The sequence below is a fragment of the Psychrobacter sp. UBA3068 genome (assembly GCF_002366815.1).
In the GTDB taxonomy this organism is placed as follows: domain Bacteria; phylum Pseudomonadota; class Gammaproteobacteria; order Pseudomonadales; family Moraxellaceae; genus Psychrobacter; species Psychrobacter namhaensis.
This window is the reverse complement of the sequence record NZ_DFBY01000002.1, coordinates 1-57,671: the sequence shown is the minus strand read 5'-3', so window position 1 is coordinate 57,671 and position 57,671 is coordinate 1. Positions and strand designations below refer to the sequence as shown.

The window sequence follows — 57,671 nt, the reverse complement described above, 5'->3', positions numbered from 1 at the left end:
AGCTTTTATTGGTGTTTATCATTATAAATACTGCCGCTCGTTAATAAAACCAACTAGAGTCCATGGTATGACCTAGAGGCCGCTAAAAATAGTTGAGCCAATGGTAACTTTTTTATGGGGGCAATAGTAATCTTTTCATGTGAAAAATGACTTTCTATTAATAACATGAGTGACTCCCTATTAATAAGGCGTCTGTACACGTTTATCAAGGGGGTTATCTATAAACTACTCATAAAGATAGCCCATAAGCCGCCAATAAAAATGCCTTAACAAAGCGTCCGAGAATTTTAGGTTCTATCATCAAGGAGTGCCTGATAACGGCAATCTACTGGCTTAAATATCTTGCTGCTGCTGATTATTGTAGCTGATATGACGGGATAGCAAAAATAGAGAAAATGGTAAAAGATGGTGCAGCCATAGGGGTGCATTGTGCAGTTTTGGTGCAGAAAAGTATGACTCTAAAAATATTCGTATCGCTGAACAGTTTTTGAAGGGATATTAAAACAAATTGGGTGCTGAGTGAAAAATATGTATAGCCAAAATCTATGCAATATCATTAGTTTAAGGCTTGCTCATAGTAGCGCTTGATAGGGGTGTACATAAGTTGGCATAAACATTGTATGGATAAGGACAATTAATGGCATTGATGAATCAGATGTCTGTGGTGATGGGGCAGCTATGACCATTGACAGATGTTAGTCCGTATTTGATTAAATAATTGAGTAACTGAGTATATAAAATGAGTTGGGCTTCTTCTTTAGCATTAAGTTTTGACACTGTTAAACGCACAGATACTACCAACAGTATGACTGCCACTGGCCTGAAGACGCGTCTGTATCATCGCAAGCACACGGGTGCTTTAATGGTACAGCGGCCCTTATATCCTGAGCCTAGTGTTCAGCAAGAGATTTGCCACATACTGATGCTGTATCCGCCAGCAGGTATAGCTGGTGGTGACATACTGACCATCGACTTGCGTTTAGATCAAGATAGCCATGCTGTCATCACCACCCCAGGGGCGGGTAAATGGTATGGCAAAGACAGTGTCAGCCAAAAAACAAAACGCTTGTCGCGTCGCTCAGAACCCCAGCTCAACCTCGATGCAAACGCGGCGCTAGAGGGTGAGGCCATTATAGATGACCCTGAAGATGGCCAGCTCTGTGAGGCTCAAAACGATACCTCTACCTATGCAAGCCAAGATGTGCAAGCCACGCTTGCGGCACATGCTCGCTTAGAATGGCTGCCACAAGAGAGTATCATTTATAACGATGCCAATATGCATGCGACAAGTCGCTTTGATTTAAAAGACTCGTCTAGCCTCATGACATGGGAGATTAGCGTGTTTGGGCGGCAAGCTTACGACGAGCAGTTTTTGCAAGGGTATTACCATACAGGGTTAAATATCTATCGAGAAGGCAAAGTAATTGTAGCTGAGCGTGTGGCGCAGCCTGCCCAAAGTCGCTGGTTTACGTCAGATTTGGGGTTAGCAGGTCAGCACATTTACGGATCATTCTGGGCAGTACCAAGCTTGAGTAAGCTGCGTGACGATCACGCACGATCGGCTTCCCAAACCACGCAGTCAACTAAGGCTGCTCAAGCGACCACCAAACAGGCATTAACCTACTACTTAGACGATACCGTCGTGGCGTTGCGCCAAGTCATCGCTCAAGCTGAACTGCCCGTCTATTGTACTCACAACTGCCAAGCGGTGAATGTCCGTTATATTGGTTCAGATGTGCGCGGCTGTTTTGAAGCTTTTTATCAGCTCAGAGAGGTCTTACGTGAGCATTGGTGGCAGCTTGAGCCTTGCCGCCCGCGTATTTGGGACACCTAAGTTTATGTTGGCTGCCGACAGACAGTCGTATTTAACGTGCCAAAACCTCTCAATCTGCGACGATGCAATGATAAATATAATAAGGAGTATCCATGCACCTGACACCAACCGAAAAAGACAAACTCATGCTATTCACTGCTGGCATGGTTGCTGAGCGCCGCAAAAATCGCGGGGTTAAGCTTAATTATCCTGAAGCCATTGCCTATATCAGTATGCTACTCATGGAAGGCGCAAGGGATGGCAAAAGAGTCGCTGAATTGATGAGTGAGGGGGCCAAGTATCTGTCTGCTGATGATGTCATGGTAGGCGTGGCCGAGATGGTGGATGAAGTACAAATCGAGGCGACTTTTCCCGATGGTACTAAACTCGTCACGGTGCACAATCCCATCGTATAGCACTGCTTATCACTGAAATCTATCACCGAAATGACCATTCCGAAATAAGGCGGCTCTCATGCAAGCAGGCGAATACCAGATTCAAGATGGCGATATTATCTTAAACCAAGGGCGACCCGTACAGACGCTTAGTGTCACCAACACGGGTGATAGACCCATTCAAATCGGCTCGCATTATCACTTTTATGAAGTCAATGATGCCTTGAGTTTTGAGAGAGAGCAGACCCGTGGCTATCGTCTCAATATCATCTCTGGTACGGCGGTACGATTTGAGCCGGGACAGTCACGAGAAGTAGAATTGGTGGCTTATGCTGGCAAGCAGGCCGTATATGGTTTTGCTGGGCGGGTGATGGGCGCGGTCAAACCAGAGCAGGCAACAGATAAGGTCCTCGATAAAAAAGCGACCACCTCGCAGAAGCAAGTAAGTCGACGTATTTATGCTGAGCATTTTGGTCCTACGACAGGCGATAAAGTGCGTCTCGCTGATACCGAGCTTTGGCTACAAGTTGAGGCTGATTTGACCAGTCACAAAGACACTGCTACTGACCAAATAGAGGCGCTGCAACGTGGTGAAAGTATCAGCAAGTCCCCTGAAATCAAAGGTGAAGAAGTCAAGTTTGGTGGTGGCAAAGTCATCCGTGACGGCATGGGTCAAGGACAACTGCTGGGTGCAGAAGTCGCCGATACTGTCATTACCAATGCCTTGGTGGTGGATCACACGGGTATCTACAAAGCAGATATCGGTATCAAAGATGGCCGTATCAGCGCCATTGGCAAAGCCGGTAACCCTGATATCCAGCCTGCCATCGACATTCCTATTGGCGGTGCTACCGAGATTATCTCTGGTGAAGGGAAAATCCTAACGGCAGGCGGCGTCGATAGTCATATTCACTTTATTGCGCCCCAACAGTGTGAGACCGCCCTTATGTCAGGGGTAACCACGATGCTTGGCGGTGGTACAGGACCTGCGCAAGGAACGCTTGCCACCACTTGCACACCGGGGGCTTATCACATTGGTTCGATGCTAAAATCCACGGACAGTATCGCCATGAATATTGGCCTACTTGGCAAAGGTAATGTGAGTGTGCCTATGCCGATTGCGGAACAAATAGAAGCAGGTGCCGTCGGGCTTAAGCTCCATGAGGATTGGGGTACAACCCCGCAAGCCATTGATAACTGTTTAAGCGTCGCTGATCAGTATGACGTCCAAGTCGCCATTCATACCGATACGCTAAACGAAAGTGGCTATCTTGAGAGCACGCTTGCCGCCTTTAAAAACCGCTGTATTCATACTTTTCATACCGAAGGCGCGGGCGGTGGTCACGCACCTGATATCCTAAAGGCGATTGGCGAGTCACATGTTTTGCCATCCTCGACCAATCCCACTCGTCCCTATACTGTCAATACCATTGATGAGCATCTCGACATGCTGATGGTTTGTCATCATCTGAGCCCTGCTATCGCCGAAGATGTGGCGTTTGCTGAGAGTCGTATTCGGCAAGAAACCATTGCCGCAGAAGATATTTTGCATGATTTGGGCGCGATCTCGATGATGAGTAGTGACTCACAAGCGATGGGACGGGTAGGCGAAGTGGTCATTCGCACATGGCAGACCGCGCACAAAATGAAAGTTCAACGCGGTCACCTTGCCCCAGATGCAACCGCTGATCTTGAGCAGCAAAACCAGCACATCACGCTAACAGACTACGATCACAGCGCGGACAATGATAATTTTCGCATCAAACGCTATATCGCGAAATACACGATAAACCCTGCGATTACTCATGGTATTAGCGATATGGTTGGCTCTATCGAAGTGGGTAAATGGGCCGATATGGTGCTATGGTCGCCCAAGTTTTTTGGGGTGAAACCAGAATGCCTCATCAAAGGCGGGCTTATCGCTGCGGTACCGATGGGCGATATTAACGCTTCTATTCCCACACCTCAGCCTGTGCATTATCGCGCCATGTTTGCCACGTATCCAAAATCGGTTGCCCAAACCAGTATTGCCTTTATGTCGCAAGCTGCCATAGACAAGCAAGTGGATAAACAGCTGGGGCTGAACAAAGTCATCCAGCCAGTACACGGTATCCGTGACATTCGCAAAAGCGATATGCGCTTTAACAGTTACTGCCCTGATATGGACATCAATCCTGAGACTTATGAAGTACGTGCAGATAGTGAGACGCTTACGTGTGAGCCAGCTGACGTACTCCCCATGGCACAGCGTTATTTTTTATTCTAATTTTTAGACACTTATATCTTTTTTAGACACTCATATCTACAGTCAATGTTAAAAACGATGTTAAAGGCGAGGCTAAAAACGATGTACAACGGATTTTTTAGGTGAGGTTTTGCCTTCATCTCTAGCCCCTTTACTGTCCGTATTATTGACCAATAATTTGAGCCACAATCAGTAGAGCAGCCTATTTATGAAAATATTTAACACCCGTTTAAGTACGGTTAGCGACATTCAAAAAGCACAATTAGCAGAACAGCAGCAAGCCGATGACTACCTACTGCTAGATTTTGATACCCGTCAGCATTCTCGCTTTCGAGCCATGACAGTCTCAGGTGAGGCAGTTGGTGTTGACTTGCCTCGTACAGGCGTATTAAAAGGAGATGATGTCCTAATCAGTGCGACAGGCGAGCTGATGCAAATCATCGCCAAGCCGCAAGCCGTAACCAAGGTAACGGCTGATGATGAGTTTTTATTAATGAAAGGCGCTTATCATTTGGGCAATCGTCATGTGCCACTCATGTTTAATCACAGTTTTGATCAGGGTGATGCAGGGTATGCGCTATATTTTGAAAACGATCATGTTCTGGCACAAATGCTCGAAAATCTTGGTCTACACACCGAGTCTACGTCAGTCCCATTCGAGCCTGAGACGGGCGCCTATCAGTCAGGCCAAGGGCATTCGCACTCTCATTTAAGTAGCGACGCGCATAGTCATCCGCACAGTACCTCACACAGTCATAAGCATGAGCAAGGCCATGAGAGCCGTCACGGACATAGCCATCCTGATGAGCCTGTAGGCCAGTTTAAATGATGGTTGGTAACAGTGCTCAGTCACATCAGTCCGATCAGCTCGGACGGCTGCTAATACTGGCATCCAGCAATTTACCTATTGGTAGCTATACCTATTCACAAGGTGTGGAGGCAGCGATTGAGTCAGGGGTTATTTTTGATGAAGCCAGTACCCTTGTATTCATGCAGGACTACCTAGAGCTTGCCGTCATTGGCTACGAGCTGCCCATATTGGGGCTGATCATGCAAGCGCTGAGTCAAGGTCATGACGCGCTGGCCGCGAGTTTGGCACACGACTATCATGCCAGCTTAGAGAGTAAAGAGTTTGTACTTGAGTCTCAGCAACTGGCACAAGCGATGGTGGCGTGGCTCAACGAAGTGCTGAATCTTGGCGTACCCACGGAGGTGCCTGAAGATGGGTTTTTACCGCTCTTCGCCCATATTACTCAGCACTGGCAACTGTCAATGGCGCAATCAATGAGCACTTATGGATTTGCGCAACTAGAGAATATGGTGCTCGCTGCTGTTAAGACAGTGCCGCTAGGACAAATGGCAGGTCAGCGTATCCTGTGGCAATTACAGAGTAAGCTTAGCGCGCAGGTCGATACGCTCAGTGATAGGGTACAGCGTGCCTTTGAGGACTTAACCACGGCGCAAGAGATTGTCGATACGCTCGCTGCAAGTGAAGATCAAGCCTGTCAGCGGCTGTGTCAAGACCTCTATAAAAGCCTTAATATTTCTAATAATTTACCCAATCTGGCTATCCTCTCAAGTATGCATGAGGAGCAATACAGCCGGTTATTTCGCTCATAGTTTGATAGTTGTTCCTATTTATATTTACCGCATATGAACCGTTTAAGGAGCCCAGCATGTCTCTAACCCCGCTCAAACCGCAACACCCCCAAACTACCTCAGACTCACTGGCCGGTAGTGACAGTTTAAACCAGCCCGCACCTTCTGCGCTATCGTGTTTGCGCCTTGGTATTGGTGGCCCTGTCGGTAGTGGTAAGACGGCTTTGACCTTACGGCTTTGCCAAAACCTGCGTGATACGATCAATATGGCAGTTGTGACCAACGACATTTATACCAAAGAAGACTCCCAGTTTTTGACGCGCAACAATGCCATGCCAGCTGAGCGTATCCGCGGCGTAGAGACCGGCGGCTGCCCGCATACTGCTATTCGTGAAGACGCGTCAATCAACTTGACCACTATCGCTGAGCTGCAAGCGACTTTTGAGGGCTTGGAGATGATTATCATCGAATCAGGCGGCGATAATTTGGCCGCGACGTTTAGTCCAGAGCTGTCTGATTTGACTTTGTATGTCATCGATGTCTCGGCAGGCGATAAGATACCTCGTAAAGGTGGCCCAGGTATTACCAAATCTGATTTGCTGATTATTAATAAGACCGATCTGGCGCCAATGGTCGGCGCCTCGCTTGACGTCATGGAGCGCGATGCGAAAAAAATGCGTGGCGACAAACCTTTTATCTTTAGCAATATGAAAACGGGTGATGGGCTCACTGAGATCATCGCGTTTATCAAAGAGCACGGCATGCTCGCTTAGTCAGCGGCGCTTCACCAACGAAGATCATCGAACATTAGAATATGAATAATAAGGAAAACCCCATGACAGCAAATACAAAAAGTTCGCGTTTTTCACAAACCCTCTCAGCTCGTAGCCTCGTGACGGGCTCAACTGTGCTGGCGACATTACTAATGCTACCGTCGTTAGCGCAGGCGCACTCAGGACATATTCACTCAACGACAGTGCAAGCGCCGTCATTTGTAGGCACGTTGCAAGCGGGGCTGATGCACCCAGTGACGGGGCTGGATCATCTGTTTTTGGCAGTCGGTATGGGCATGTTGTTTTATGGGCTGCAAAAACAACGTCTAGGTATGGTGTCACTGACAGCAGGGCTGTCCTTGGGGGCGATATTAGGCACTGCTAGCGTTTTGATGGGGGGCGCGGGATTTGCCGCTGCAACTGGGTTTGTGGAAATGGCCATATTACTATCAGTGGCCGTATTGGCCATGATTTTAATGAGCTCTAAAAGTAGACAAGACGCATGCTCAGTGCAAACGCGACCAGCACGCACACCCAGTATGCAACAGCTGTCATTATTTGGTTTTGGTGGTTTGGCTGTGTTTCATGGGATGGCGCATGCGCTGGAGGTGCCAGCAAACGTTGGTATGAGCGGTCAGCTGGGCTTTTACGCTGGCATGCTTGTGACTATGGTGGCGTTATATGCAGTCGGTACGCTGATCAGTCAGCAGTTGCAACAACGCTTGGGTGGTAACTTGTGGCTACAGCGTGGATTAGTGTTATTGGGCGTAGGGGCTGTGTTAGCGCCTGCTTTGGTGTAACGCGCTCTTTATGTTTTGACTTGTAGGCGTGGGGCTTTGGCGGCGATGTCTTTGTAAGCACCTTATATGTATTGATGACTTTAGTACTAGATCGCGCTGCCACTGAAATGCCAGAACGCCATAAAAAATGCGCCCCCAGTCTTTTGGCTGGGGGCGCATTTTTAGTTTTGATAACCGACTAATGCGTGTCTAAAAAGACAGCATGTCGCATCAATTACATTGCTTGCTGCTGTTGTTGCTGAGCGGCTAGCAAGTCTTGGTAGCTAACTTCTTTGTCAGTGACTTTGCCTTGCTCGATCAGATAATCAACCACTTGGTCTTCTAGTACTACAGACTCAATGTTAGCGCGCTGCTGCTTGTCATTGGTGTAGTACTCGATCACTTCCGCTGGGTCTTCGTAGTTTTCAGCCGCTTCTTTGATGAAGGTTTCAACGCGCTCTTGATCCACTTCTAAGCCTTTGGTATCGATGATACGAGCAACGATGATGCCAAGACGGGCCGCACGTAGCGCTTGCTCTTCAAACAGCTCATTTGGCAGCATGTCTTTATCGAAGCTATCAGCGTTCGCACCGAACTGCTGAGAGAAACGTTGCATCATCATGTTGCGCTGACGCTCGATTTCTTGCTCTAGCATGGCGTTTGGCACGTCAAACTCGTTCTTTTCTAGCAAGGCATCAAAAGTCGCTTGCTTCACTTGGCTACGCGCAGCGTTTTTGATTTCGCGTTCCATGTTTTTGCGTACGTCTTCTTTTAGTTTTTCAACGCCGCCCTCGGTCACGCCGAATAGCTCTAGGAACTCTTCATTGATTTCAGGTAGCTTAGATTTTTCAACCAATTTTACATTGATTTTGAACTGTGCTTCTTTACCAGCCAAGTTTTCAGCTTGGTAATCTTCTGGGAAGGTCACGTCGATGACTTTTTCTTCGCCAGCTTTCATGCCTTTGATACCCGCTTCAAAGCCTGGGATCATCTGGTTGCTACCGATCACCAGTTTGAAGTCCTCCGCTGAGCCGCCTTCAAATTTTTCGCCGTCGATTGAGCCTTCAAAATCAAACGTCACTTGGTTGTCTTTTGCCGCCATGCCTTTTTTCTCAACGAACTCTTCACGTTGTTTTTGTAGGTTTTCGATCATGGTGTCAACGTCTTCGTCACTCACTTGGGCAGTGTGACGCTCAACTTCGATTTCATCGATACCTTGCACGTCAACTTCTGGGAAGATTTCGACAGTGGCTTGATAGACCAAGAAGTCATCTTCAAGTTTTACATCATCAATGTTAGGCATGCCAACCGCGCGGATGTCTTCAGATTTGATCGCTTCAAAAACCGTATCACGGATCACATCGTTGATGACTTCTTGTTGAATGCCAGCACCGTACTGAGAGCGGATGTGTGACATAGGAACGTTGCCTTTACGGAAACCGTCAATTTTGGCAGTTTTCGCCACTTGACGAATACGACCTTCAACTTTGTTTTGAATTTTTTCAACGGGCACTTTAACCGTTAGCTGGGTTTCTTTATTAGATAGCTTGTTGGTTGTGACTTGTAAATCTGTAGCCATGTTCATTACACCTTTAGGATTAAATAGTACGTTTGATTTAATAGTACTTGGAGTTAAATGGTAATAGACAACCGTGCCTCAACATATGGGCATGTACTAGGCGTTGCCATTGGAATAAATAGGGGACAATGCATGATAGCCTGCAATCTCGCAGTCAGTGCCAAGCAATCGCCTTTGGCACTAAAGAGTACGAAGCTGTGAAATTGCCGATATTATAAAGGCTATCAAATATCAATCATAAACCGTAAATAGTCCGCATAATAACGCTTTTTGGTGAATTATACAGACAAATAACGGCTTTCAGCAAAATTTTAAAAGTAGAACAGTATAATCTATCTGTTTATTAAAGTAAAAATTATCTCTTTATCGTCAATCCGCTTTGAATCTGCTACATCGTCAATCTCACTTAAAGAACAATTTGCGCTCGATTTCCTTTGATTGCCTTGTATCCGCATGAGCAGTCAAAGCGCTAAATGGAATCGACTAGAAGCTTTAGGCTGATCTACAAAGGCAGCTGTGCCAATAATTGCTTAATTGCCTGACCACGATGACTGATACGGTTTTTGTCAGCCGCGCTTAGGCTTGCCGCACTCGCTTGCAAGTTGGGTAGCCAAAACAATGGATCATAGCCGAAACCGCCATCGCCGTGCGGCGCTTCTAAAATCTCACCATGCCATAAGCTTTGTGCGATAATCGGCAACGGATCATCGGCATGTCGCACCATTGCCAGTACGCAAACGAACATACCTTGCACCGCTTTATCCGACTGCTGTCTACGAATAGGCTGCAAATCAGCGATGAGCTTGGCGTTGTTTTTGCTATCATTGCCGTGTTCGCCCGCATAGCGAGCAGAGTAGGTACCTGGGGCATTACCCAGTGCAGGAACGCATAAGCCTGAATCATCAGCAATGGCAGGCAATCCGCTGATACGGCTGGCGTGTCGTGCTTTGATAATGGCGTTCTCTACAAAGCTTAGACCATCCTCAATCGCATCTTCGATATCGAGCTGACCTTGCGGTACGATAGTGACATCCAAGCTCGCTTCTGCAAACAACCTTTGAAACTCAGCCAGTTTGCCTTTATTATTACTGGCGAGCACCCACTGATGATCGGTTGTCGACTGAGTGGCTGATAGAAAGTTTGATTGATTAGTGGCGCTCATAGAGTCATTCCGTCAAGTAAGTAGTGATGGTTTGGTCAATCTGTTTTGGACTTTTGGTTCGGTTGCTTTGGTTATACTACTATGGTTATATTGCTCGACCCAATCGTGAGCTTAACGCTGGTAGCTTACGGCTATAAGACAGGTGTGACTAGTCAGTAAAAAATATCTCGTGGCTATACAGATTGTGCGGTCTATAACATTTGGTAACGGATATTAACGCTGACTATTGCTATAATAGGCAGCAAGCTACAGTGAATTATATCTTATGGCTTGTGAATATGACGTTAATAAACGCGCATAAAGTCAAACACTTGGCTTTTGGGCAAAGAATAATAGTTAAGTCAATTTTGGATTCATAATAATACGTGCTACTGTGTTAGGCAATAACACGTATGCAGCGAAAACATTCAGTTTAAACAATAAACTCAGCCAATTTAGGCCGCTATTTTTTAGGGTAAGAACAGTGTAGAATTCAGTTTCTATCACGTAACGGCCAAAAACAGCAAGGATAAAATAATTATGTCAAACATTACTTTACCAGACCTACCATATGCAAAAGACGCGCTAGAGCCACATATCAGTGCCGAGACGCTAGAGTATCATCATGATAAGCATCATGCAGCTTATGTAAACAAACTAAAAGATCTACTACCAGGTTCTGGTCTAGAAGACAAAACGTTGCCAGAGATCATCAAAGCGACTGCAAAAGATGACAGCAAGCAAACGATGTTTAACCAAGCAGCGCAAGTGTGGAACCACACATTTTACTGGAACTGCATGACGCCAGATAACGGCGGCGGCGAACCTACTGGTGATCTAAAAGGCAAAATCGAAGAAGACTTCGGTAGCTATGATAAGTTCCGTGAAGAGTTCAAAAACGCAGCTACCTCACAGTTCGGTTCAGGTTGGGCGTGGCTCGTGACTGATAAAGTAGGTGGTAAACTTTCAGTGATGAATACTAGCGATGCTGATAACCCACTTGCTCATGACAAAATTGCCGTATTGACTTGTGATGTGTGGGAACATGCGTACTATGTTGATTACCGTAACCGTCGTCCTGACTATGTCGACACGTTCCTAGACAAGCTAGTGAACTGGGACTACGCAAACGCAAAATATAAAGGTCAAGACGCTGGCGTTGAAGAGTAATCTTTAAGACTTAAGCATTTGATTTAAAAAAGGACGCCTCTCGGCGTCCTTTTTTTGAGCTGTCTTTTGGGTTCTAAAAGAATCAGTGTAATTCTATTTTACAATGACCACTTATATTTTCTGCTTAGAATTGTTAGCTATTAATTTTCTTATTTCAAGGATTGATAATGTCTTGTCTTTCTTCCTATGGACGACAGAGTGGCAATTTGCGCACAGAGGAATTAGGTCGGTTTCTGGATCTATCTCTTTAGGTGTTTCAAGTTCTGATACAGGAACTATATGATGAACATGAATAAATCCTTCAGCATATTCTCCATAAAACTTTCCAAAGTTAAATCCGCAGGCAGCACAAGAGTTACCGTGAATGGCAATCGCTTGCTTTCTGTATTTAGGATTTCTTTCGTATGTAGTCACATAACGTTTTGATTTTTTTCCTTCACTGAAAGACTCAAGTGAATCTTGATAGTTTTCTGTAGTTTCATCTGAAATATAAGCTGTTCTTTGCTCTGAAACTTTATTGGGGCTGACTTTAGAGGTAATAAGATGGTAAGTATCTTCGTCGATAGCTCTTACCCCATCGCGCCAATAATTAGATTTCCTCGTATCAGGAATTGTTTCTAGGTACTTTGAATCATCTTTTGCTAAAACTGCTTCTTTAAAGGGTATAAAATCAGTAATAGTAGCAAAAAAGTCATTTTTACTGCTTTCTTTGTCTGGATAGGTTTTACCGATCTTAGCAATAGCGAAATAGTGAGGAGCATCGGATAGTCTATTTTTCAAGAAAGATTTGTTTTTGAGACTTCCTTTATAGTAAATAACGTTAGCGCCTGGCTCCAGATATTTTAAATATCTTTTGGGAAAGTGGTAAAGGACGCCGGTTTCATCAGCCCAAGCAGATTCATCATTTTCAGTTATTATTGTATACACTCAATTTCCTTATGTTTTAAATCTAGCAGTAGTATGACCTTTATATGAATAGTTTTATCTTGAATTAGATTGAATCATATCTATCACAACACCTCAAACCCAAACTTAACCAACGCCTCTCTAAGCATCGCAATATTATAGTAGGCATGCGCGTTGACGGTGTTTTGAAAGAAGATATAGAGCGTATCAAAATGCTGGCGCTGGTTGGCAATCGCTTGCGCCCAGTCCTGCATTTCCGCCTCACTGTAGCGATAGTCATGACGGTCGCTGGCGCTCATCGCATCCCACCAGTTTAGATTATTGCCATGCATACGCAGATAGCCTGTGCGCTCGGTAAATATCAGCCGCGATGGTGGCAGGCCATTCACCTTGGGATAATCCACACTGCACCAAATCAAACCTTGTTTGATAAAGCTATCGACCACTTGCGGGGTGTGCCAGCCGTTATGACGAAACTCAACGGCGAGTGGATAGTCCTGAAACCAACTGACAAGGTTGGCAAGATAAAGCCTGTGCTCGCGGGTACGATCAAAGCCGTGGGGGAACTGCAAGAGTAATGGGGCTAAAGCGTTCGCTTCGATAAGTGGCGTGAGCGCGGTCAAAAAAGCCTGCGCATGATCGGCAGTGCCTTTTCGTGCATGGGTGAAGTCTTGATGCAGCTTCACGGCAAATTTTAATTGGCTGTCTGCCTGCACATGCGCCTTGTCGACCATACCCGCAAAGGCCTTTTGGCCGATGGGTGCGTAGAAGGTGCTATTGACCTCCACCGCGCCATATTGTTTGGCATACTCACGCAAAAAATCCGTTTTTTTGGTGCCAGTGGGATACAGCGTGCCGAGCAGATCGGTATCGCTATAGCCGCCAGTGCCAAGATAAATACGCGGGGTAGGGTTACTGTCCATGTTGACCACTCATTACCATTCTTTGATGATTAAATTTTTGGTTATTTTTTACGGGCCCATAGCCATTCTATTAATGCCAGTAGAGCATCATTGTCGGTGTTACTGCTTGATTCATGACGGCTCAGCTCACGAGTAATGGCAGCGCGGCCGTCATTAAACAGCGATTGCGCATAAGCCGTTGCGTTTTCAACACCCATCAGTTTGACATAGGTGGACTTGTCTAGTTTTTCATCGCTACCAGCAGGTTTGCCGAGCGTATCCGTGCTGGTGGTCACATCTAAGATATCATCTTGGACTTGGAAAGCGAGACCAATGTGCTGAGCGCACTCTTGTAACGCCATACGCTGCAAAGCCGTCGCGCCAGCACAAATACCGCCCATGAGCATCGCCGCTTCAATCAATGCGCCCGTTTTATCACGGTGGATGGCTTCTAAATCGCTTTGTGAGATTTGGGGGCTGGCTTCAGCGTTGAGATCAAGCATTTGGCCTGCCACCATACGTCTGGCACGCGGCGCAAATACAGCAAATAGCTGGCTTGCGATAGCGGTATCAAAGGGCGCAAAGGTGGGCATCTCTGCGGTCAACACTTCAAAGGCGAGCGTCTGTAGGACATCTCCTGTCAGTAGCGCGGTCGCTTCACTAAAGGCAATATGACAGGTCGGCTGACCACGGCGCAGCTCATCATCGTCCATACAGGGTAAGTCATCATGCACCAATGAATAGGTATGCAGCAGCTCCACCGCCAACGCAGCACGGCGACACATATCATAGTCCGAGTCGTTCTCTAACAGCATCTCTAAGTCATCATTTAGCGCGGTATCTGTCAGGTTGGTACGACTACTAGATGAAAGGGCGTCTGAGGCAGTATTTATATTTGCGGCCACCTTCATACCATCATTGACGCTGGCAAAGGCGCTGGCGACCATCAATGGACGCACCAACTTGCCTTGGCCGGTCATCACATAACGACACGCATCAACTAGGGGAGTAGGAAGTTTGGCATAAGCAAACATCACCTCGATATCTTGAGCCAATTGGGCGCGCACGGCACTGTGGAATTGTTCGGTGCTGTGGTCAGCGCCATCAAAAGACATAAAGCTTGGTGTAGAAGAAACAGTCATAACCCAACCATTTATAAGAGGAATAATAAAAATATCGTTAGTGTAGCATGATAGATTGTAATCCTTGTCCGGCAGGTATGGTCGATGAATTATTTTTTGCTGGTTCACATTAAAAACAGCATGAAATACGCCAACAAGCCATCGTTACGTATTGGTGATTTAATTTGCTGTTTGAATGTGCTTTGATAAATGAGGCAATTGAGAGACTGATAAGCTACTGTCGATCGTGCTGAAGCGTGGATATTTGGGATAAAATATCAGTGTGCAAGCAGTCATTTAAAGCACAATGACAGGAAGGTAAAGGGCTACTATAGCTTTAAGAGTGACTTGCGAGTATGGTATTAGCTTGTGACAGTCAGGGGCATAATCCCCTACACTAATTGGCGTGAAAGTGGTCTGGTGATGAGACTGGGGGTTTTGCCCATCTGTCTAAGCGAAAAACTCACACGAGACCCAAGCCTAAACCGTGTTTGTCACATTATTATCGGCACCCATAGTATATAAATAACGTGCCGTGTGAGTTTGTGCAAGAGACGTCAAAATAGCAGTGAATACAAAATCATGAGCGCTGGATAACAAAGATATCTTCACTGATTAATCTGCTAGGTGTTTATCATGATGGGGTTGTTTATCATGATGAGCGGGCAGGTCAATACAGTGCTATTACCCATTTTACTAACAGTAACTGGCTATTTATTTTAATCCAAAACGTAGCTTTCGTTATATAGAAAGGAGTTTCAAATGGTATACCAAGGAAATCGCATTACGGTGACAATGCTAGAGGATGGCATCGCCAACATGCAGTACAACGCCGAAAATGAGAGCGTGAATAAGTTTGATGCTGAGACCAATAAGCAATTTGGCGAAGCTGTAAGCGCTTTAGAAAAAGATGACAACGTAAAAGGCCTTATCGTCACCTCAAGTAAAGGCGTGTTTATCGCTGGTGCTGACATCACAGAATTTGTTGGTTCTTTTAAGAAGCCAGAAAGCGAGATTAAAGACTGGGTTGTTGATGTTAACGACGCCTTTAACCGCTTTGAAGACTTGCCGTTTCCGAAAGTAGCTGCCATCAATGGCGCAGCGCTTGGCGGTGGTTGTGAGATGACGTTGGTTTGTGAATACCGTGTCATGAGTGACAAAGCAATCATTGGCCTACCAGAAACTCAGCTGGGCATTTTCCCAGGGTTTGGCGGCACGGTTCGTAGTACGCGTGTGATTGGTATCGACAATGCGCTTGAGCTGATCGCGACTGGTACGCCAAAAAAACCTCTTGATGCCTTAAAGCTAGGCTTGGTTGATGCAACCGTACCGGCGGATGACCTGCAAGATGCGGCGATTGATTTGGTCAAAAAATGTATCTCAGGTGAGCTTGATTGGCAAGCGAAACGCGAAGAAAAGCTTGCGCCTGTTAAGCTAAACCAGCTTGAGCAAGCCATGGCGTTTAACAGCGCAAAAGGCATGATCTTTGCCAAAGCCAATCCTAAACAGTACCCAGCACCAGCAATCGCCATCGAGACGATTGAGAAGCACGTCAATCTACCACGTGATAAAGCGATTGAAGTAGAAGCCGCTGGTTTTGCAAAAGCCGCTAAAACCCCACAAGCAGAAAGCTTGGTTGGTCTGTTCTTAAACGATCAGTTGGTCAAAAAATTAGCGAAGCAGCACAGCAAAAAAGCTCATGAAATCACTGAAGCGGCGGTATTGGGCGCCGGTATCATGGGTGGCGGTATCGCTTATCAAGCAGCGAGCAGAGGCCTACCAATCATCATGAAAGACATCAAGGCTGAGCAATTAGACCTTGGTATGGGTGAAGCCAGCAAACTGCTTGGCAAAATGGTTGAACGTAAGAAAATGACCCCAGCAAAAATGGGTGAAACGTTAAGCCGCATTCGTCCAACCTTAAACTATGGTGACTTTAGCGATACCGATATCGTCATCGAAGCTGTGGTAGAAAATCCAAACGTTAAGCGTAGTGTGTTAAAAGAAGTGGAAGGCTTGGTTAAGGACGATTGCATTTTAGCGTCAAACACCTCAACCATTTCTATTACTTATCTAGCAGAAGCGCTTGAGCGTCCAGAAAACTTCGTTGGTATGCACTTCTTTAACCCAGTGCACCGTATGCCACTAGTAGAGGTTATCCGTGGTGAGAAGTCCTCTGAAGAAGCCATCGCGACCACCGTTGCGCTCGCCTCTAAAATGGGCAAAGTGCCTGTCGTGGTCAACGACTGCCCAGGTTTCTTGGTAAACCGTGTCCTGTTCCCATACTTTGGCGCGTTTGACTTGCTACTAAAGCAAGGGGCTGATTTTGCTCATGTCGATAAAGTCATGGAAAAATTCGGCTGGCCAATGGGTCCTGCTTATCTAATCGACGTCGTCGGTTTAGACACGGGTGTCCATGGCGCAGAAGTCATGGCGGAAGGTTTCCCAGATCGCATGAAGCCTGATTATAAAGGGGCGATTCAGCATTTATATGAAAACGAGCGCCTAGGTCAGAAAAATGGCGTTGGTTTTTACAAGTACGAGACAGACAAGCGCGGTAAGCCAAAGAAAGTTGCGGATGACGCCACTTATGAGTTGCTAAAAGCAACGACTGATAGTGACAAGCAAGCGTTTGATGATCAAGCGATCATCGACCGTACCATGCTGGCTTTCTGTAATGAAACCGTACGCTGCCTAGAAGACAACATCGTGTCTACGCCATCTGAAGCGGATATGGCGATGATTATGGGCGTTGGTTTCCCGCCATTCCGCGGTGGTCCTTGCCGTTATATCGACCAAATGGGTCTAGATAACTACTTGGCACTGTGTGAAAAATACGCGCACCTTGGCAAAGCCTATGAAGCGCCGCAAAAGATTCGCGATATGGCAGCAGCAGGCGAGACCTTTTACGCAACAGCGTAAGGGGCGGTCATTACTAGGATGAAGTGCAGTACGTTTGCTTATTGAGAGGGAAGCCACTGGTGTGACGATACTCTTTAGGGGCAAACGTACGGTTACAGTTGGTTCAAACGCTGGTACAAAGGCATCGCGCGCAGAGGTACCTATCGTACCTTCAGCAAGATTGCGATGTAATAAAGCGTAAATGAGCTGGCTACACTGACAATAAAAATTGAAAAGGAAGATAGTATGACAACTTTAAGTCCAAAAGACGTGGTCATCGTAGATGGCGTACGCTCAGCGATGGGTAAATCTAAAAACGGTATGTTCCGCCATGTTCGCGCTGATAGCATGTCTGCTGAGTTGGTGCGTGCATTGGTTGAACGTAACGACTTTGACCCACGTGACGTTGAAGACATCATCTGGGGCTGTGTCAACCAGACGCTAGAACAAGGCCTAAATATCGGTCGTAACATCGGCTTATTGGCGGGCATTCCAAAGACAGCGGGTGGCCAAACGGTAAACCGCCTGTGTGGTTCTTCTATGCAGGCGCTACACACGGCCGCCGCGCAAATCATGACCAACCAAGGTGAGATCTTTATCATTGGTGGTGTCGAGCATATGGGTCACGTGGGCATGATGCATGGTGTTGATCTCAACCCTGAAGCATCAAAGCATTACGCTAAAGCCTCAAACATGATGGGCTTGACGGCTGAAATGCTTGGCCGTATGAATAACATCACACGTGAAGAGCAAGACGCTTTTGGTCTTGAGTCACATCGCCGTGCATGGGCTGCCACCACTGAAGGTCGTTTTGACAATGAAATCATCGGTATCGAAGGTCATGATGCCGCTGGTCGCTTGCAGCTATGTACCGTGGATGAAGTCATTCGTCCCGATGCAACGATGGAGCAAATGCAAAAGCTACGTCCAGCGTTTGATCCAAAAGGCGGTACGGTGACTGCGGCAACCTCATCTGCACTATCTGACGGTGCGTCAGCAATGCTCGTCATGAGCGCCCAAAAAGCCAAAGATTTGGGTCTAAAGCCACGTGCTCGTATTCGTAGCATGGCCGTTGCTGGTTGTGATGCTGCTATTATGGGTTATGGCCCTGTCCCTGCTACCAATAAAGCGTTGAAGCGTGCTGGCATGAGCATCGATGACATGCAAACCATCGAGCTAAATGAAGCATTTGCAGCCCAAGGCTTATCCGTATTAAAAGCGCTAAACTTGACTGACAAGCAAGACATCGTCAACATCAATGGTGGCGCGATTGCGCTTGGTCATCCACTCGGGTGTTCTGGTGCTCGTATCACAGTGACTTTGCTAAACGCGATGGAGCAATCAGACACTGAAATCGGTCTAGCGACAATGTGTATCGGTCTTGGTCAAGGGATCGCTACCGTTATTGAGCGTGTCTAAATTGATAAATTGATCGCCGATTTGTAGTGTTTAACGTCCGTAAATGCACGAATAAAAACCTCTAGTCACGATGACTGGAGGTTTTTTTTGTGGGTTAAAAGGGTGCAGTATACAAGCATAAAATCAGTGATAAACTGTGATTAAAAGTTATCTCCATTGACGCATCAGCCAAACTGTGACTAAATAAGAGTAAGCTGAGCTAAGACACTATTGATGTTACCTTTAACATCGCTTTTAATAATAAATGTCAGCCGTACAAGGAGTGTACTATGTCTACTATGATTACCGATCGTACCTATCGCATCGCTCGTGAAAACACACAAGCGATGATTATCGATGTACAAGAGCGCTTAACGCCGCACATTTATGACCATGAAAATATTTTAAAAAAAATAGTCACGCTGATCAAAGGTCTGCAGGCGCTCAACATTCCTATTATGCTCAATGAGCAGTATAAAAAAGGTCTAGGCGATACGTTACCCGAGATACGTGATGTATTAGAAGGTGAGAATGCCAAAAGCTTCGAAAAAGTGACCTTTAGCGCCTGTGATAATAATGACGCGTGGCACTATCTGGCGCAGCAGAATCGTAGCACTATCTTGTTATTCGGTGTTGAGGCACACGTCTGCGTGCTCCAAACAGCGCTCGATTTACTTGATAACGGTATGCAACCAGTCATTATTGGTGACGCAGTCGGCTCACGTTTTCCTTATGATAAAAAACAAGCCATTCGCCGTATTCGCCGGGCAGGTGGAGTGATTACCACCGTTGAGACTATTTTGTTTGAGCTGTGCCGAAGTAGTCAAGACCCTGCTTTTAAAACCATTAGTCATTTAGTCAAATAATTGACGCAGCCCGTCGCAGTCATTTGCATGAGATAGCGCTTGATAAAATAAGCGCTATTTTGCTTTTTATCAGAGAGTAATATGTCCTTAAACAAACCTATGTCATTCAACAACGCCACCCTCACCTCAAATATCGCTATCGATGATGTCACGCACTTTCTACTGGAATTAGATGCACTCAAACGTATCAATCGCCGCAGCTACGTGACACAGACCACTCGTCATGAAAACTCTGCTGAACATTCTTGGCATTTAGCGATGGCATGTTGGTCAATTACTGAGTTATTTGAGCTGGATGTCAATCATGAGAGCGTACTCAAGATGGCGCTGGTCCATGATTTGGGCGAGATTGACGCGGGAGACACCTTCTTGTATGCCAACACGCGACGTGATGCTCATGTTGAAGAGCGTGCTGGGATCGCTAGATTGCAACGCGAGCGGGGCAATGGTATTAGGGACTTGAGTGAGGTTTGGGAGGCGCAAGAGACAGGCCGCAGCAAAGAGGCTCAGCTGCTTCGCGTGGTTGATCGTTTATTACCATTTTTGCTAAACCTAAATACCAATGGCAAAACGTGGATTGAGCTTGGCGTCACGCGCACCCAAGTGGCGGGCGCGCACGCCTTTATTAAAGACAGTTTTCCAGCCATTCATGACTGGCTGTCGAAAAACATTGAATACGCGACCCGGCAAGGATGGTTGATTGATGAGTAAGTGGATAAAATCTCTATAAATGACAGACACATAAAAGCCCAGTAACACGTCGTCATCCACGTAGCACTGAGCTTTTATGTCGTGATTAAAGAGCAAGCTTATTTGCTATTAGTGACCCCTAATAACTGTCCCATTTTTACAAAACTGTTGGCTTGCATCGTCTCTTGCCAGTCAGCTTTTGCCGCTTTTGGTAGCACGACAATAGCAGTGGAACCCAGATAAAAACGCCCAAGCTCGTCGCCCTTTTCAAAGTGCATGTCATGATTCGCTTTTTGTATGTCCTCAGTACGGGCGATCTTGCCTGTCGCCACTGTCTCAATACCAGCGACGATCATAGCGCCAACCATCACAACGGCCGCTTTTCCATACTGGGTATCAAACATACAGACCAGACGCTCATTACGCGCAAACAAGTCGGGCACGTTAGCAGCGGTGGTGGTATTGACAGAAAACAGCGTACCAGGCACATAGCGAGTCTTGGTCAATGTACCTGCAAATGGCATATGGACGCGGTGATAGTTACTGGGTGCTAGATAAACGGTCGCAAAACTGCCATCGGCAAAATAACGACCATCTTCGCTATCGGCAAGCAGTTGCCCAACGTCATAATAGCGCCCTTTTGCTTGAAACACTTTATGGTCGTCAATCTGTCCTAGTTGAGAGATAATACCATCAGCAGGACTGACAATGCCCTCAGCCGTGCTGTCGATAGGGCGCGCATCTTCTTTTAACTCACGCGTAAAAAAATCATTGAAGCTCTCATAAGCGTTGAGACTTTGGCGCTCATACTCATCCAAGCTGACATTGTAGGCTTTGGCAAAGCTACGAATAAAGGTACGTTTGACATAAGGATGACGGCTGGCGGCCAAACGCCCTGCGACTTTACTCAGCTGCTGCTGCGGGACAAGCTGTTGTAAGGTGGTGAACAAATTCATAATAAGGCTACCAAAATAAAGTTTAGTGTAATCATTAATAGGCAAGTGAATGGCTATATTTTATCATGGACAGCCGTGTATTGTATGACCATAATCTGTAAGGAATCAGTAAATGAAAGCACTTATACAACGAGTACACTGTGCGAGTGTCACCGTCGATGAGCATTGTGTGGGTAGCATCGAGCAGGGGATATTGGCGTACATTGGCTTGGGTCCCGATGATACCCTCCAAACCGCACAGCGCATGATTGATAAAATCCTGACGTATCGTATTTTTGAGAATGACGACGATCCTGCCAAATACGGTAAACTGGACAAAAATGTCCAGCAAGTGGGTGGTGGATTGTTATTGGTGTCACAATTTACCTTGATGGCAAAAACAGACAAAGGTCGCCGTCCTGACTTTGGCGGGGCAATGCCACCTCATGCGGCACAGGTCTTATTTGCTCAATTGGTCGAGTACGCAAAGACTCAGCATTCTACCGTTGCTACTGGTCAGTTTGGCGCTGACATGCAAATTGAGAGTATCAATGATGGACCGATAAACTTTTTATTAGATATAAATTAAACCACCGCAGTGCTTTAGAGCATGAGAAATTTAAACGATCACTGTCATTAAGCTGTCACAATTAATCCGTTTAATAGATAGAAGCTGACGAGTATGTATTGTCTTTTCACCTGCTAAACTTTGTCCTCTAACACTGAGATGCCACATGTACAATGAGCAAATTTTGATTGTTGAAGATGAACCTGCCATTCGTGAGATGGTCGTCATGACATTGGAGATGGCTGGATTTGATAGCCTGCAAGCCGCTGATGTGTCCGAGGCGCACCAGCAAGTGGTTGACCACAGGCCTGCGCTGATTTTGTTGGATTGGATGCTACCTGGCGATAAAAGTGGTGTGGATTTTTGTCGCATGCTCAAAAACGATGAGTTGCTCTCTGAGATACCAGTGATCATGCTAACAGCTAAAAGCGAAGAAGACAGCAAAGTGCATGGCCTCGATGCGGGCGCCGATGATTATATGACCAAGCCTTTTTCTACTCGTGAATTGGTCTCTAGAATCAAAGCGGTATTACGTCGTAGTAATGCACTCAGTAGCGACAAGTCTATCGAAATCGGAAAACTAAGCTTAGATCCAAAAAGTCAGCGTGTGACCGCTGCTGGTAGGGTCATTGACGTTGGACCTACTGAGTATCGATTGTTGGCATTTTTTATGAGTCATCCAGAGCGTGCTTATACGCGCACACAGTTGCTGGATCAAGTATGGGGCGGCAATGTTTATATTGAAGACAGAACCATTGATGTCCATATCAAGCGTTTGCGTACATTGCTGCGCCCTCACGATTGCGATACTTTGATACAGACTGTACGCGGTACAGGCTATCGATTTTCTAGCCTTATTGAGCCAAATTAATCTGGTATAAGCCATGTCAATCTAAGGCAATGGATAGTGGTAAGGATGAGAAATGGACAAGATGGCACCCATACAAAATAAGCAAAATACATTAGAGTCGATCTCCCAGCAGAATACAGCGGAGCAACTGCAAAAAATCAGAAGCGCACTACGAGCACTACGAGATGCGGTGATTTTGCTCAATGATGACGATGGTCTAGAGTGGTGGAATCAAGCGGCGCAAGATTTGCTATCGTTGCAGCCCATTGATAAAGGTCAAAGTATTTTTGATTACATTACGGTACCTGAGTTTCGGCAGTACTATAAAAACACCACGCTGCCCAACGACGGTGTGCATCTCGAGTCGTGGCGTGATCCCAGTCGTTATTTAAAGTGTGAGATCACGCCTTTTGGGGATGAGAGGCTGTTGTTTATTTATGATGTGACCCGCTTGCGGCATTTAGAGCAAATGCGTCAAGACTTTGTGGCCAATGTCTCGCATGAGCTGCGCACACCATTGACCGTGATGATGGGTTATCTAGAAAACTTTTCAGATCAGCCAGATATGCCACCGAAGTGGCGGCGCGGTTTTGAGCTGATGACCCAGCAGACTGCGCGTATGAATAGAATTGTAAATGACTTACTGCTGTTGTCTAAGATAGAGATTGAAGAGTCTCACGAGCTCAATTACATAAATATGACCAAGCTGTTGACCAATATCTATGACGATGCGCAGGCTTACAATCAGGCCTACAAACACATCATTCATCTGCATATAGACACTTATGATGGGCTATATGGGTCAGAGATGTATTTGAACAGTGCGTTGTCCAACTTGGTGATTAATGCGATCAAATACACACCGAAAGGCGGCAATATTACCATCAGTTGGACGCGGACGGCGGATGGTTGTCGGTTTGCTGTCGAAGATGATGGCCTTGGTATCGCACCTCAGCACATTGCCCGTTTGACAGAGCGCTTTTATCGTATCGATAAAGGCCGCAGCCGTGCGACAGGCGGTACGGGGTTAGGGTTAGCCATTGTAAAGCACGTCTTGCACCAGCATGAGGCACACTTGCAGATTGACTCAGTAGAAGGGGAGGGTTCGACATTTAGCGCGGTGTTTCCAGCAGCTTGTGTGCGCTCTGCGTCTACAGATTAAGGATACGCGTTCTATTAATAAGCGGTCTTTGAACGTGCTAAACAGTGCGTTGCAAACGCTACTCTTTTTGCAAAAGCGGATAAGGGTTAACCGCGCTACCATTAATATAAATGCCGTAATGCACATGGGGCGGTGTGCCTTTTGCGTTGCCGCTGTCACCCACATAACCGATCACCTCGCCTTGGTTGACCCAGTCATTGGGAGCGATGTCGGCATAGTCTTCTAAATGCGCATAATAGTGCCCTGCACCGCCCGGCCCTACGACCACGACCACACGACCACCTAAATTATTCTCGCCAACTTTGCTGACGATACCTTGGGTTGTCGACTGGATAGGGGTGTGGCGAGGTGCAAAAATATCGATGCCTTCGTGGGAGCGCCCTTGACTACGCGCTGCGCCCCAAGTGTCTGTCAGGTTTTGCTCTGGGAGTGGGCTGGGTAAGCTATTCTCTGTGGGCAGCGCTTGTTGCAATAGACTCAGCTGCTGCCATTTGGCGACCACAAATGACTGGGTTTGCTGGCTAATGCTCGGTAGCAGTTTGTCCAAGACAAATAATAGCGCTAGCAGTAGCGTGGCCTTGATCAGTATGCTTATCACACGACTGAAAAAAGAGGGCTTTGGCTGCGGGGTTTTTCCATCTGCTGGCATGGATATCTCTTATATATATTTTATTGCCTGAATCAACATTATATGGGTGTGGCCGATTAACGTGTGTATAGCATTGTTATTTCAGCATTTTAACCTCATAAATATAACGCTTCTTTTCAAACACAACTTTTAAAATACAATGGCTGTTATTGATGGCTGACTCTTTATGACTGATTTTTTTATGGCTGCCACAGCGCTTATTATTGACACCGAAACCGATCAAGGGCGTGATCCACGGCCTATCCAAGTTGCGACTATTAATGTAGCGACGGGCTATGAGTGGATGCAATACTTTAACAGCGGCCGCTCAATATCACCTACTGTCATCAAGGTGCACGGCATTACCGATGAGGATGTCGCAGGGCTTGAGCGTTTTGATTTGGCTGAGTTTGAGTTACCAGCGTACTTAATTGGCCATAATGTCCGGTTTGATTGGCGGGTGATTGGCAGCCCATCTACTAAGCTGATTTGTACCGTGAGGCTTGCGCGTGCCGCCTTTCCAGAATGGAGCGCTTATGGTCAGTCTAAGTGTATCGAGCAATTATTGGGCGAGGGCGAGGCGAGTGCAATGACGATGGCCGCCCATGACGCGTTAGGGGATGCACGGATGTGCTATCTGCTCTATCAGGCATGCTGTGAGCGTCTGACGATTGCACCGACCGATTTTGCAGCGGCACATGCTATCTCTAATACCGCCAATCCAGTGAGTAAAATGCCCTTTGGTAAATATAAAGGTAGGCCCATCAAAGAGGTGCCCATCAGCTATGTTAGATGGATGATGGGCAATATTCATAACATGCAGCCATCGCTTTATTCTGCGTTGACGAAGCGCATCAAGGCAGAAGAAGGCGCGAAGGAATAAATAGCGTTGTTTGAATTGAGGACACGCCCTAAAACAAATACGAGATCATGGCTGCTTATCTAGCCAATCTACTGCCATCTGCCACAACTCTGGCGCTTTGGCATGGGTTTTACTACTAAAATAACGCATGTGTCCGATGTGGCTCAGGCCGAATTCTTTAGGGTCTAAAAAACGTTTTTCCACGGGCATTTTTGTAAACACCCGTATCATATCGTCCATATTTTTACTATTGGCGATATCATCATCGCTAAAGCCTAACCACAATGCTGGCGTGCTTATCTCATCATAAAAATGCGTGTGGATGCTCTTGCCAAACGCCGTCTTGATATAACCTGAGCCGTTGCACCATTCACGCCATTGACGAGCAACCCCGCGTGGCAATGGTTCGCCCATACCGACTTTATCCGCAGGCGTGTAACCCAGCGTTAGGTTGGCCAGTGGAATAAACGCATCCATAAAGCCCATCGCTTTGAGCTTATAGGGCATGTCCATATTTTTGATGCAGCCTGAGGAGCAGGCGACATTAAATACGGACGTAATGGCCTTGTAGTTTGGCATTAAACCAAGCAGCTGACCGCCCGCGCTATGACCGATGAGGTGATAAGAGGCATCGGCAAATTCATCTTGCAACGCATCGAGCACGGCTGGCATATCGTGGCGACCCCAACTGATGAGTGAGGCGTCACATTTTGCCAAGTCGGTTGAAAGCGATTTGCCAATCCCTTCATTGTCAAAGGTCAGTACACCAAAGCCATTTTCTGCTAAATAAGTCGCAAAATTGTGGTAAAACTGACGTTTGATACCCGTTGCTGGCGCTATCATGACGGCTGTTTTTACCTGTGTCTTAGGGCGATAGGTTGTCGCTGCTAAAGGGTGATTACGCGCGGTCATGATACTCAGTGAGTAGGTGTCAATATCAGCACCAGTATCGTTACTGTGCTTGTCTCTAGAGTTTAGTGGCCCTATAGAAGGGGGCGTGCGAGTATTATCCATGGTGTTACCTTAAAGTTTTTTATTGTTTGTTAGCGTAGAGAGAGACGGTTTACTTGACATAATTTATCAATGCTCAGCGCCAAAAATGTCATAATTGCGTAGAGATAAATCGTTGCGACCACGTGGTAGTATCGCTTATGTTAAGATAAATGCTGGTAAGCCAGGCGATCAAATATGACTTCTAAGTTCTATGTGATTTATCCTCGATGACACTGGCCACAAATATTTGAATGCATATCCTGTTTTGAATATTTAACACGCTTTAATAAATATGTCGCCATCAGCAAGCACTCGTAAAAACAATTGAAATGAAAATTAAGGACGTTATATGCAAATGAAAATTAATAATGATACTTATGAGGTCATTACTAGCCAAGACATTACCAATATTGAAAAAGCAGTCGATAAATCAACCTTGATGATGCCACTGGTGGCGGTTTATTGTGGCTCACGTTTGGGCAACAGTGAGGTGTATGAGCAGGCCGCTCGCGAGCTGGGACTTGCCTTGGCAGATAATGGTTTGGGTTTGGTCTACGGTGGGGCGAGTATAGGGCTAATGGGGGCGGTTGCGGATGAGGTTATCCGCGGCGGGGCGCAAGCCGTGGGGGTGATTCCCACTTTTATGCTCAAGCACGAAATTGCTCATGAACAGCTGACCCGCCTGCATTTGACCGATACCATGCACACGCGTAAAACAGTGATGGCAGAGTACGCCGACGCTTTTATTACGTTGCCAGGCGGACTTGGAACGTTGGAAGAGATTATGGAAATTGCCACATGGCGACAGTTGTATCAACATGAAAAGCCGATGATTATCCTTAATATCAATGGCTTTTATGATCGTATGATTGAGCATCTAAAATACACCGCTGAGCAGGGCTTTATGAAGCAAGAAGATCTTGAGCGTTTGGTGGTTTGCAACACCATCAATGAAGCCATTGACCTGCTAAAGACAGTGGTCAAGATAGACGACACCGTCGACACGGAAAAAATGGCTGGTAGTGAAAGCTAAAACCTAGCTGTGACTGTGTAAACCATGATGAAATCCGTTATATAGCGATAAGACAAAGACAAAAGGGCAGCAGTAGTCAATGATTGATTACTGCTGCTCTTTTTTGTTTTATTAGCAGCCTATAGGAGCAAAACACATTAGAGCGTTAGGTTTTATCTGATAATAAGTTATCTAGCGCTTTTTCGCGAATACCGTGGTTCACATCCGCCATCGCTGGCGGAAATCCGCGCTCTTCAGCGAGCATGCGGGCGACTTTGTCAATACCCAAGCTATTATTGCGCACAAGATAAGACCATTCATGGGCATAACGATTGCGGTTGGCGGGCGTGTCATTATCAATCAACCCAAGCGCCGTCAACTCGTCCACAATCTGGTCGGCAGCAATTAAGGTCGATGACGCTTTAACATTTTCAGCGCGGGCGTAGCGTATATTAGAATACAGGCTCACATCAGCAACTCGCAACGTATCGTCTTGACCGGGGATTTGCTGCCCACCATATAAGGCGTTACCGACTGTGCGCGCACTATGGAACGTCGGTACAAACTCCGCTATATGATTGATGGCTTGCTGGCTACGCGCTTGTAGCGGTGCTTTATCCCAGCCCTCTTCGATATAATGGACGTATTGCTGAGGCAACTCTGGTTGGGCGCTGTCTTTACTAGAAGCGACCAGTCCATCATCGAATAGGGTGATGAACTTACTCATACCATGTATTTGAAAGTATCCGCCTGGATAAGGGGTAAGCTGCGCCATACCTGCGGGTGTACCGCGATTACCATAAACAATAATCTCCGGTATCTGGCCGCCAGTATCCTCCCAATGCGTAATATAAGAAGACTTAAACTCGACCATGCGGGTGACTTTTACGCCGACCATATCGTCGATTACGCCAGTACGAAAGCCACACGCGTTGATTAAGTAATCTACCTCGATGGCCTCAGATGCAGAGTCGGAAACAGCCGCTTGCTGATAGTCGATGCGCCATTTGGTGACATGGTGATCCGCGTTTGAGCAGTTTTCACAATCGACCGGCAGGACTTGCTTAACCTGAGTATCAGTAAAGACGTGAGCATGCTCATCACCTTCTAACGCCAACTGAGCAGAGGCAGCTAAACGAAAAATATTCCAACCATACTCTTGTACGACAATCAGCGGAAACTTGACTTTGCTTAAATCCAAGTACTTCGCAACCGGTATCATCCATTCGTCAACGGTACTTGGCACAGCGACTTGCTCACGTTCAGCCAATTCAGTCAGTTGTTCATGACTATATAGTTGATAGTAGTTCTCAGGCTCACCCAATACTTTATTGTTGCTATCTTGGGAAATAAGGTCGCGATAAGCGTCTGTCAATATATCAAGGCGCGGCAACAAGTCCTCGGGCAGGCCTTCATCACGAGTGGGGACGGCAAACACGGTGGGGCGTACATCGATGGTATAAGGATAAAGACGCAAGATATCGATACACTGCTTGAGGAGCGCAACGCAGTCCTCATCAGGAATCTCACGATAAAGATTGCCACCCGCATGCAAATGACACATCGGCGGCCCATCGATAAGTGATTTATTTTTTTCAAATAAGTAAGTTTCAAGCCCTAGCGCGGCTAGGCGAATAGCAATGGTTGCGCCTGCCGTCCCACCACCGAGAATGCCGACGCGTTTGCCGGCATGAACGGGTTTTTTATTCGTAGAGTGAGTCATTATCGTTGTTGTATCCTTGATAGCATCCCCATCAGGTCATGCTCGGCGTATTCATTAATGAGTTTGTGAGTGCTGATATGCGTGCAAAGCTCGTCAAGTTCAATACTTATATTAAGCCGCAATGGTCACATCTATCACTGTTTAGTAATTCTTAATTTGCGTGACGATATTCTACGAAAAACTACAAGCAAAGTAACGGCAAATACGTAAGGAGATACATGAGTTTTGTCAACGAATAGAGACGGTTTTATCAGTGATAGAGGAGTGGCGGCAAAATTAAGCTCATCAGTACAAAATGGACAATAGCAAACCGCAATACACATTTGCATACGCTTCACCTTGTTATTAGAACTGGGTGGAGAGCTGGCGTCTGTACCGTTAAGACGCTCGTATACTCAATTGTTAAAAATGATACGCTTTTGTAAATTCGGGGGTGGCTAGAGCCGACTTTCTAAAAGCATGTGCTATATTAAAATGGCACAAAGCTAGGTTCAAACCGCTCTTTATTGCCGTCTAGGTGATAAACGATAAGAAGACATTTAAATAAAAATTTACGATGACAATGAAAACGACAATGACAATGACAACGATAAGGAAGTTACTATGAAACGTGTGCTTATGTTATCTGCGCTCACTGGTGTTTTGACGCTTAGTGGGTGTTCAACGTTAAACAATGTATTCGGTAATGATGATTCTGGCATGCATGAGGTGCAAGCCACCACGACAAATACGGCGCCAGTAGCCAGTAAAAACGGCGTACTAGTCGATGCCACTAACCATATGACCTTGTACACTTTTGACAAAGATTCTATGAATAAATCAGAGTGCGGTTCTGCATGTTTGTTGGCGTGGCCGGCATTTATGGCGCCTAGTAACGCACAAGCTTCTGGTCAATTTGCAGCGTTTCAACGTGAAGACGGCAAATACCAGTGGGCAGTGAATGGCAAGCCTTTATACTTCTATGCCAATGACACAAAAGTTGGCGACCAAAATGGCGATAACAAACTTGGCGTTTGGCATGTCGTTAAAACCAACTAATGCTTCGCCCATACGTGAGATTTATGATTGAGCCGGATCAAAAAAGCAACCATCAAAGTGGCTGCTTTTTTATTTTAATCAAAGAGAACAATGTTCTTTTTTAGTCTAAAAGCTAGGACTATTTTGCTTTTTTCTCTACTAATTCACCATCTATTTGAATAGGCACGCTGGTAGTAACGCCTTGAGAATACGCATCCATACCATAAGCCGTACGATCGATAGTCCCTGTCGCACGGAAGCCAATAACAGGCTCATTGGTCATTGGACTGTTAGCGACTTTCTTTAACGTTAGGTTAAGCGTTACTGGTTTGGTTTGACCCAGTAAAGTAAAGTCACCGGTTACTTTTGCTTGTTGTGGGTTTATAAAGTTAACCTGTGTCGATTTAAAGCTCATGGTAGGATATTTTTCAACATTGAAAAACTCATCGGTTTTTAGATGCTCATCACGCGCTTTCCAAGCAGTGTCAATACTGTCGGTATCAATGACAAAGTTAAGCTGGGCTTGGTTTGGGTTTTTAAGGTCAAATTGAACGGTACCCTCTACATCACTAAAGTGACCCATAACGGTAGAAAATCCCATATGTTCAACAGAAAAGCCGACGCGAGTATGCGAGTCGTCTAACTGCCATTGACTCGGAAGTGCAGCACTAGCCATGGTAGTAACAGCAAGGGTGGAGCTGAATAGCAGGGCTTTTGCGGTATTTTTCATTACAGCGTTTATCATTAGCGTATCCTTATTGAGTGTGCATTAATTGAGCGTTCATTCATTGACGGTCGTTTATTGATGTAGGCTAATAGTTAGTAGAGAAGCCCGTATCATACCAAAGCAGTCGGGGGTAGAGCCTAGGTAGTCACTCACCTCATTACCCATGTCCTTTGTGAATGACAAACCTCTCCCTTTAAACTACTATTATTAAATTAATCTATAACATCAGATAGGATTGGTTATCTTACCTAATGGAATATTGTACTGGTATAAACCGTATATCTCAATACCGGGGTTGTTTTGCTGACAACTTATCACATATAACCCTCATAACTGCTGCTTGCATAGAACGTCGAAAACCGTTAAAATCGCGTTTTGATTTTCCCGCTGGGGAAAGGCTAAGTGAGCAGGGGTGTGGTGCTCTGTGCTGGAATAAGCCAGTGACGCAGTTGCCATTCTTATAAATGTCCTTAGTGCCTCAGTTACGTATGTCATTGCTGGTTTGACCCACCATAAAGATGGTGTAAAAATCACGCTACATACATCGGACCTAGAGAGTTTATTATGCGTAAAGATATCCATCCTAATTACCAAGAAGTTTTATTCCATGACACTAACGCTGACGTGTTCTTTTTGACTCGTTCAACCGTTAAAACGAAAGCCACTCGTGAATACGAAGGCACAGAATACCCATACTACCCACTTGATATCTCAAGTGCATCGCATCCGTTCTATACTGGCGAGCAGCGTAAAACCTCTACTGAAGGCCGTGTTGCTAGCTTCAACAAACGCTTTGGTGCATTCGGTGGCCGTAGCAAGAAAGCCGCTGATTCTGCTGAATAATTTACACTTATTGTGTAAAGGTCGTTCGCTAAACCATAAAAAACCGCTGATGAGTCAGCGGTTTTTTATTGGGTGGTTAAAAGTAAATCCCCCCTGTTTTACAGCTAGAAAACTAAGACGTGGAAGCATCAAGCACCTGAATGATTCGTTCGGCCAACTGCTGCGCCCAGTAACCATACATGAGGCTGCTGGGATGAAAACCGTCACTGGCAAACATGACTGCGATATCAATTGGCTCGCCATTAGCGTGCTCTTCTATCATCCGTGGAAAGTCGGTTGCCATATAGGTGACGCTGTCATTAGCAGCACACTCTTGCTGCAATACCTTGTCAAGAATTGAGGCTTTTGCGCCAACAAAGTTATTGAGCGGGGCAGGTATCGCCGGCATTTGTGCCATCGGCGGTAGACTTAAAAAAATCAGTTCGCGTACGCCAAATTTACGCTGAGCGATAGCAATGATGTCTTTAATTTGCTGTTGCCATTTATGCACAGAGACGTTAGAGGTCGTGTCATTCACCCCGACACTCAGTACCATCACATCAACAGGCTGGCTGGGCGGAGGTAGGACATAGAGCCTACGCAAGATATCAAAGCTGGTATGGCCAGTGGTCGCTTGCAACGACCAGACCAACTCATCAAACTGGGTACAAATATCGGACTGCTGCGCTAATATGGGAATCAGCTTGCCGACTAGCGCCTCTTGCTGGGTCTGACTACCAACCCCCGCTGCTGCCGAGTCACCAACAATCATGAGATTTAGTGTTGGCTTACGCTTATTTTTGGCCGTAATGGTAGCTTCTGGTAATGACACATGACCGTGCCTTTCTCCATTTGGCTCAGGTAGGCGTACGGTATCACGCTTGATTTTGCGCCCTTGATACAAGTACACAGGGGCGAGGAGCACATCTCTTGCGACAGAGGTTACTTTATTGCTATTTATCATATTGCTACCATCCTGCACGCTCCCGAATAGTGGTAAGACTGTCGTCGATTAATAATTCACCATCGATATAGACATCCCGTAGCAGATTGTCAGAAACTGTGGCCAACGCCTCAGCTTTGATGGTTTTTAGTGCGCCGCTGCTGTCTTTTATCAAGGCTAAGCGCCCTTTTTTTGAGCGTTTAGAGCGGCTGGTCACAGGGTCTTTGTAGATGTCTTTCCATGCCCCATCGATAGAGATAGCACTGGCTTTCATCGCCCAACTCATGGTGTCGCGATTGACTTGTTGTAGTAAGCCGCCGCCCATACCGAACGTCACGTTGTCAGCGCTAAAGCCTGCTTTCATCACCACATCAATAATCTTACTCAAGCTTTGTGGACTGATGCCATCGCCTTGGATGACGCGTACATAGTCCGGCAGTACTTTATAACCCTTACTATTGATGCTCGTACCAAACTTCACCGCCAAACGCTCTAACGCCTCACGAACCACTTTAGCAGGGTCGCCACTGTCTGGTCTGATGACCAAGGTGCCGCCCATGTTTTTTACCTCGTCTTTTAAGCTGCCACCCCACACATTGTCAATGGCATTCCACAAGTCATAGCTGTCAGAGACGACAGAAAAACTTTTTCCCTTACCACCAAACTGCTCAATCATATTGGCAAAGGCGGCGGTTTCGCCGTCACGTCCCCATGCCGTCATGGTGCTGTGTTCGGCCGCTGGGATAGAAAACGCTGGCATGTCTTTATCCATCTGGTACCAGCGACTGGCAGCAACCAGCGCAGTCATAGAATCGGTGCCAGAAAAATTCACCAAATGCGCCAAACTGCCGAGGGCGACCGATTCTTGGCTAGAAGCGCCTCGCGCGCCAAAATCATGCAAACGAAAAGTGAGCGATTCTGTGTTGTCCGCTGACTTTTCTAGCGCTTGACGAATGATGCATTTGCAGTAGTGCGAGACACTAGCGACCGTTGAGGGATACCAAATCGCGCGTAATAGGGCCGTTTCGATATAACTGGGTAGCCAGTAAAACTCAGGATCGGTATTGATGACTTGGCAGACCACATTGGATACGGGCACGATGCTGCCTTCGGGTACAGCTTCGATACGTAGTGGCAAATAACCATTGTGTTTGTCAACCAAACGCTCCCAGCCAGCACGGTTAAAGGTCAAGCCATGTGCTTGAATGACCATTTCGGCTTCGTCAATGTCTTGATGCGTGATAGGGGTGCTTAAGTACTCTTTAATAAAGGCTTGTAAGCCAAAGAACACCACATCGTAGTCGCCTTTACGCGCTTCAATATAGCTCGACAGATAGTCACTACCGCTTGGGTATTGCACCCAATGTGAGGTTTTATAGCTGTCACTATTGAGTATTAAGTTATTCAAATTACTGGTGTACATCACAGAACTCCTCTGCTTTTAGATATCGCAGCTGCTTTCATGAAGATCAACTGCGGTTAGATTAACCATTGACGTCTATCGGCGTTGGCATAAAAGTATATAAAATAAATGACACAGACTGTCATTAGTGAACCACTGGTAAATAACGTATCAGCCGTCAACGACAAAAAAAGGCTATAACCCAACCATTTTGGTGATAATCGCGTAATGATCTTCAAACATCATTTTGGCATCAAGCTCAGCTAATGGTAACCAAAATGCCTGAGCAGCATCGTCGCCGCCTTTTACTTTGGGTAAGCCTTTTGGATCGTTTTTAAGCTGAAAGTAAAATGCTTGCGTAATCGTGCGACCGCGTGCTGAGCGATAAGGATCGTCAAAGGTATGCTGACTGTGGCAAGAGCCACGCAAAACGGGCTCAGGTACTTTAAGTTGAGTCTCTTCGCGTAGCTCGCGGATACACGCATCAAACAGCGTCTCTTTTGGATTGATAAAACCCCCTGGTAGTGCCCAAAGTCCACGTCCTGGCATGCTACGGCGCTCGACTAACAAGATATGCCCTGACTGTACAATCAAGGCATCAGCTGTCATAAAGGTAGGGGGATAAGGCGCAGACTCCCACTGTCTTTTGTATTTATCAATAAAATCTGCTTCTTCATGCAGCTGTTGGTACTCAGCTGTTTTTTTAAAATCGTTCAAGACCTTGCGCGTTGATTCTGGGGTGCGATCAGGCGTTGGGGTCGCGCCCATCAGGTAGCTGTCACGAATAGGAGTGGCGGACAGGTTGTGGTAATTGGGGACAGAAACCGATGCCCAGTTTGGAAAGAGCGACAAATAATACGATGAGCTGTCTTTTGAATGGCCGATCAAACCGATGTCAGCTTGTAAGTCGCCTGTGACAGATTTTACCCCAGCTTGCACATATTGCAGCCAGCGCGTGTCATTGTAGAGCGCATCATCTAACCCGACGCAGTGAATACGCGCGGCTTCCTCTGCCGAGTATGCGCCCTTAATCATCGCGGCACGCTCAGCCACGCTAAATGGATTGCGTAAGCTACGAGGAAGGTTAGCTGAGCCGATAAGCATAATCACCTCATCCGAGCGTTTTAATGCCTCGTCGATGACCGCTTTATGCCCTCGATGAAACGGCTGAAAACGTCCGATAAACACCAAGTAACGATAGTGTTTATCGTTTTTCTTATCTGAATGTTGTTCTGATGAGTCACTCATATGCGCCAATTTCCTACTACTCAAGTTTCATTGGTTAAAAATTTTCATTGGTTAAAAATAAGTAATGCGGCCAATACTGACACAGCCCATCACTGGCTGACAAGTGTAAAGATGTTTAGAGGTGTGATGATGTGATAAGCGTAGAAAAAGGTCTTTTTCAGTGTTGCCGTCATACATAGTTAATACACTTTAAAATAGGTACAGTGCTACTGGTATTAATCTCCGTTGCGTGCTGTGCCTACGTCGCTCGACGCGACGGGCAATCAATACCAGTAGCCCGCGGCATAGTGTGTGTCTGTTTTATTTAGGATTGACTATAACCTGTCTGTCAAACCACACGGCTTTGTTCGTTAGATGTTGAGAGCGCTTGATAATGCTTGCCGTTGTCTTTATATAGAGGGTGACGTATCAATGACCAAACAAGCTGTTTTTATAGTAGTACTTTTTGTGCTTTCGTTGCTTAAGTGGTCTAGATAAAGCCATTAAACAATAAGTGTCACTAAATAATAAGTGCCATTAAAAAAACCGATATAAGTCATTAGGTATCGCTGTGCTTTAAATCACAGTGGCGCAGTCGGAATTATCGTTTAAGTGCGGTATAATGGTCGCCATAGATTTGTAAAAACGTGATAACAACGGCGGTCAGTGCTTCAAGCCGATAGGCCGTGATAATTGATAATCCCCATAAATCACATCAAACCAAATTCAAGATATAACCACATTCACGACACAGTAGCCCTGATAGATATCGCATTTGTGTCATAACGTATAGGAAATATTATGAGTGAGCACAACCAAGCTGATAGCCAGTTGGACCAGTCAGCAGACTATGAGTCAGCGCTAGATACTGAGCAAACTGAAGCAAAAAGCAATATTACGATTACCGAGTCAGCCCAAGGATATTTGGCGGAGTTATTATCTAAGCAGGATACCGATGGTATCGGTGTGCGTATCTTCGTTGAGCATCCTGGTACCCCGCGTGCAGAGTGCTGTATGGCGTATAACCAGCCTGGTGAAGAAGACAGCGCTGATCTGCGTTTTACGTATGCTGATTTCTCTGCTTTTATCGAGGCGGCATCAGTTCCTTATTTAGAAGACGCGGTGATTGATTATAATAAAGACCGTTTCGGTGGTCAGCTGACCTTCCGCGCACCGAACTCTAAAGTACCCAAAGTGGGCGCGGATGCCAGTGTGGAAGAGCGCATCAATTACGTGTTGCAATCAGAGATTAATCCAGGTTTAGCCGCGCATGGTGGTGACGTACAGCTGCTTGAATTGATCGATGAAGAAGGTGTTGGCCTGACGGCTGTATTGAAGTTCGGTGGTGGTTGCCAAGGTTGCTCAGCGGTTGATATGACATTGCGTCAAGGTGTGGAAGTACAGCTAAAGCAGCAAATACCCGAGCTGACTCAAGTGATTGATGATACTGACCACACGCGTACCGAGAATGCCTACTATAAATAAAGGCTAACTGGCTGCTATCAATCGATAAGTATGTCCATTATATTTTTCACTTATAACTTTTTGTCATTAAGTGCTGAATAATTGGCTATTCTTTTCATAAAGAAGTTGAGTTATGATTAACTCAGCTTTTTTTTGTGTCTATTGTTTAGTAATAGGCGTTTTAATAGGAATTTTTCAGCGTTTTTTGCTGTTTAAGTATTTAATTGATAGTGAATGAACACAAGGAGCACAATATGAGTGACGGACAACCGACTAAGCAAAATGAGCATACCCCGCGTCTTGAGACACTGGCGATTCATGCAGGGTATAGCGTCGAGCCGACCACCAAAGCGGTGGCAGTGCCCATTTATCACACCAGCTCGTATGCCTTTGACAATACTCAGCATGGGGCAGATTTGTTTGACCTAAAGGTCACGGGCAATATCTATACCCGTATCATGAATCCCACGAATGCCGTGCTAGAAGAACGTGTGGCGGCGCTTGAAGGTGGTATCGGTGCGCTGGCTGTGGCGTCTGGTATGGCGGCCATCACGTATGCGATTCAGACCATCTGTGAAGCGGGGGATAATATCGTCGCGGTATCGACTCTATATGGTGGTACTTACAATTTGTTCGCTCACGCCCTGCCGCGCCAAGGAATCGAAGTGCGCTTCTTTGATCACAAAAATCCTGAAGCGATTCGTGACTTAATCGATGACAAAACCAAAATGGTTTTTGCAGAGAGTATTGGCAATCCACTGGGGAATATCGTGGATATTCAGGCACTCAGTGACATCGCTCACGAATACGGTGTGCCAGTCGTAATAGACAATACAGTAGCTACACCTGCGTTATGTCGCCCGTTTGAGTTCGGGGCTGATATTGTAATTCATTCATTGACCAAGTACATGAGCGGGACAGGGACATCAATTGGCGGTGCGATTGTCGACAGTGGTCAGTTTGCTTGGGGCGATTACCCTGAGCGTTTCCCGTTACTCAACACACCAGATGCCAGCTATCATGGTGTCAATTTTGTCAAAGACGTGGGCGCGCCAGCCTTTATCGCGCGTGCTCGTGTGGCGCCACTACGTAACACTGGTGCCGCGCTTAGCCCGTTAAATGCTTTTAGTATTATGCAGGGTATGGAGACGCTCAGCCTACGTATGGAGCGTCATGTACAGAATGCGCAGGCGGTGGCGGAATACCTACGTGACCATGATAAGGTTGCGTGGGTAAAGTATGCGGGTTTATCAGATCATCCTGAACATGAACTTGCTCAAAAATACATGAAAGGCACGCCTTCTGCCATTTTGACCTTTGGGGTTAAAGGTGGTCTAGAAGCAGGGGCGCGCTTTATCGATGCGCTACAATTGATTACCCGTCTTGTGAATATCGGTGATGCCAAATCATTGGCCTGTCATCCAGCGACGACGACCCATCGCCAATTAAATGGTCAAGAGTTAGAGCAGGCGGGCGTGAGTGCAGACATGGTACGTTTGTCTATCGGTATCGAGCACATCGAAGACATTAAGGCTGATCTGGCGCAAGCCTTGGCTTCTGCTTAATTAAAGACTGCTTATTTAATGAAGCACATTATTTAAGCAGTCCTAGCGAACAAATAAAAAAGCCCATATCGATTTGATATGGGCTTTTTTATTCACGTCACACACGCATTCAGTGACTAAGCGGTTAGCACACGTTGCGCGATATCTCTATAATCTTGTGAGGCCAGACGCGGACCGAATTGTTGGATGACTTGTGCGGATACTTCGCTGGCAAGACGCCCACACTCTGGCAAACTATACTGTTGAGATAAAGCATATAAGAAGGCACCAGCGTAGTTATCACCAGCGCCATTGGTGTCGATGACATTGGCCACCACTGGTGTCGCAATATCATGAATTTCAATCTCTGACTCGTCATCAGACCTGCGTGCGATGACCGCGCCATTGGCACCATCCGTCACCACTGCTGTTTGGCAGTAATCAAGCAATGCACGTGCGGCGGCTTTGACTTGTTTTTTATCGGTAAACAGCTTGGCTTCTTCACTATTACAGAATATCACGGCGACTTTATTGCCCAGCATGTTAAGTAAGCCCTCTTTGGCAAACTTTACCACCGCTGGATCGGCAAAGCTCACGGCGATTTTTGCATTATGGACACCGGCTTGTTGCCGCAACTGAGTCATCGCTGGTTGAATGCTCTCAGACATAGCCAAGTAGCCTTCTAGGTAGAGCCAGTCAGCCTGCATCAGGGCATCAAAATCGACATTGTCAGCCGTGATCTCGCTTGACGTGCCAAGATAGGTTTGCATGGTGCGCTCACCATCTTCTGTGACGGCGACCACACATGAGCCAGTCACACCGCCTGCGTGTATGGATTTGTCCGAGGTTGCCACGCCTGCGTCATGCAGGTCTTTTAGGTAAAAGGCCCCTTGCGTGTCATCACCGACACGGCACGCATAAAAAGGCTTACCCCCTAGGCTGGCAAAGGTATACATTGCATTGGCTGCTGAGCCGCCACCCGCTTGTTTTGATGGCTCAATCTCAGCAAGCTTGAAGTAAGCCAGTAGTTGCTGTTGCTCTTCGATAGCTGCTAATGTCATATTGCCACGGGTTAGATCTGTCTCTTCTAATGCGGCATCCGACAGCACATATTCGTGATCAACCAGCGCGTTACCTATTGCCATTACGTCGTACATTGCTTACCTCTCCTCAATTAATTTGTAAACCTACATCTTTTTTATTATGGACAACTATTCAGCCTGTAACGCAAGCAAGCGCTGATAGAGTGCATTCTTTTTTACGCCCGTAATGTCAGCGGCCAACGCGGCAGCCTTTTTCACTGATAAATCCTCTAACAGACGCTGCAATAGTGCATCATGAGCGCTGATATCGTCAGCGTCTTTTGCCGCGCTGACACCAGCGACGACCACAACGATTTCACCACGCTGTTGGTTGTCGTCTGCTTTTACAAAGTCGACCAAATTTCCAAGTGTACTCTTATGTACTGTCTCAAAAGTTTTGGTCAGCTCACGGCAAAAAGTCACTTCGCGCTCTGCACCAAATATAGTCGCCATGTCCTCTAGGCTGGCGACGATACGATGCGGCGCTTCATAAAATATGAGGGTTTCGGTGCGTGTGTCTAAGGTGGCCAGTTGTTTTTGGCGTCCATGGGCTTTGGCTGGTAAGAAGCCAATAAAGCTAAAACGGTCTGATGGAAGACCTGCGACCGACAGGGCAGCAATAGCAGCAGATGCACCCACGATAGGGGATACCGTAACGCCTGCCGCGTGTGCAGCCTGCACCAATTGATAACCTGGGTCACTGACCAGTGGCGTGCCGGCATCACTGATTAAGGCGACCGAGTAACCTTGCCCGATCATCTCAATAATCTTAGGAGTCTGCACAGCGCTATTGTGCTCATGATAAGCCCAAAGCTTATTGTGGCCTTTTTGCTTGGGCGTCGTATCGGCATCATGACTCAATAAATCTTTCGTGTCGTCAGTTTTGCCGCCTTTGGTGTCAATACCGAAGTGTGACAGCAGCTTACCTGAGGTGCGGGTGTCTTCACAGGCGATAATAGCGGCCTGCTTTAAAATATCAATCGCATGCGGGGTCATGTCGGTCAAGTTACCAATCGGCGTGGCAACGATATAAAGACAAGCTGGCATCGCAGTAGGGATAGACATGAAAACCTCGGGTCGTTAAAAATAATAGTGCGCCATTAGAGACAGTCGTTATTTACCGTTTTTTCGGTCAAATAGTGAGTGAATAATCCCATAGATTTCGAGAGTAGATAGCGCAGAAGTGGCTAGTTTAGCATGTTGTGCTATGATAATTCTGAAATGTTAACCAGACCAAGCAACATCATGGCAAATCATAAACCACTCCATAAAGCCTTGACCCTAACCTCACCCACACAGCGTCAGGGTAGCCGGTTTGAGCAGCAGGCATGTGAGTTTTTGCAAGCGCAAGGACTATGTTTGATTGCACAAAACTGGCAACAGCCAAAAATCGGTGAGCTAGACTTGGTCATGATTGAGACAGGGTCAGCATGGTCAACGCTGGTATTTATTGAAGTTCGTCAGCGGAAGCGTTCAGATTATGGTGATGCGGCGCTCAGCATCACGATGAGCAAGCAACGTAAAGTCATTAAAACCGCCAAGTGTTTTTTGCAGCAGCATCCTGAGTACGCTCATTATGACTGCCGGTTTGATGTCATTGCCTATAACACCACCGGTAAAACATCGCCAAAAGAGCAACTGGCAGACAGTCAACCAGAATGGCTCAAAGGCGCTTTTATAGCGAGCGCATGGTAATAGAGGCTGGCAAGCCATGACCGTTACCAAAAACCTAACCGCCACTCGCAAAAATTAAGTAAAGTAGCTAAATTCAACGCTACTAGATTAAGACTTGCTCACTTAACCGAGTTTATATAATCGTCACAACCATGCTCTAAGAGGTAAACTATGACACGTCTGCATTTGCGCACGGCTATTTTTGGTTCATCACGTCGCACTGCGATAGGGGTGATGTTGATGGCTAGTGTGGTCAGTACTGGCTGTACCACCAACTACTTAACCAACAGTACTGAAGGAACTTATGGCGTGCCAATGACTGAGCGCACCATTCCGCAGCGTCTGCTTGATCGAAGTATTGAACACACGGCCAAAATCAATATTTACGGCTTAAGAGAAGATCTGCAACAAACCAGTCGTATGGGCATCGATAGCTTCAACAGTGAAGTGTTACTGACAGGCGAAGTACCGACTGAAGCGATCAAAGCAGAAGTAGAAAAAGTCGTCAACTCTATGCCAGATGTGCGCCGCGTCTATAACGAGCTGGAAGTGAGTGCCTCAAAAGGCTATAGCTCGACTGTCCATGACGGTTATATCACCTCAAAACTACTGGCAAAAGTGGCCACAAGTGATGGGGTTAAAGCGTCACAGATTAAAGCGGTGACCAATAATGGGGTGGTTTATATTATGGGGCGTATGACCCCTACTCAGCAGAGTTACTTAATTGATATCGCCAATAGCACGGTTGGGGTGACAGAGCTGGTGTTACTGACGACGGTCGTCGATGATAGAGGCGTCAAAATTGGTGAAGACGATATTATGTATGAGAATAATTTGGCCCGCCCTGCCGCAGTGCCAGTAGTTGAAGGTGCAGCAGTGTCGAGCGCCAATAATGTACCCACATCAGACGTTACTAGTACTGCGACGCCGATTATCCTCACAGAGGAAGAGGCTACTGTCGACCAGTCGTCATCAAGCCCATACATTGATCTTTATCAGGGTCAGTAATGACCGTTGCGTAAAAGTCGACTTGAGATAAAACTCTCGTGATAAAAAATGTTGTTATTGAATGCTGGTATTTATCAAGCAGGTAGAGCAACAGCGGTTGTTCACACAGTCGATTTATTTTAAACAGAGTAGAGTCTTTACTTCGTGTTTATAGTAGTCAATAGCGTGGGGTTTTTAATGACAATAAACCTAACCGTGATAACAGTAAAAGCACGATAAACTTTTTGTCAGTACGTAAGATATGAGCAGTAAAAGTAGAGGGGGCAGCACCAACAGCATAATAGTAAGCGCTACCCCCTCTACTATCCAATGGTGACATATATAGGAATAGGGGCTATGAAGGGTTCAGCTAAAGAAAGCTCATCTAACAAAGCGCGGGCGTTTAAACTCACTGGTAAAGGTGTTACTGCGGCATTAGCGGTAGGCGGGATGGTATTGGCCACACAGCAAGCACAAGCACTGTCCGCTTTGGCCATCGTCAACGGTATCACGGCTAATAGTGGTGTCGGTGTAAGCAAAAATATTTTGTACGGTGATGAGCCTTCACAAGACTTAGACCTTTATTATCCTAAGCCGTTGGCGCAAGCGATGAAAAACCAAAGCACGATCAATACCACTTATCCAATGGTGGTGTTTGTCCATGGTGGCTCATGGGAAAGCGGTAATAAAGAAGAATACGCTTTTGTTGGCCAAAGCTTGGCTCAAGCAGGTTATGTGACGGCAGTCATCAATTATCGCAAAGCACCTGAGCACGTCTATCCGGACTATGTCAAAGATGCGGCACAAGCGATTGCATGGAGCTATGACAACGCCAAGCGCTTTTATGCTGACCCTGAGCGTTTAGCCGTGATCGGACATTCTGCTGGGGCGTTTAACGCAGTCGCTGCCGTCGCTAATGAAGATTTTTTAGCGCCCTATGGTATAGAACCCAAAGATTTGAGCGCTGTGATTGGTATCGCGGGCCCTTACAGTTATGATTTTCGTAAGTTTAGTAGTGCGACGGCCTTTGGGGCGAATGCGACGCCAGATGAGGTCATGCCCGATCGCCAAATTAAAGGCGCGCAGCCACCATATTTATTACTGACAGCCGAAAAAGACAAGGTCGTCCATGCGACCAATACTATTAAGATGACTAAAGCGCTGCAAGCTGCGGGTGTCACGGTCGAAAACGGTGAGATCAAAGGTGCAAGCCATGCCACCAGTATTGGGGCGATGGCGCCGCCCCTACGCTGGGTCAATGATGTGCGCGCGCAAGTATTAACGTACTTGGATAAAACGCTAAGATAGTCAACTTTTATTATGTGTTTTGCCTAGAGATCATTGATAGAGGTTTTGGCTGTCTGTAACGCGATTTCTCACACTCATATGCAGTTGCGTAAGACAGTACTGTAAGATACGCAAACTCTTGTTATAATGTCACACTTTACATCTATACCCCATTTTACTTTAAGGCAGAACACTCTATGAGCATGAACGCTGATGACCTAATTGCATTTTTACAGACTCATTTCCCAGACGCTTTTATTCAAGCGGCCAACCAAGGTAATAAGTTTGATGTACGTGTGGTTGATGCCAGTTTTGAAGGCAAACGCGCCGTACAGCGTCAGCAAGCGGTCTATGCGTTAGTCAATGATAAGATTGCGAGTGGCGATATTCATGCCCTCAATATTCAAGCATTAACGCCTGCTGAGTGGGATGCTCAAGCAAAAAGCTAAACCATTATTATAGGGCTGAATTTTTTAGACTGGCCATGGTAAGTGGCGGGTTTTAATCAGTTTGGTTTTCACCATTTTTTATACTCATCGTTAGGTTGTCACCTTTATGGATCAATTTTTAATCACTGGTAGTAGTCGTATCGCAGGGGAAGTTACTATTTCAGGCGCCAAAAATGCCGCGTTGCCGTTACTTGCAGCCATGATACTGGCCGAGACCCCAACGACATTGCACAACGTACCATCGCTACAAGATGTGCGAACGCTGATTGAATTGATTGGTGGCATGGGTATTAAAATCAAAAAAGAAGGCGATACGGTCACGTGTGATACCAAGAGTATCGACAATTTCTATGCACCATATGATTTGGTGAAGACCATGCGCGCCTCCATTCTAGTGCTCGGGCCATTATTGGCACGTTTTGGCGAGGCAGAAGTGTCATTGCCAGGTGGCTGTGCCATTGGTTCACGTCCTGTCGATCAGCATCTAAAAGCGTTTGAGGCGATGGGCGCTGAGATTAGCGTAGAAAACGGCTATGTAAAAGCCCAAGCCCCAAAAGGTGGCAAACTGATTGGCTGTAACTTCTCGTTTGATATGATCACGGTTGGCGGTACTGAAAACGTCATTATGGCGGCAGCTCTTGCCAAAGGTACGACGGTTTTGGGCAACTGTGCCCTTGAGCCAGAAGTGGTCGATCTGGCCAACATGCTGGTCGCCATGGGCGCCAAAATAAGCGGTATTGGTACCTCGACCATGACGATCGAAGGCGTGGAGCGTCTGCACGGTTGTGAGTATTCGGTGGTAGCGGATCGCATTGAGACCGGCTCCTATCTGGCTGGCGCGTTGATGACGCGTGGGGATGTATTGACCAAAAACACCTCCGCTTTATTATTGACCCCAGTATTAGAAAAGTTCGAAGACATGGGTGCGATTATTACCACAGGTGAGGATTGGATTCGTGCGCAAATGAAAGGCCGTCCAAAGGCGGTTGATATTCGCACTCAGCCGCATCCTGGTTTCCCCACCGATATGCAAGCTCAGCTAATGGCTATTGCTTGCTTAGCCGACGGTACCAGTACTTTTATCGAGAATATCTTTGAAAATCGCTACATGCACGTGCCTGAGCTTAATCGCTTAGGCGCTTCTATCCAAGTAGACGGCCACACTGCGGTGGTGAAAGGGGTCGAGAACTTTACGGCTGCGCCTGTGATGGCAACTGATTTGCGGGCGTCCATGTCACTGGTCATGGCAGCGGCGACCGCTGAAGGCAAGAGTTTAATCGACCGCATTTATCATATTGATCGTGGTTATGAAGATGTTGAAAATAAACTGCGCGGCCTTGGTGTGAATATCGAGCGTATCAATACCAAAGACTAGTATAAATGGGCGTACCAGGCCTTATCCCATGCAACGCTTAGCCTTATAAAACCAAAGTATCCTCTTCGGTGGGGATACCAACTGTACATGGACACGATGTCATTATGACTGAAGCAATCAAATCAATACCTGCCAGCGGTTTATTAAACGAAGTAAATGATGAGTTCTCAGGCTTAACATTGGCCTTATCAAAGGGTCGTATTTTAGAAGAGACCATGCCATTGCTACGTGCTGCTGGTGTCGACTTGCTAGAGGACCCGGAAGCATCACGCAAACTTATTTTTCCAACCTCAAATCCTCATGTACGTGTGTTAATTTTGCGTGCCAGCGATGTGCCAACCTATGTAGAGCATGGGGCGGCGGATTTTGGGGTGGCAGGTAAAGATGTGCTGCTTGAGCATGGTGCCAATCATGTTTACGAGTTGTTGGACTTGCAGATTGCGCAATGTAAGCTGATGACCGCTGGTGTGAAGGATGCCCCCTTACCCAATCGTCGTTTGCGTATCGCCACCAAATACGTCAATGTAGCCCGCGCTTATTTTGCCAGCCAAGGTCAGCAAGTAGATGTTATTAAGCTTTATGGTTCCATGGAGCTTGCCCCCCTAGTTGGTTTGGGGGATTTGATTGTCGATGTGGTCGATACGGGCAATACGTTGCGTGCGAATGGCCTAGAAGCGCGTGATCATATCTGTGATGTCTCCTCTCGCCTTATCGTCAATCAAGTCAGTTATAAACGTAAATTTGCGTTACTAGAGCCGATTTTGGATAGCTTTAAAAACAGTATTGCCAGCGCTTCATGAATCCCTACCAGTCATTGGTAATCTAAAGCATTGTTATACGAATTTTTAAACCAGTTTGGCGCTCTATGATAGACATAGCGTGCTAAACTGGTTTTGTTATATTTGCTTGCCAGAAACTTATCAGACAATAGAGACTCAGTACAATCTGAGTCAGATCAGCATACATAAGCGGTTGTACAGTTCATTGCGACCTTTGATTTGTTTTAGGTTTTTAATTTTTATAGCAGTATTTTATGCACGAATATAGGATTAAGTCATGCGCCAATTAAGTACTCAAGATGCCGACTTTGACAGTCAGTTGACCCAACTGCTTGCTTTTGAAACGGTCAATGATGCCGATTTATTAAAGACCGTTGATCGTATCATCGCGCAAGTGCGCCATGATGGTGATAGTGTGGTACTGGCGTTGACCCAGCAGTTTGATCAGCACCCAGCAACGACGATGCAAGAGTTGGAGCTGTCCAAGGAAGCGCTTGCTGACGCATTTGCCAATCTTGATGATGAAGTAAAAACAGCGTTAACCACGGCGGCGAACCGCGTACAGACATTCCATGAGCGTCAAATACAAGAGACGTGGCAGTATGAAGATGAGCTGGGTAACCGCTTGGGTCAAAAAGTCACGCCACTTGATCGCGTGGGCATCTATGTGCCAGGCGGCTTGGCCTCTTATCCGTCCTCTGTCCTTATGAATGCCATTCCTGCCAAAGTGGCTGGGGTTAATGAGGTCATTATGGTCGTGCCCGCGCCAAAAGGCGTGCTTAATCCCTTGGTACTGGCAGCAGCGCATCTGGCACAAGTCGATCGCGTTTTTACCATTGGTGGCGCGCAGGCTGTTGCTGCTTTGGCCTACGGTACTGAAACCATACCCGCCGTGGACAAAATCACAGGACCTGGCAATAAGTATGTGGCAGCGGCCAAACGTGCTGTGTTTGGCCAAGTTGGCATCGATATGATTGCGGGCCCTTCAGAAGTACTGGTCTATGCAGAGGGCGAGGCGCAAGATCGCGCGGACTGGTTAGCCATGGACTTACTGTCGCAAGCCGAGCATGACCGCATTGCTCAAGCCATCTTTGTCACGACCAGTAGCGAGCAGTTAGACGCAGTCGCAGTTGAGATAGAAAAAACATTGGCCGAATTGCCAAAGGCTGATATCGCCCGTGATTCTCTACAAAACCGGGGCGCGCTTATTTTAGTGAAAGATCGCAGTGAGGGCATGGCGGTAATCAATCGAGTCGCGCCTGAGCATCTAGAGCTGTCGGTTGATGATCCTGATGCGCTACTTAATGACATTCGTCACGCTGGCGCCATCTTTATGGGCCGTCACACGCCAGAAGCCATTGGTGATTACTGTGCGGGGCCTAACCATGTGTTACCGACTTCGGGTACCGCGCGTTTTTCTTCTCCGCTTGGTGTCTATGATTTCCAAAAAAAATCGTCCATTATTTATTGTAGTGAAACGGGCAGCAAGCCGTTAGCGGAGACGGCAGATATTTTAGCACAGCGTGAGGATCTAGAGGCCCATGCGCGCTCGGCTCGTTATCGCTATCAGTAACTTGTTTTGATTACCGTGAAAACACCTTAATAATTACCTTTGACATTTATGTTTAATAGTCTTTGTGGCAAATAGTAGGATAACTTATGAGTGAGTTAAAGATAGACACCAGACTTTGGTCATCTAAAGCACGTAACTTGTCACCTTATGTCCCAGGTGAGCAGCCGCAACATGATAACTTATGCAAGTTAAATACCAATGAAAACCCGTTTCCGCCCTCACCAAAAGTAGGGGAGGCAATCACAAAGGTCTTAGAGCAGCAAGCGGATGACTTGCGTTTGTATCCAGCGCCTGAGTCTGATGATTTGCGTGCCGTGTTGGCACAATTATATGATCTTGATGTCAACCAAGTGTTCGTGGGTAATGGCTCAGATGAGGTATTGGCACTCGTGTTTGCCAGTTTTTTTCTAAAAGAGCGCCCTGTGTTAGCGCCTGATATTAGCTATAGCTTTTATCCCGTGTACGCGCAAACATTTGGTGTAGATCTGATACAAATCCCCCTAGAAGAAGACTTTAGTATTGACCCTGATGCCTATCGTCAGCCGTGTAGCGGTATCATCATTGCCAATCCTAATGCGCCAACGGGTTTACTGTTATCGCTTGCTGATATTCGTAAGCTGGCTGGTGAGCATTCTAATTCGGTGATTGTCATTGATGAAGCTTATATCGACTTTGCTCAGGTAGAAGCGGGTAGCGCCGACGCGCAGGTCTCAGCGGTGAGCCTTATTAATGACTGCGATAACATTCTTGTGACACAAACTTTTTCAAAATCACGCTCGCTTGCAGGACTGCGTGTGGGTATGGCCTTTGGTAACGCTTCATTGATTGAAGCACTGACGCGTATGAAAAACAGCTTCAACAGCTATCCACTCGATAAATTGGCGCAAGCTGGGGCGACCGCTAGTGTTTTGGACACCGAGTATTTTGAACAGACCTGTCAGCAGGTGATCGATTTGCGCCAGTCACTCACGGCAGAATTGACAGCACTGGATTATCAAGTATTGCCATCGCACGCCAACTTCATATTTGTCCGTCCTAAAGATGGCAACGCTAGTGCGGTGGCCAGTGCGTTACGTGAGCAAGGCATTATCGTTCGTCATTTTGATAAGCCGCGCATCAACGAGTACTTGCGTATCACTGTTGGTACGGCAGCGCAAAATAATCGTTTGATAGAGGCGTTACAAGCGTTGCAGAAAAATGCAGAAGCCGTGACTGATTAACAGCTTGTTCGCGATTGACACTGTAATAATCGATAGCTAAATCACGATGGTCATATTAATAAAAAAGCCTGCCAACATCATGTTGAGCAGGCTGTATTTTTTGCCATACTGGGGTATAAAATTTGCCGTTATCCGCTTACGTTGTTTGAGCGAGTACTGATAGCAGATTACCGACTTTATCCAAGCACTCTTGATATTCCGCATCACAATCGGATGCCACGGTAATACCGCCGCCTGCCCATAAACTGACATGACCTTCTTGATCTATTCCATTATCTGATGATAGGTTGGCCTGAATGGTACGAATCAACACATTCCATTGACCACTACCATCAAAATTCATATAGCCCATGGTGCCACAGTAAGCGCCGCGCGGTGTGGTCTCCAGCTCAGAGATAATCTCAACTGCCCGCTTTTTGGGTGTGCCCGTGATGGAGCCCGCTGGCAAACTGCCAAATAACACGGCCAATGGATGCGTGTCGGTTTTTAGCTCAGCGCTAATGGTACTGACCATATGATGCACATTGCTAAAGCTCTCAATCGCAAACAACTGTGGCACTTTAACGCTACCTATCTTGGCATATTTGCCCAAATCATTGCGCAGTAAATCCACAATCATGACGTTCTCAGCACGATCTTTTTCACTATCAATCAGTTGCTGTTTATAGATACTGTCTTGTTCAGCCGTTGCACCACGCGGCATCGTTCCTTTGATTGGTTTGGTACGGATATGGTGCTTGCCAGTCTCGTTGTCTTTGCTAAAGGTAAAAAATAATTCTGGCGAGCAGCTTAATAGTTCAAAATCACTTTTTTGCTGAGTAAGGTTATTTTGCTTACTGGTATTGTCTTGTGCACTAGTATGGATTTCATTGCTAATATGCGTAATGCCTAGATACCCAGCAAATGGTGCGTTGGTATTACGATGTAGAGCGGGTAAATAGTCAATGATTTTTGATTTTGATAGTGGTTCATCATGTTTATTTTGATGGGCAAGACAACCGTGCCACTCTTGGGTCAAATTGATCTGGTAACAGTCGCCTTGCTGTAGATAATTTTGGGTTTGTTCAAATACTTTTTGGTAATCATTTTTAGCCCATCGTGCTGTTAGTGCTAATGGAGCAGGTTGTGATGACGCTTTAAGCGGCGTTTGATTTAAAGACTTATCAGACAATTTTTGATCTAATTCGTCTAAGTAGGAAATAAGTGCTGTTACAAGTGCATTCTTATTCTCATCATTATTGTTGTAATCATAGGTTCTATTTACTTTCAATTGCCAAACTGATTTGTTGCATTCATCGGTTGGGGTCAGATAAATATCGTAATGTCCCAATACGGCACAAGGCTGCGATGCCAGTTTAATGTTGGCTGTCGGGCTTAGCTCTTGAGCGGCCACATCATAACCAATAAAACCGACTAGCCCATGGTGGTAACTGGGTTTGGGGCTTTCTTGGATACTGATATATGACGTGTCGTTATCAGCTGCTTGAGCGTTACTATAAGTGATAAGTTCATCTTGCCACTCTAGATAGCTCATATAAGTTGTCGTGATAGCATGGCCACTATTAGCGCTAGTACCGCTACTCACATCCGTACTGCGGCAATGTTTGACCACCTTATAAGTATTTAGTGAATCACGGGAAGATTGCTTATCAGTGGGATAAATGGACCAGCTTACTTTAGGTAATAAGCCAATCACTGGTCGCCCATCGTTGTTAAGCCAAACCAGTTGCCAGTTTGGCTCAGTATCTTGCGTCAGCAAATATTGCTGTAGCTGCGGCAGCAGTTCGGCCGCAGGCAGATCACCAAAACGCCAGCTAGGTTGACTGGCTGGCGATGGGGCAGAGTCTGTCTGCTCAGTGGTATTATCGTTTGCTGCGAGCATGTGCTAAGCGTCAAACTTTTTGATGATTAGGGTTGCGTTGGTACCGCCAAAGCCAAAGCTATTGCTCATGAGCGTCTCAAGATTGGTCTCACGCATTTGAGTGACAATATCAAATCCTTCAGCCGCAGGGTCTAACTGTTCGACATTGATACTAGGGGCGATAAACCCTTCTTGTAGCATGAGTAAGCAGTAGATTAGCTCTTGCGCGCCGACGGCACCTAAGCTGTGGCCTGTCATAGACTTGGTTGAGCTGATGGCAGGGACGTTACTGACATCATCACCAAACACCTTGGCAATGGCTTTTAGCTCAGTGATGTCGCCTAGTGGCGTGCTGGTACCGTGGCTGTTAATGTAATCGACACTTTGCAAGCCTGCCTCGGCCAAAGCTTGTTGCATACAACGTACCGCACCTTCACCGCTTGGTGCGACCATTTCTGCGCCATCGGAGCTGGCACCATAACCGACGATTTCGGCCAAAATATTGGCGCCGCGCGCTTGGGCGTGCTCTAAGCTTTCAACGACAACCATGGCACCGCCAGCGGCAATGACAAAACCATCACGATCTTTATCGTATGCTCGTGATGCCAGTGATGGCGTGTCATTATATTGGGTACTCACGGCGCCCATGGCGTCAAACATGCAAGACTGTGTCCAATGCTCAGCCTCACTACCGCCCGCGAGCACCACATCGGCTTTGCCTAGCTGAATCAGCTCAGCGGCGTGACCGATACAATGGGTTGAAGTCGCGCAAGCCGACGTTAAGGAGTAGGAGACCCCTTGGATTTTTAGTCCCGTTGCCAGTGCCGCTGATACCGAGCTGCCCATGGTTTTTGGCACCGCCATAGCACCAACACCGCGCAGGCCTTTTTCGCGCATCGCATCCACAGCATTCACGATATTTTCTGTCGATGCTCCGCCCGAACTGGCTACCACGCCCACACGCGGATTATTATTGATGGTTTCAAGCGATAAGCCGGCGTGCTCAATCGCATTTAAAGCGCTGACATACGCATAGAGGCTGGCCTCACTAAAAAACCGTTTTAATTTACGATCAATGCCGCTGGTATCAAGCGTCGAGTGATTGATACTACCGCTAATTTGCGACTTAAACTCATGCTCAGCATAAGCGTCGTTAAACGTAATACCAGACTGTCCTTGCTTAAGAGCGGCAGTAACAGTGGCTAAATCATGTCCGATACAAGAGACAATCCCTGCTCCAGTGATAACAACGCGGCGCATATTCTATTCCTTATGAGTAACAACTTTTTATCGTTACTTTTAATAATCGTTTTTAAAGACCCGTTATTTAACGTCAACCGTATGCCTCTGTAATGGCAACCATCTTGCCACGAGGGCTTTTGAGCGTTAAATGCTTCTGTTATAGTCCTCACTGCTGTCATCATACAATCAAACGTTGTACAAGTGGCACAAACGGTTCTACAAAATGACGTTGCAATCAGGCTTTAACGGATGACATATGATAACGTATCAAGCACTCAAAATCTTTGTACAAGTGCAAAATAGCGACAAAATAGTGTCCTCTAGTAGAAGTTGCTTAAATGTCTGTAGGCCAAAAATGTTAACAGTAGCGTGCTTGTGATTGACATCAAAAATTATCTTGAAGTAAGCCTCTAAGCAAACCTGAAAAAATAATTGGCGATGCAACTGATAAAGTAAGTGATACGGTTAGATACAAAATTTGTGATTGCAATAACATTGTTCGCACTGACACCTAGCAAGCTGATTCGCTAAAATGACGTATTCATTAAGGTTAGCGACCTAGTATATAATAAAACAAAACCAATCATCATATTAAGGATATCACGATGGCAAAGCGTAGCACTCTCTCTAAAGGTATCAACACTGTCGGCTCTTTTACTCGTAACAACTTAGAGCGTGTGGGCGCCGTGATTGACAGTATGAATGCTAAGACAAGCAAACCACGCCACTATAAAGCGGTCAATTTGGGTGACGAAGACTATCAACAAGATTTGTTTCGCGAGCAAACCCTAAAAGCGACTCAGCAATTATTGGGGCCACGTTTCGCGACTTACGGTAAATATGCCAAAAAAGTGGTACCAAACAGCTTTTTTCAGTCGACTGTCGATGGGGCTTTTGCTCAAGTAGCAAAACTTGCATCTCAATGGAGCCAAATTGATTTACCTAATGAGCATCGTTTTGCCAATATCGCCAGCTTAGATGACGAAGAGCGTTATGCCTTAGCTACTGATATCGCTAACCAAAATCGGGCATTGGCCACGATGGGCGGCCTGACAGGTCTAGCGGGACTACCAGGTCTACTTGCTGACACATTGTGGTTGCTATTAGTGTCATTGCGTACGGTTTATCAGCTAGGCGCTGTGTATAACAAGCCTCTGACCGGTAAGCAAGGCGTCAAAATGGCGTATGAGCTACTCGCCAGTGCCGATTTGAGTAAGATGCAAGAAAAACAAGCCTTGCTGGCTGGTATTGGTATTGGTAAAGGGTTACTTGATAACGCCCAAAGCAATGGTCTGCACAACGAGCTTAAAAACCTAGGTCTAAAAAATAAAAACGTGAATTTTTATGCCAAACAAGTTGATCGTCTTGCCAATCAAGTTGGAGTTGATTTGGATCAAATTAATTTAACGTGGGTGCGCCGCTTGTTACCAGCGACAGCAGTCGTGATTGGCATGCGCTACAACAGTCATCTCATGGATGAAGTGATTGGCGTGGCACAAGCGACTTTTGCGCCAGATGCAAAACTTGCCAATCGTGCTATCACAGATGACAGTAGTAGCGAAGCTGAAGTTAATAACGCTCCTGATAGTCAGGGTGATGATCAGCAAGACGCTAAAGATCAAGCAACAGAGACAACAAAAAAAGATACTGAGAAAGACAGTAATAAAAAAAAGGATAGCGTGGATGAGTCAGCGGACTCTGCTAGCCAATCAAATGATACGGATAAAGCTGCCAAGAAGTAGCGCAAAGCAGTTTTATATGAACGCCCGTTAGTTGGCGGTTTACGCTTCAGCAAAGGGGGCGGATAAGTTAGAATAGCTCAGTAATCTTTTCTTAATAGTGGCGACACTGTTTTATTTCACTTGAAAAATAAGACAGTGTCGCCATTTAGTCATTACAAAGTACTGCTTTTTAGTGCTAAAGATGTGTCTCACACCATACGTTATTCTACTTTTGCTATCTCGTTTAGTGGGTTGTTTTTTAGCCAATTTTTAATTAAAAACAGATAAAGTGGTATAGTAGTAGGCTGAATGCATATCTATCAAATGTTGTAAAGCACAATCACTCATAAGTGGTTGAAATAGCAGCAACAACTCTTTATAATACACTGTCCTAAAAATGGGTGCGCCAAAATCTGTCATAATGTCAGATAGATAGCGCAGTACCCCATTTTTTTGTTTTATACCAAACGGGAGAAGGATGCCTTATGGCAACAACTAACCAATTGATTCGTAAAGGTCGCAAAACCATCAAGGAAAAGTCAAAAGTTCCTGCGTTGGAAGCGTGCCCACAACGTCGCGGTGTATGTACTCGTGTATATACTACCACGCCAAAAAAACCTAACTCAGCCATGCGTAAAGTATGTCGTGTACGTTTGACTTCAGGTTATGAAGTATCAAGCTACATCGGCGGCGAAGGTCATAACCTACAAGAGCACAGTGTTGTTCTTATCCGCGGTGGTCGTGTAAAAGATCTACCGGGTGTACGTTATCACACGGTTCGCGGTGCATTAGATTGTGCTGGCGTAAAAGACCGTAAGCAAGGTCGCTCTAAGTACGGTGCTAAGAAGCCTAAAGTTTAATAACTAAACGTTATTAAGTAAGCTTTTTGCACTACCCAATAACTGTGCATGGGTTTGGTGTCACAGATAGTATTACGGGTATATAAATAATTTTATATCAGTAATCATCTTTAAAGCATACCACCATGCAGTAAGGCTAACTGACAACTCACTACTATATTCTGTTGACCCGTGTGATGTTGTGAATGTTGGACACTCCTGAAGATAAGGAAAATTATTATGCCAAGACGTCGCGTCGTTGCTGCCCGTGAGATCCTTCCAGATCCTAAGTTCGGTAGCCAAACTGTTGCAAAATTCATCAACCATGTAATGAGTGATGGTAAAAAATCTACTGCTGAGCGTATCGTTTATGGTGCACTTGAGACAGTAAGCGAGAAGCGTAAAGTCGAAGATCCAGTATCTTTCTTCGAAGAAGTGCTTGAAAATGTACGCCCAATGGTAGAAGTAAAAGCTCGCCGCGTTGGCGGTGCAACCTATCAAGTACCAATGGAAGTACGCCCCTCCCGTCGTACTGCCTTGGCTATGCGTTGGTTAGCTGAAGCTGCTGCTAAGCGTTCTGAAAAATCAATGGCTTTGCGTTTAGCTGGCGAATTGAATGATGCTGCTGACGGCAAAGGCGCTGCTATGAAAAAGCGTGACGAAGTTCACCGCATGGCAGATGCTAACAAAGCATTCTCTCATTACCGCTTCTAAGCTACTCTTTTACATTACTGTTTGATAGTAGCTTTAGATTAACGGGCTTAGGCCCATTAATCTTACATTGTTATTTATTCTATTGGTTGCCGCCATCATTAATCCAGTTACAAATAGGCTTTGCCTGTGAGTAATGGAGATGGCGGACGTCTATCAAGATGCTTCTCTAAAAACACACTGTTTAATTGGAGAGCGTCCCAAATTTGATGCCGCACTATTCTTAGTATTTGCTCTTTTTTTGTCCGTATTAGGCTCAATAATCAGTAAGTAATATTACGAAGCTGACCGCTTTGTCATAGAGTATGAGGTAGAGACACAATACATTATTATATACACGACTTTTCCTAGGAAAACACTATGGCTCGTAAAACTCCCCTAAAACGCTATCGCAATATTGGTATCTCAGCGCACATCGATGCTGGTAAGACGACCACTACTGAGCGTGTTTTATTCTATACCGGTGTTAGCCACAAAATTGGCGAAGTACATGATGGCGCAGCCACCATGGACTGGATGGAACAAGAACAAGAGCGTGGTATTACTATTACCTCAGCGGCAACCACTTGTTTTTGGTCAGGTATGGCAAAACAGTTTGACGAACATCGCATTAACATCATCGATACCCCAGGCCACGTTGACTTCACAATCGAAGTTGAACGTTCTATGCGTGTACTTGATGGCGCTTGCATGGTTTACTGTGCAGTAGGCGGCGTTCAGCCACAGTCTGAGACCGTATGGCGTCAGGCGAACAAATATAAAGTACCACGTCTTGCTTTTGTAAACAAAATGGACCGTGTTGGTGCTGATTTCTATCGTGTTATTGAACAAATCAAAACCCGTCTTGGTGGTAATCCTGTCCCATTGGTTATTCCAATTGGTAAAGAAGATGACTTCGAAGGCGTTATTGATCTGGTCACTATGAAAGCTATCTATTGGGACGAAGCGTCTCAAGGTATGCAATACGAAGAACGCGAAATCCCAACTGAACTACAAGAAAAAGCAGCAGAGTATCGCGAGCATCTAGTAGAAAGTGCGGCTGAAGCCAACGAAGAGCTCATGAATGAGTATCTTGAAAATGGTGAGCTGTCTGTAGAACAGATCAATACAGCTATTCGTCAGTTGACGATTGATAATGAAATTATCCCGCTACTTTGTGGTACTGCCTTTAAAAACAAAGGTGTACAAAAAATGCTAGACGCGGTCATTCAGTATCTTCCAGCACCAATCGATGTACCTGCAATTCGCGGTATTCTTGATGACAAAGACGAAACTGAAGGCAGTCGCGAAGCGTCAGATGACGCGCCGTTCTCAGCGTTAGCATTCAAAATCATGAACGATAAATTCGTTGGTAACTTAACGTTCGTTCGTGTTTACTCAGGCGTTATGACGCAGGGTAGTAGTGTTTACAACCCAGTTAAAATGAAGCGTGAGCGTGTTGGCCGTATCGTACAGATGATGGCAAACTCTCAAGAAGAGCTTGCAGAGATCCGTACTGGTGATATCGCAGCGTTAGTTGGTATGAAAGATGTGACCACTGGTGATACGCTATGTGATGAGCAAAATGTTATCACGCTTGAGCGTATGGAATTCCCAGATCCAGTTATCTCTCTAGCCGTTGAGCCTAAGACCAAAGCTGACCAAGAAAGAATGTCAATCGCTTTGGGTCGCTTAGCAAAAGAAGATCCATCATTCCGTGTACATACTGACGAAGAATCTGGCCAGACCATCATCAGTGGTATGGGTGAGCTACATCTAGAGATTCTTGTGGATCGTATGAAGCGTGAGTTTAACGTAGAAGCCAACATCGGTGCGCCGCAGGTTGCTTATCGTGAAACGATCCGTAATACGGTTGAACAAGAAGGCAAATTCGTACGTCAAACAGGTGGTCGTGGTAAATTCGGTCACGTTTGGTTACGTCTTGAGCCACTTGATCCAGCGGGCGAAGTTGAGTATGAGTTCGCTGAAGAAGTTGTTGGTGGTACAGTACCAAAAGAATTCCATGGTGCGGTCGACAAAGGTATTCAAGAACGCATGAAAAACGGCGTACTTGCTGGTTACCCAGTCGTTGGCGTAAAAGCAACCTTGTATGATGGTTCTTACCATGACGTCGATTCTGATGAATTGTCGTTCAAAATGGCAGGTTCTATGGCCTTCAGAAAAGGTTTCATGGCAGCTGATCCAGCATTGCTTGAGCCAGTCATGAAAGTTGAAGTAGAAACACCTGAAGACTACATGGGTGATATCATGGGCGATCTTAACCGTCGTCGTGGTCTAGTACAGGGTATGGAAGACTTACCTGGTGGTACTAAGCAGATCCGTGCAGAAGTACCGTTAGCAGAGATGTTCGGCTATGCCACGCAAATGCGCTCTATGTCACAAGGCCGTGCTACTTACTCAATGGAATTCCAAAAGTACGCTGAAATTCCAAAGTCAGTTGCTGCTGAGATCATCTCTAAGTACAACTCTAAAGATGATGACGAGTAAATAAAAGTTTATTGAAGGTGACAATATAAAGCAGATCTCTATATTGTCAGTCGAGAATACGCCAATAACTTGTTAAAAGACTTGTTATTGGTCGTGATTTTCTTATAATATCTGCACATTAGTATGTGCGACCTTTTAACAATTATCTTAATGTGGTCAAGATTGTCTTAGATAGCGTATTTATACGAGCTAAGCACTTGACCCCAAAAAAAGAGGAAATACCCATG

At 46.0% G+C, this 57,671-nt stretch carries 50 protein-coding genes; 33 read left to right on the top strand and 17 right to left on the bottom strand.

Going from position 1 to position 57,671, the window contains the following annotated elements:
- Positions 1-739 precede the first annotated feature (739 nt).
- The 7 genes from B2P60_RS00360 to B2P60_RS00330 all read left to right on the top strand — a co-directional run bounded on the left by B2P60_RS00360 (position 740) and on the right by B2P60_RS00330 (position 7,625).
- The gene (locus B2P60_RS00360; RefSeq protein WP_286738840.1) at positions 740-1,834 is read left to right on the top strand and encodes an urease accessory protein UreD; all 1,095 of its coding nucleotides are present in this window, start codon (positions 740-742) and stop codon (positions 1,832-1,834) included.
- A gap of 92 nt (positions 1,835-1,926) precedes the next feature.
- On the top strand, positions 1,927-2,229 hold the full coding sequence (ureA, locus tag B2P60_RS00355; RefSeq protein ID WP_193004678.1) for an urease subunit gamma: 303 nt from the start codon (positions 1,927-1,929) through the stop codon (positions 2,227-2,229).
- A gap of 58 nt (positions 2,230-2,287) precedes the next feature.
- Entirely contained in the window at positions 2,288-4,474 is a 2,187-nt protein-coding gene (ureC, locus tag B2P60_RS00350; RefSeq protein WP_193004677.1) for an urease subunit alpha, read from the top strand.
- A gap of 187 nt (positions 4,475-4,661) precedes the next feature.
- Positions 4,662-5,282 (top strand): urease accessory protein UreE, encoded by a 621-nt coding sequence (gene ureE, locus B2P60_RS00345; RefSeq protein ID WP_286738839.1) that lies wholly within the window; start codon positions 4,662-4,664, stop codon positions 5,280-5,282.
- On the top strand, positions 5,279-6,073 hold the full coding sequence (locus B2P60_RS00340) for an urease accessory protein UreF (protein ID WP_286738838.1): 795 nt from the start codon (positions 5,279-5,281) through the stop codon (positions 6,071-6,073). The genes ureE and B2P60_RS00340 overlap by 4 nt, the downstream gene beginning before the upstream one ends.
- Positions 6,074-6,129: 56 nt before the next feature.
- The gene (ureG, locus tag B2P60_RS00335; RefSeq protein WP_286738837.1) at positions 6,130-6,825 is read left to right on the top strand and encodes an urease accessory protein UreG; all 696 of its coding nucleotides are present in this window, start codon (positions 6,130-6,132) and stop codon (positions 6,823-6,825) included.
- A gap of 62 nt (positions 6,826-6,887) precedes the next feature.
- A complete protein-coding gene (locus B2P60_RS00330; RefSeq protein WP_286738836.1) occupies positions 6,888-7,625 on the top strand; it encodes a HupE/UreJ family protein in 738 nt (245 codons plus the stop codon).
- A gap of 214 nt (positions 7,626-7,839) precedes the next feature.
- On the opposite strand, the gene tig is transcribed toward B2P60_RS00330, so the two are convergent.
- The gene (tig, locus tag B2P60_RS00325) at positions 7,840-9,183 is read right to left on the bottom strand and encodes a trigger factor (protein ID WP_286738835.1); all 1,344 of its coding nucleotides are present in this window, start codon (positions 9,181-9,183) and stop codon (positions 7,840-7,842) included.
- Between the two features lie 502 nt (positions 9,184-9,685).
- A complete protein-coding gene (gene rdgB, locus B2P60_RS00320) occupies positions 9,686-10,345 on the bottom strand; it encodes an RdgB/HAM1 family non-canonical purine NTP pyrophosphatase (protein WP_286738834.1) in 660 nt (219 codons plus the stop codon).
- A gap of 519 nt (positions 10,346-10,864) precedes the next feature.
- Here rdgB and B2P60_RS00315 point away from each other — a divergent pair.
- Positions 10,865-11,494, top strand: coding sequence for a superoxide dismutase (locus B2P60_RS00315; RefSeq protein ID WP_193004671.1), 630 nt, complete (start codon positions 10,865-10,867; stop codon positions 11,492-11,494).
- Positions 11,495-11,605: 111 nt separating this feature from the next.
- Here B2P60_RS00315 and B2P60_RS00310 read toward each other — a convergent pair whose 3' ends face one another.
- The 3 genes from B2P60_RS00310 to B2P60_RS00300 all read right to left on the bottom strand — a co-directional run bounded on the left by B2P60_RS00310 (position 11,606) and on the right by B2P60_RS00300 (position 14,444).
- Positions 11,606-12,421 carry an HNH endonuclease gene (locus tag B2P60_RS00310; RefSeq protein WP_193005190.1) on the bottom strand — a complete coding sequence of 272 codons (816 nt, stop codon included), beginning with the start codon at positions 12,419-12,421 and terminating at the stop codon, positions 11,606-11,608.
- An 83-nt stretch (positions 12,422-12,504) separates the two neighbouring features.
- Complete coding sequence (locus B2P60_RS00305; protein ID WP_286738833.1) at positions 12,505-13,323, bottom strand: DUF72 domain-containing protein; 819 nt, start codon at positions 13,321-13,323, stop codon at positions 12,505-12,507.
- A 41-nt stretch (positions 13,324-13,364) separates the two neighbouring features.
- Positions 13,365-14,444, bottom strand: coding sequence for a polyprenyl synthetase family protein (locus B2P60_RS00300; RefSeq protein WP_286738832.1), 1,080 nt, complete (start codon positions 14,442-14,444; stop codon positions 13,365-13,367).
- 741 nt (positions 14,445-15,185) lie between these two features.
- Between B2P60_RS00300 and fadB the strand changes: the two genes are divergently transcribed.
- From fadB to B2P60_RS00280, 4 genes are all read left to right on the top strand, one after another.
- Positions 15,186-17,345 (top strand): fatty acid oxidation complex subunit alpha FadB, encoded by a 2,160-nt coding sequence (gene fadB / locus B2P60_RS00295; RefSeq protein WP_286738831.1) that lies wholly within the window; start codon positions 15,186-15,188, stop codon positions 17,343-17,345.
- 225 nt (positions 17,346-17,570) lie between these two features.
- Positions 17,571-18,743, top strand: coding sequence for an acetyl-CoA C-acyltransferase FadA (gene fadA, locus B2P60_RS00290; RefSeq protein ID WP_193005194.1), 1,173 nt, complete (start codon positions 17,571-17,573; stop codon positions 18,741-18,743).
- 269 nt (positions 18,744-19,012) lie between these two features.
- Positions 19,013-19,588, top strand: a complete 576-nt coding sequence (locus B2P60_RS00285) for an isochorismatase family protein (protein ID WP_198334851.1) — start codon at positions 19,013-19,015, stop codon at positions 19,586-19,588.
- 81 nt (positions 19,589-19,669) lie between these two features.
- Entirely contained in the window at positions 19,670-20,299 is a 630-nt protein-coding gene (locus B2P60_RS00280) for an HD domain-containing protein (RefSeq protein WP_286738830.1), read from the top strand.
- Positions 20,300-20,397: 98 nt separating this feature from the next.
- Here the strand turns inward: B2P60_RS00280 and asd are convergent, their stop codons facing one another.
- Positions 20,398-21,234 carry an archaetidylserine decarboxylase gene (asd, locus tag B2P60_RS00275; RefSeq protein ID WP_286738829.1) on the bottom strand — a complete coding sequence of 279 codons (837 nt, stop codon included), beginning with the start codon at positions 21,232-21,234 and terminating at the stop codon, positions 20,398-20,400.
- 112 nt (positions 21,235-21,346) lie between these two features.
- Here asd and dtd point away from each other — a divergent pair, with 112 nt between their 5' ends.
- The 3 genes from dtd to phoR all read left to right on the top strand — a co-directional run bounded on the left by dtd (position 21,347) and on the right by phoR (position 23,793).
- A complete protein-coding gene (dtd, locus tag B2P60_RS00270) occupies positions 21,347-21,802 on the top strand; it encodes a D-aminoacyl-tRNA deacylase (protein ID WP_286738828.1) in 456 nt (151 codons plus the stop codon).
- Positions 21,803-21,947: 145 nt separating this feature from the next.
- Positions 21,948-22,652 carry a phosphate regulon transcriptional regulator PhoB gene (phoB, locus tag B2P60_RS00265; RefSeq protein ID WP_198334847.1) on the top strand — a complete coding sequence of 235 codons (705 nt, stop codon included), beginning with the start codon at positions 21,948-21,950 and terminating at the stop codon, positions 22,650-22,652.
- Between the two features lie 52 nt (positions 22,653-22,704).
- The gene (gene phoR / locus B2P60_RS00260; RefSeq protein WP_286738825.1) at positions 22,705-23,793 is read left to right on the top strand and encodes a phosphate regulon sensor histidine kinase PhoR; all 1,089 of its coding nucleotides are present in this window, start codon (positions 22,705-22,707) and stop codon (positions 23,791-23,793) included.
- A gap of 58 nt (positions 23,794-23,851) precedes the next feature.
- Here the strand turns inward: phoR and B2P60_RS00255 are convergent, their stop codons facing one another.
- Positions 23,852-24,442 carry a M23 family metallopeptidase gene (locus tag B2P60_RS00255; RefSeq protein WP_286738823.1) on the bottom strand — a complete coding sequence of 197 codons (591 nt, stop codon included), beginning with the start codon at positions 24,440-24,442 and terminating at the stop codon, positions 23,852-23,854.
- 166 nt (positions 24,443-24,608) lie between these two features.
- On the opposite strand from B2P60_RS00255, the gene B2P60_RS00250 reads away from it, so the two are divergent.
- Complete coding sequence (locus tag B2P60_RS00250) at positions 24,609-25,304, top strand: putative quorum-sensing-regulated virulence factor (RefSeq protein ID WP_286738822.1); 696 nt, start codon at positions 24,609-24,611, stop codon at positions 25,302-25,304.
- Between the two features lie 45 nt (positions 25,305-25,349).
- Here B2P60_RS00250 and B2P60_RS00245 read toward each other — a convergent pair whose 3' ends face one another.
- Positions 25,350-26,195: an alpha/beta fold hydrolase gene (locus B2P60_RS00245; RefSeq protein ID WP_349678340.1), complete on the bottom strand. Its 846-nt coding sequence runs from the start codon at positions 26,193-26,195 to the stop codon at positions 25,350-25,352.
- 430 nt (positions 26,196-26,625) lie between these two features.
- Here B2P60_RS00245 and B2P60_RS00240 point away from each other — a divergent pair, with 430 nt between their 5' ends.
- Positions 26,626-27,309 (top strand): TIGR00730 family Rossman fold protein, encoded by a 684-nt coding sequence (locus B2P60_RS00240; protein WP_230709881.1) that lies wholly within the window; start codon positions 26,626-26,628, stop codon positions 27,307-27,309.
- 145 nt (positions 27,310-27,454) lie between these two features.
- Here the strand turns inward: B2P60_RS00240 and B2P60_RS00235 are convergent, their stop codons facing one another.
- The gene (locus B2P60_RS00235; RefSeq protein ID WP_286738818.1) at positions 27,455-29,011 is read right to left on the bottom strand and encodes an FAD-dependent oxidoreductase; all 1,557 of its coding nucleotides are present in this window, start codon (positions 29,009-29,011) and stop codon (positions 27,455-27,457) included.
- A gap of 603 nt (positions 29,012-29,614) precedes the next feature.
- On the opposite strand from B2P60_RS00235, the gene B2P60_RS00230 reads away from it, so the two are divergent.
- Entirely contained in the window at positions 29,615-30,049 is a 435-nt protein-coding gene (locus tag B2P60_RS00230) for a hypothetical protein (RefSeq protein ID WP_286738817.1), read from the top strand.
- Between the two features lie 118 nt (positions 30,050-30,167).
- Here the strand turns inward: B2P60_RS00230 and B2P60_RS00225 are convergent, their stop codons facing one another.
- Complete coding sequence (locus tag B2P60_RS00225; protein WP_286738816.1) at positions 30,168-30,773, bottom strand: YceI family protein; 606 nt, start codon at positions 30,771-30,773, stop codon at positions 30,168-30,170.
- A 546-nt stretch (positions 30,774-31,319) separates the two neighbouring features.
- Here B2P60_RS00225 and B2P60_RS00220 point away from each other — a divergent pair.
- Positions 31,320-31,598: a type B 50S ribosomal protein L31 gene (locus B2P60_RS00220; protein WP_193005207.1), complete on the top strand. Its 279-nt coding sequence runs from the start codon at positions 31,320-31,322 to the stop codon at positions 31,596-31,598.
- Between the two features lie 112 nt (positions 31,599-31,710).
- On the opposite strand, the gene B2P60_RS00215 is transcribed toward B2P60_RS00220, so the two are convergent.
- From B2P60_RS00215 to B2P60_RS00205, 3 genes are all read right to left on the bottom strand, one after another.
- The gene (locus B2P60_RS00215; RefSeq protein ID WP_286738815.1) at positions 31,711-32,541 is read right to left on the bottom strand and encodes an SGNH/GDSL hydrolase family protein; all 831 of its coding nucleotides are present in this window, start codon (positions 32,539-32,541) and stop codon (positions 31,711-31,713) included.
- 4 nt (positions 32,542-32,545) lie between these two features.
- Positions 32,546-33,943, bottom strand: a complete 1,398-nt coding sequence (locus tag B2P60_RS00210) for a nicotinate phosphoribosyltransferase (protein ID WP_286738813.1) — start codon at positions 33,941-33,943, stop codon at positions 32,546-32,548.
- A gap of 174 nt (positions 33,944-34,117) precedes the next feature.
- Complete coding sequence (locus B2P60_RS00205; protein ID WP_286738812.1) at positions 34,118-35,170, bottom strand: bifunctional nicotinamide-nucleotide adenylyltransferase/Nudix hydroxylase; 1,053 nt, start codon at positions 35,168-35,170, stop codon at positions 34,118-34,120.
- 780 nt (positions 35,171-35,950) lie between these two features.
- Between B2P60_RS00205 and nfuA the strand changes: the two genes are divergently transcribed.
- Entirely contained in the window at positions 35,951-36,634 is a 684-nt protein-coding gene (nfuA, locus tag B2P60_RS00200) for a Fe-S biogenesis protein NfuA (RefSeq protein ID WP_193005211.1), read from the top strand.
- A 233-nt stretch (positions 36,635-36,867) separates the two neighbouring features.
- Positions 36,868-38,178, top strand: coding sequence for an O-acetylhomoserine aminocarboxypropyltransferase/cysteine synthase family protein (locus B2P60_RS00195; RefSeq protein ID WP_286738811.1), 1,311 nt, complete (start codon positions 36,868-36,870; stop codon positions 38,176-38,178).
- Positions 38,179-38,294: 116 nt separating this feature from the next.
- Here the strand turns inward: B2P60_RS00195 and B2P60_RS00190 are convergent, their stop codons facing one another.
- Together B2P60_RS00190 and rsmI are read right to left on the bottom strand one after the other, a co-directional pair.
- The gene (locus B2P60_RS00190) at positions 38,295-39,314 is read right to left on the bottom strand and encodes an adenosine kinase (RefSeq protein WP_286738809.1); all 1,020 of its coding nucleotides are present in this window, start codon (positions 39,312-39,314) and stop codon (positions 38,295-38,297) included.
- 54 nt (positions 39,315-39,368) lie between these two features.
- On the bottom strand, positions 39,369-40,304 hold the full coding sequence (rsmI, locus tag B2P60_RS00185; RefSeq protein WP_286738806.1) for a 16S rRNA (cytidine(1402)-2'-O)-methyltransferase: 936 nt from the start codon (positions 40,302-40,304) through the stop codon (positions 39,369-39,371).
- A gap of 132 nt (positions 40,305-40,436) precedes the next feature.
- Between rsmI and B2P60_RS00180 the strand changes: the two genes are divergently transcribed.
- The 8 genes from B2P60_RS00180 (at position 40,437) to hisC (ending at position 48,583) form a co-directional block, all read left to right on the top strand.
- Positions 40,437-40,934, top strand: a complete 498-nt coding sequence (locus B2P60_RS00180) for a YraN family protein (RefSeq protein ID WP_286738804.1) — start codon at positions 40,437-40,439, stop codon at positions 40,932-40,934.
- Positions 40,935-41,084: 150 nt separating this feature from the next.
- Entirely contained in the window at positions 41,085-41,921 is an 837-nt protein-coding gene (locus B2P60_RS00175) for a BON domain-containing protein (protein WP_193005216.1), read from the top strand.
- A gap of 336 nt (positions 41,922-42,257) precedes the next feature.
- Complete coding sequence (locus tag B2P60_RS00170; protein ID WP_286738802.1) at positions 42,258-43,208, top strand: alpha/beta hydrolase; 951 nt, start codon at positions 42,258-42,260, stop codon at positions 43,206-43,208.
- Positions 43,209-43,384: 176 nt separating this feature from the next.
- Complete coding sequence (locus B2P60_RS00165; protein WP_286738801.1) at positions 43,385-43,636, top strand: BolA family protein; 252 nt, start codon at positions 43,385-43,387, stop codon at positions 43,634-43,636.
- A gap of 106 nt (positions 43,637-43,742) precedes the next feature.
- Positions 43,743-45,011 carry a UDP-N-acetylglucosamine 1-carboxyvinyltransferase gene (murA, locus tag B2P60_RS00160; RefSeq protein ID WP_286738800.1) on the top strand — a complete coding sequence of 423 codons (1,269 nt, stop codon included), beginning with the start codon at positions 43,743-43,745 and terminating at the stop codon, positions 45,009-45,011.
- Positions 45,012-45,115: 104 nt separating this feature from the next.
- Positions 45,116-45,811 carry an ATP phosphoribosyltransferase gene (gene hisG / locus B2P60_RS00155; protein ID WP_193005219.1) on the top strand — a complete coding sequence of 232 codons (696 nt, stop codon included), beginning with the start codon at positions 45,116-45,118 and terminating at the stop codon, positions 45,809-45,811.
- 256 nt (positions 45,812-46,067) lie between these two features.
- The gene (gene hisD, locus B2P60_RS00150; RefSeq protein ID WP_286738799.1) at positions 46,068-47,363 is read left to right on the top strand and encodes a histidinol dehydrogenase; all 1,296 of its coding nucleotides are present in this window, start codon (positions 46,068-46,070) and stop codon (positions 47,361-47,363) included.
- An 86-nt stretch (positions 47,364-47,449) separates the two neighbouring features.
- A complete protein-coding gene (hisC, locus tag B2P60_RS00145) occupies positions 47,450-48,583 on the top strand; it encodes a histidinol-phosphate transaminase (RefSeq protein WP_286738798.1) in 1,134 nt (377 codons plus the stop codon).
- A 136-nt stretch (positions 48,584-48,719) separates the two neighbouring features.
- On the opposite strand, the gene B2P60_RS00140 is transcribed toward hisC, so the two are convergent.
- Together B2P60_RS00140 and B2P60_RS00135 are read right to left on the bottom strand one after the other, a co-directional pair.
- Positions 48,720-50,465 (bottom strand): anthranilate synthase component I family protein, encoded by a 1,746-nt coding sequence (locus B2P60_RS00140; RefSeq protein WP_286738797.1) that lies wholly within the window; start codon positions 50,463-50,465, stop codon positions 48,720-48,722.
- A 3-nt stretch (positions 50,466-50,468) separates the two neighbouring features.
- Positions 50,469-51,704 carry a beta-ketoacyl-ACP synthase II gene (locus tag B2P60_RS00135; RefSeq protein WP_286738796.1) on the bottom strand — a complete coding sequence of 412 codons (1,236 nt, stop codon included), beginning with the start codon at positions 51,702-51,704 and terminating at the stop codon, positions 50,469-50,471.
- A 587-nt stretch (positions 51,705-52,291) separates the two neighbouring features.
- Between B2P60_RS00135 and B2P60_RS00130 the strand changes: the two genes are divergently transcribed.
- The 4 genes from B2P60_RS00130 to fusA all read left to right on the top strand — a co-directional run bounded on the left by B2P60_RS00130 (position 52,292) and on the right by fusA (position 57,444).
- Positions 52,292-53,428, top strand: coding sequence for an EcsC family protein (locus tag B2P60_RS00130; protein WP_286738795.1), 1,137 nt, complete (start codon positions 52,292-52,294; stop codon positions 53,426-53,428).
- Between the two features lie 464 nt (positions 53,429-53,892).
- The gene (gene rpsL / locus B2P60_RS00125) at positions 53,893-54,267 is read left to right on the top strand and encodes a 30S ribosomal protein S12 (RefSeq protein WP_011281154.1); all 375 of its coding nucleotides are present in this window, start codon (positions 53,893-53,895) and stop codon (positions 54,265-54,267) included.
- Positions 54,268-54,486: 219 nt separating this feature from the next.
- Positions 54,487-54,960 carry a 30S ribosomal protein S7 gene (gene rpsG / locus B2P60_RS00120; protein WP_057761735.1) on the top strand — a complete coding sequence of 158 codons (474 nt, stop codon included), beginning with the start codon at positions 54,487-54,489 and terminating at the stop codon, positions 54,958-54,960.
- Between the two features lie 357 nt (positions 54,961-55,317).
- A complete protein-coding gene (fusA, locus tag B2P60_RS00115) occupies positions 55,318-57,444 on the top strand; it encodes an elongation factor G (protein ID WP_198334827.1) in 2,127 nt (708 codons plus the stop codon).
- Positions 57,445-57,671 lie beyond the last annotated feature (227 nt).

Bases quoted from the DNA above. Each gene is read 5' to 3' on its own strand.
- B2P60_RS00360 (WP_286738840.1), top strand. From the start codon at position 740: ATGAGTTGGGCTTCTTCTTTAGCATTAAGTTTTGACACTGTTAAACGC.
- ureA (WP_193004678.1), top strand. From the start codon at position 1,927: ATGCACCTGACACCAACCGAAAAAGACAAACTCATGCTATTCACTGCT.
- ureC (WP_193004677.1), top strand. From the start codon at position 2,288: ATGCAAGCAGGCGAATACCAGATTCAAGATGGCGATATTATCTTAAAC.
- ureE (WP_286738839.1), top strand. From the start codon at position 4,662: ATGAAAATATTTAACACCCGTTTAAGTACGGTTAGCGACATTCAAAAA.
- B2P60_RS00340 (WP_286738838.1), top strand. From the start codon at position 5,279: ATGATGGTTGGTAACAGTGCTCAGTCACATCAGTCCGATCAGCTCGGA.
- ureG (WP_286738837.1), top strand. From the start codon at position 6,130: ATGTCTCTAACCCCGCTCAAACCGCAACACCCCCAAACTACCTCAGAC.
- B2P60_RS00330 (WP_286738836.1), top strand. From the start codon at position 6,888: ATGACAGCAAATACAAAAAGTTCGCGTTTTTCACAAACCCTCTCAGCT.
- tig (WP_286738835.1), bottom strand. From the start codon at position 9,183: ATGGCTACAGATTTACAAGTCACAACCAACAAGCTATCTAATAAAGAA.
- rdgB (WP_286738834.1), bottom strand. From the start codon at position 10,345: ATGAGCGCCACTAATCAATCAAACTTTCTATCAGCCACTCAGTCGACA.
- B2P60_RS00315 (WP_193004671.1), top strand. From the start codon at position 10,865: ATGTCAAACATTACTTTACCAGACCTACCATATGCAAAAGACGCGCTA.
- B2P60_RS00305 (WP_286738833.1), bottom strand. From the start codon at position 13,323: ATGGACAGTAACCCTACCCCGCGTATTTATCTTGGCACTGGCGGCTAT.
- B2P60_RS00300 (WP_286738832.1), bottom strand. From the start codon at position 14,444: ATGACTGTTTCTTCTACACCAAGCTTTATGTCTTTTGATGGCGCTGAC.
- fadB (WP_286738831.1), top strand. From the start codon at position 15,186: ATGGTATACCAAGGAAATCGCATTACGGTGACAATGCTAGAGGATGGC.
- fadA (WP_193005194.1), top strand. From the start codon at position 17,571: ATGACAACTTTAAGTCCAAAAGACGTGGTCATCGTAGATGGCGTACGC.
- B2P60_RS00285 (WP_198334851.1), top strand. From the start codon at position 19,013: ATGTCTACTATGATTACCGATCGTACCTATCGCATCGCTCGTGAAAAC.
- B2P60_RS00280 (WP_286738830.1), top strand. From the start codon at position 19,670: ATGTCCTTAAACAAACCTATGTCATTCAACAACGCCACCCTCACCTCA.
- asd (WP_286738829.1), bottom strand. From the start codon at position 21,234: ATGAATTTGTTCACCACCTTACAACAGCTTGTCCCGCAGCAGCAGCTG.
- dtd (WP_286738828.1), top strand. From the start codon at position 21,347: ATGAAAGCACTTATACAACGAGTACACTGTGCGAGTGTCACCGTCGAT.
- phoB (WP_198334847.1), top strand. From the start codon at position 21,948: ATGTACAATGAGCAAATTTTGATTGTTGAAGATGAACCTGCCATTCGT.
- phoR (WP_286738825.1), top strand. From the start codon at position 22,705: ATGGACAAGATGGCACCCATACAAAATAAGCAAAATACATTAGAGTCG.
- B2P60_RS00255 (WP_286738823.1), bottom strand. From the start codon at position 24,442: ATGCCAGCAGATGGAAAAACCCCGCAGCCAAAGCCCTCTTTTTTCAGT.
- B2P60_RS00250 (WP_286738822.1), top strand. From the start codon at position 24,609: ATGACTGATTTTTTTATGGCTGCCACAGCGCTTATTATTGACACCGAA.
- B2P60_RS00245 (WP_349678340.1), bottom strand. From the start codon at position 26,195: ATGACCGCGCGTAATCACCCTTTAGCAGCGACAACCTATCGCCCTAAG.
- B2P60_RS00240 (WP_230709881.1), top strand. From the start codon at position 26,626: ATGCAAATGAAAATTAATAATGATACTTATGAGGTCATTACTAGCCAA.
- B2P60_RS00235 (WP_286738818.1), bottom strand. From the start codon at position 29,011: ATGACTCACTCTACGAATAAAAAACCCGTTCATGCCGGCAAACGCGTC.
- B2P60_RS00230 (WP_286738817.1), top strand. From the start codon at position 29,615: ATGAAACGTGTGCTTATGTTATCTGCGCTCACTGGTGTTTTGACGCTT.
- B2P60_RS00225 (WP_286738816.1), bottom strand. From the start codon at position 30,773: ATGATAAACGCTGTAATGAAAAATACCGCAAAAGCCCTGCTATTCAGC.
- B2P60_RS00220 (WP_193005207.1), top strand. From the start codon at position 31,320: ATGCGTAAAGATATCCATCCTAATTACCAAGAAGTTTTATTCCATGAC.
- B2P60_RS00215 (WP_286738815.1), bottom strand. From the start codon at position 32,541: ATGATAAATAGCAATAAAGTAACCTCTGTCGCAAGAGATGTGCTCCTC.
- B2P60_RS00210 (WP_286738813.1), bottom strand. From the start codon at position 33,943: ATGTACACCAGTAATTTGAATAACTTAATACTCAATAGTGACAGCTAT.
- B2P60_RS00205 (WP_286738812.1), bottom strand. From the start codon at position 35,170: ATGAGTGACTCATCAGAACAACATTCAGATAAGAAAAACGATAAACAC.
- nfuA (WP_193005211.1), top strand. From the start codon at position 35,951: ATGAGTGAGCACAACCAAGCTGATAGCCAGTTGGACCAGTCAGCAGAC.
- B2P60_RS00195 (WP_286738811.1), top strand. From the start codon at position 36,868: ATGAGTGACGGACAACCGACTAAGCAAAATGAGCATACCCCGCGTCTT.
- B2P60_RS00190 (WP_286738809.1), bottom strand. From the start codon at position 39,314: ATGTACGACGTAATGGCAATAGGTAACGCGCTGGTTGATCACGAATAT.
- rsmI (WP_286738806.1), bottom strand. From the start codon at position 40,304: ATGTCTATCCCTACTGCGATGCCAGCTTGTCTTTATATCGTTGCCACG.
- B2P60_RS00180 (WP_286738804.1), top strand. From the start codon at position 40,437: ATGTTGTGCTATGATAATTCTGAAATGTTAACCAGACCAAGCAACATC.
- B2P60_RS00175 (WP_193005216.1), top strand. From the start codon at position 41,085: ATGACACGTCTGCATTTGCGCACGGCTATTTTTGGTTCATCACGTCGC.
- B2P60_RS00170 (WP_286738802.1), top strand. From the start codon at position 42,258: ATGAAGGGTTCAGCTAAAGAAAGCTCATCTAACAAAGCGCGGGCGTTT.
- B2P60_RS00165 (WP_286738801.1), top strand. From the start codon at position 43,385: ATGAGCATGAACGCTGATGACCTAATTGCATTTTTACAGACTCATTTC.
- murA (WP_286738800.1), top strand. From the start codon at position 43,743: ATGGATCAATTTTTAATCACTGGTAGTAGTCGTATCGCAGGGGAAGTT.
- hisG (WP_193005219.1), top strand. From the start codon at position 45,116: ATGACTGAAGCAATCAAATCAATACCTGCCAGCGGTTTATTAAACGAA.
- hisD (WP_286738799.1), top strand. From the start codon at position 46,068: ATGCGCCAATTAAGTACTCAAGATGCCGACTTTGACAGTCAGTTGACC.
- hisC (WP_286738798.1), top strand. From the start codon at position 47,450: ATGAGTGAGTTAAAGATAGACACCAGACTTTGGTCATCTAAAGCACGT.
- B2P60_RS00140 (WP_286738797.1), bottom strand. From the start codon at position 50,465: ATGCTCGCAGCAAACGATAATACCACTGAGCAGACAGACTCTGCCCCA.
- B2P60_RS00135 (WP_286738796.1), bottom strand. From the start codon at position 51,704: ATGCGCCGCGTTGTTATCACTGGAGCAGGGATTGTCTCTTGTATCGGA.
- B2P60_RS00130 (WP_286738795.1), top strand. From the start codon at position 52,292: ATGGCAAAGCGTAGCACTCTCTCTAAAGGTATCAACACTGTCGGCTCT.
- rpsL (WP_011281154.1), top strand. From the start codon at position 53,893: ATGGCAACAACTAACCAATTGATTCGTAAAGGTCGCAAAACCATCAAG.
- rpsG (WP_057761735.1), top strand. From the start codon at position 54,487: ATGCCAAGACGTCGCGTCGTTGCTGCCCGTGAGATCCTTCCAGATCCT.
- fusA (WP_198334827.1), top strand. From the start codon at position 55,318: ATGGCTCGTAAAACTCCCCTAAAACGCTATCGCAATATTGGTATCTCA.